The sequence below is a fragment of the Micromonospora sagamiensis genome (genome assembly GCF_014680085.1).
GTDB lineage: Bacteria > Actinomycetota > Actinomycetes > Mycobacteriales > Micromonosporaceae > Micromonospora > Micromonospora inyonensis.
This window is the reverse complement of sequence record NZ_AP023438.1, coordinates 3723433-3780567: the sequence shown is the minus strand read 5'-3', so window position 1 is coordinate 3780567 and position 57135 is coordinate 3723433. Positions and strand designations below refer to the sequence as shown.

Sequence of the window (57135 nt, the reverse complement as noted above, 5' to 3'; positions counted from 1 at the left end):
AGATGTTGAGACAGTTTGATCGCAGCCCGTCTGGCCGGAGTCACCTACCGTAATGGAAACCCCGCACCGTGTCGTCCTGCTCGCCGGCCCTTCGGGCTCCGGAAAGTCCTACATCGCGCACCGAACCGGACTTCCGGTGCTCTGCCTGGACGATTTCTACAAGGACGGCGACGATCCTACGTTGCCACGTCGACACGGCCGAATCGACTGGGATTCGCCGCATGCCTGGGATGCCGGGTTCGCCGTGGAAACCATTGCCCGACTGGCTCACGACGGCAAGGCCGAAGTGCCGGTTTATGCGATCGGCGAAGACCGCCGAGTAGCCACCCGGACATTCGATCTCGCCGGGTCGCCATTCTTCGTCGCCGAAGGGATTTTCGCCGCCGAGATCGTCGCCGAATGCCGTGAGCTGGGCCTTCTCGCCGGCGCATACGCTCTTCGCCGGCCGCGTGGCGCGACTTTCGTCCGCCGCCTGAGCCGGGACCTGGCCGAACAGCGCAAGGCACCGCGGGTGCTCCTCCGCCGCGGCCTGACGTTGCTGCGCGAGGAACCCGCGGTGTTGCGCCGGCAGACCGGACTGGGCGCGGAGGCGGCCAAGGCGCGGGAGGTGTTGCGGCGGGTGGCCGCGTTGCTCTCCGGCCACCCGCACCGACCCTGAGCCCCACCCGGCCGCCCGGCCCCCACCCGGCGAGCGGGCGGCCGGGCTCAGGAGAGCAGCTTCGCGTACGCCGGCTTGATGACGTCGTCGATGATCCTCAGCCGCTCGTCGAACGGGATGAAGGCGCTCTTCATCGCGTTGATGGTGAACCACTGGAGCTCCTTCCAGCCGTAGCCGAAGGCGTCCACCAGCAGGGCCATCTCCCGCGACATCGAGGTGCCGCTCATCAGTCGGTTGTCGGTGTTGACCGTGACCCGGAACCGCAGGTCGCGCAGGAGGCCGATCGGGTGTTCGCCGATCGACGGCGCGGCACCGGTCTGCACGTTGGACGACGGGCACAGCTCCAGCGGGATCCGCTTGTCCCGCACGTACGCGGCCAGCCGGCCGAGCTGCGGACGGTCGCCGCCGACGGTGATGTCGTCGACGATGCGCACCCCGTGCCCGAGGCGGTCCGCGCCGCACCACTGGATCGCCTGCCAGATCGACGGCAGGCCGAACGCCTCACCGGCGTGGATGGTGAAGTGGAAGTTCTCCCGCTGGAGGTACTCGAAGGCGTCCAGGTGCCGGGTGGGCGGGAACCCCGCCTCGGCACCGGCGATGTCGAAGCCGACCACGCCGGTGTCCCGGTGCCGGACGGCCAGCTCGGCGATCTCCTGCGACCGGGCGGCGTGCCGCATCGCGGTGAGCAGGGTGCCGACCCGGATCGGGGTGCCGGCGCGGGCGGCCAGCTCACTGCCCTCGGCGAAACCGGCGAGCACCGCCTCGACCACCTGGTCGAGGGTGAGGTCCTGCTCCAGGTGCTGCTCGGGGGCGAACCGCACCTCGGCGTAGACCACCCCGTCGGCGGCCAGGTCGAGGGCGCACTCCCGGGCCACCCGGGTCAACGCCGAAGCGGTCTGCATGACCGCCACCGTGTGGGCGAAGGTCTCCAGGTAACGCTCCAGCGAGCCGGAGTCCGCCGCCTCGACGAACCACCGGCCCAGCGCCTCCGGGTCGGTGGTGGGCAGCTCGTGGCCCACCTCGGCGGCCAGCTCGACCACCGTCGCCGGCCGCAGGCCCCCGTCGAGGTGATCGTGCAGCAACGCCTTCGGGACCTTGACGATGTCCTCGTATCGGATCGCGACCATGCTCAGACATTAGTCAGCCGCCGCACGGACCGTACGATGGCCTCCGTGGATCCGGAGATCGTCAACCGGCTGCGCTGTCCGGTCTGCGCCGGGTCGCTCACGTCGGCCACCGCCGGCACCGCGCAGGCCCTGCGCTGCCCACGCGGCCACAGCTTCGACGTCGCCCGCCAGGGGTACGTGAACCTGCTGGCCGGGCGCACCCCGCACACCGGGGACAGTGCCACGATGGTCGCCGCCCGGGCGGACTTCCTCGCCGCCGGACACTACGACGTGGTCTCGTCGGCGCTCGCCGACGCCGCCGCGCGGGCACTGGCCGACCACCGACGGGCCACCGGAACGCCGACCGATCCGACCCCGGCTCGCCCGACACCGACCGACACGGTGCCGGCCGGTGGGGCGTTCCCGCTGGTGGTGGAGCCGGGGGCGGGCACCGGCCGGCACCTGGCCGCGGTGCTGGCGGCGCTGCCCGACGCCGTGGGCCTGGCGCTCGACGTCTCGAAGCCGGCATTGCGCCGCGCGGCCCGCGCCCACCCCCGGGCCGGCGCGGCACTCGCCGACACCTGGCAGCGGCTGCCGCTGGCCGACGCCTCGGTGGCCGTGCTGGTGAACGTCTTCGCCCCCCGCAACGGGGCGGAGTTCCGCCGCGTCCTCGACCCGACCGGCACGCTGCTGGTGGTCACGCCGGTCGCGGATCATCTGGCCGAGCTGGTCGACGCGCTCGACCTGCTGCGGGTGGACCCGGCGAAGGCCGAGCGGGTGGCCGGCAGCCTGGCCGGCCACTTCACCGGGATCGGCACCACGCAACACCGGGCGCGGCTGACGCTGACCCGGTCGGAGGTCGAGACGCTGGTGGGGATGGGGCCGAGCGCCTGGCACACCGAGCCGGCCCGGCTCGCCGCGCGGATCGCCGCCCTGGCGGAGCCGGTCACGGTGACCGCCGCCGTCCAGCTGTCCCGCTACCGCCCGGCCTGACCGGAGACCGTCCCGAGCGGAACCGTCGACCGCCCCGAGCAGAGAGCCGGACCGGGCGTCCCGAGCAGAGAGCCGGACCGGGCGGCCCGGGGAGCCGGTCGGCGGTCTCAGGTGGAGAGGTCGACCTCTTCCCATCCTGGGGGCGGGTCGTGGTACGGGCCGCGCAGCACCACGGCCCACTCCAGCGCCCACCGTCGCTGCCCGATGGAGTGCGAGTCGATCTCCCCCGGCAGCGGCAGCCCGTCCCGCTCCGACTTCAGGTACGCCCAGTCCAGGCAGTAGTGCAGGTCCAGCAGGGCCGCCGCGTCGGCCGGATGCTGCGGGGCGACGAGCAGCCGTCCCCGCCACCTGTCGAAGGTCTCCCCGCCGACGATGTTCGGCAACTTCGCGACCAGGTCCTGGTCGACCGGCAGCGACGGGTCGAGCTGCCTGGTCAGGCCGAGCACCCAGGTCAGCGCGAAGAGGGCGTCGTGGTGCAGGACGAACGACCGGTGGTCGCCCTTGCCGGCGGTGACGAAGTCCCACTCCGGTGGGGTGACCGAGTCCACCAGCCGCGAGGCGAGCAGCCAGCTCATCGCCGCCTCGGTGGACATCCCGAAGCAGCGGGCCAGGATCAGGTGGAGTACGGCGATCCGCGCCTCGACCTCCACGGTCGGCCGCAGCTCGACCTCGTCCCCCGGCTCCCACACCAACGGGAAGTTCTCCGGTGGCAGGGGCAGTCCGAGCCGGCCCAGCTCGTCGAGGCTCGCCTCACGGACGGCCCCCGGATCGGGTGCGGGTACGGCGGTCACCTCGGCCCGCCCGCCTCAGGCGATCCGCTCGATCACCAGCGGCGTCGCCGCCGGCGCGGTCGGGGTGATCCGGACCGCCCCCGCCGCCTCGGCCAGCGCGGCCGGGATCCGGCCGGCCTCGGAGGCGCGTACCTCGTAGAGGGGGTCGCCGGCCCGGACCGGATCGCCGGGGCGCTTGTGCAGCACCACCCCGGCCGGGACGCTGACCGGGTCCTCCTTGCGGGCCCGGCCCGCGCCGAGCCGCCACGCGGCCACCCCGACCGCGTACGCGTCCACGGCCGCGACGAACCCGTCGGCATCGGCGCGGACCACCTCGACCTCGTTGGCCTTCGGCATCGGGGCGTCCGGGTCACCGCCCTGCGCCCGGACCATCGCCCGCCAGGAGTCCATCGCCCGACCGTCCCGCAGCGCGGCGGCCGGGTCGGCGTCCGGCAGGCCGGCGGCGTCGAGCATCTCCCGGGCCAGGGCCAGGGTCAGCTCGACGACGTCGGCGGGGCCGCCCCCGGCGAGCACCTCCACGGATTCGGTCACCTCGACGGCGTTACCGACGGCCAGGCCGAGCGGGGTGGACATGTCGGTGAGCAGGGCGACCGTCCGCACGCCGTGCGCGCCGCCCAGCTCGACCATGGTGCGGGCCAGCTCGCGGGCGTCGTCGACGGACTTCATGAACGCCCCGGAGCCGACCTTCACGTCGAGCACCAGCGCGCCGGTGCCCTCGGCGATCTTCTTACTCATGATCGAGCTGGCGATCAGCGGGATCGCCTCGACGGTGCCGGTGACGTCGCGCAGGGCGTAGAGCTTGCGGTCCGCCGGTGCGAGTCCCTCCCCGGCGGCGCAGATCACCGCGCCGACGTCGCGGAGCTGGGCGATGAACTCGTCGTTGCTCAGCGCGGCCCGCCAGCCGGGGATGGACTCCAGCTTGTCGAGGGTGCCTCCGGTGTGTCCCAGGCCCCGCCCGGAGAGCTGCGGCACCGCCGCGCCGCAGGCCGCGACCAGCGGGGTCAGCGGCAGGGTGATCTTGTCACCGACGCCGCCGGTGGAGTGCTTGTCGACCGTGGGCCGGTCGACGGCGGAGAGGTCCAGCCGCTCGCCGCTGGCGATCATCGCCGCCGTCCAGCGGGCGATCTCCGGGGCGGTCATGCCGCGTAGCAGGATCGCCATGGCCAGCGCGGACATCTGCTCGTCGGCCACCAGCCCCCGGGTGTACGCGTCGACCACCCAGTCGATCTGCGCGTCGGAGAGTACCCCGCCGTCCCGCTTGGCGCGGATGACGTCGACCGCCGCGAACCCGCTCATCGCTCTTCTCCTTCGGACTCGCCGGGCCACCGGACCGGGATCTCCACCGGTGGTTCGCCCTCGCCGGCCCAGTAGATGGTGCCGCCCGCGTCGACCACCACGACCCGGGGCGTCCGGGCGAGCCCCCAGGTGATCGCCGCAGCCGGGTCGTCCCAGTTCGGGCCCTCTTCCAGCACACCGGTCTCGGCGCCGACGTCGTCGCCGGCCGACCGTTCCCAGTACGCCGTCCAGACCTGCTGACCGGCGTCGAGGTCGGGATGCACGAAGACGGTCCCCCGGCCCCGCCAGGCGGCCAGCCGCTCCGGCACCACCGGCACCGGAGCCTCGCCGACCACCGCCTCCAGGTCGTTCACGTCGAACGCGTGCGGCAGCAGGTCGGCCATCCGCAGCGGGCCGCCCTTCGCCTCGATGAGGCACTCCGGGCCGCCGTGCTCCCAGAGCAGCTGCCGGCACCGGCCGCACGGCATCAGCGGTTCGCCGGTGGCGTCCACGCAGGAGAGGGCGAGCAGCCGCCCGCCACCGGAGGAGTGCAGCGCGGAGACCACCCCGCACTCGGCGCAGAGCACCACGCCGTACGCGGCGTTCTCGACGTTGCAGCCGACCACCACCCGGCCGTCGTCGACCAGGGCGGCGGCCCCGACCGGGAAACGCGAGTAGGGCACGTACGCGTGCCGCATGACCTCGGTGGCGGCGCTGCGCAGCCGCACCCAGTCGATGTCCATGCCCCGGATTCTGCCCCACCCCCGCGACGACCTGCGGCGGGGTCCCGTCCGACCGGGCGCGGGCCGTACCGTCGGATCGGTGACCGGAAGACGCGTGGGCCCGGTGGGACGGATCCCACCGGGCCCACGCACGGGAGCGGATGGAGACGGCGGACGCCTGCCCGGTTCGTCCCGGTGCCGGGTCAGCCCTTGATGTACGGCTTGCCGTCGGCGGCCGGCGCACGGACCTTGCCGACCAGCCCGGCCACCGCCAGCATGGTCGCCAGGTACGGCAGCATCGCCAGGAACTGGCTGGGGATGATGCTGTTGATCGCGCCGAGGTAGGTGCCGAGCTGGTCGGCGAAGCCGAAGAAGAGCGCGGCGAGCAGCGCCCCGGTCGGGCTCCACCGGCCGAAGATCAGCGCGGCCAGGGCGATGAAGCCCTTACCGCCGATCATGTTCTTGGTGAAGGTGTAGAGCGCCAGGGTGTACGACGCGCCACCGATGCCGGCCACCATCCCGGCCAGGATCACGTTCCGGTACCGCAGCGCCAGCACCTTCACGCCGAGCGTGTCGGCGGCGGTCGGGTGCTCACCCACCGCCCGGGTCCGCAGCCCCCACCGGGTCCGGAACAGCGCGATGTGGATGACCAGGACCAGGATCAGCCCGAGGTAGAGGAAGATGTTGCCCCGGAACAGCGCCGGCCCGATCACCGGGATGTCCTCCAGCACCGGGATCGCCCAGGTGCCGAAGCGCGGCGGCTGGTTGTAGCTCTGGGTGTCGGTCTGCATCAGCCGCTCGTAGAGGAAGCCGGTCAGGCCGAGCGCGAGCAGGTTCAGCACGATGCCGATGACCACCTGGTCGACCAGGTAGCGGATGGCGAAGACGGCCAGCAGCAGCGAGATGAACGCGCCACCGATCGCGGCGGCCACCAGGCCGACCCAGACGCTGCCGGTCATCGTGCCGAACAGGGCACCGGCGAAGGCCCCCATCAGCAACTGGCCCTCGATCGCCACGTTCACCACGCCGGAGCGCTCGCAGAGCACCCCGGCCAGCGCACCGAAGATCAGCGGCAGGGCCAGGATGAAGGTGCCCCGGACGATGTTGACCATCGGCATGAAGTTCTGCCCGGCCGGCGCGGCGGAGACCTGCCAGCAGAGGAACGACGCGACGAAGCCCACCACGCCGACCGCGAGCACGGTGGTGAACCAGCGCTTGGGTACGCCGGCCAGCAGGGCCGCCCCGGCGGCGACCGCGAGCACGCCGAAGACGATCGCGCCGAGCGTGCCGTTGACGGCCAGCGCCGCGCCCTCGGCGTCCTCGCTGAGCGTGAAGCGCGCCTGCTCGTCGGTGGCGAGCGCGCCGAAGAGGATCGCCGCGAGCAGGCCGAGCGCCAGCAGCACCACGCCGATCTTGCGGTTACGGGTCCAGAAGCCCTCGTGAACGGGGGCGACGGCGACGTCGTCGACAGCCATCGTGGACATCAGCTCGGGTCTCCGTTCACGACTGCGGGACTCGTCGGCTCACTGATCGCGCGCACCGGTCACCAGCCCTTCGCGAGGCTCGTCTGCAACCGGGCGGCGCGGGCGGCCCGGAGCCGGAAGATCGCCTTCACCAGCGCGGGGGCGGCGATGAAGATGACGATCAGCGCCTGGAGCACGGTGACCAGCTCCAGCGAGATGCCGGAGTAGGACTGCATCCGGTTGCCGCCGGCCTGGAGCGCGCCGAACAGCAGCGCGGCCAGCAGCACGCCCCACGGCTTCACCCGGCCGAGCAGCGCCACCAGGATGCCGTCGAAGCCGATCTGGGCCACCACCAGCGGGGTCAGCGCGGCGGCGGTGGTGCCGAGCACCATCTGCGCGCCGCCGAGCCCGGCGAGCGCCCCGGCCAGCGCCATCATCAGCGCGTACGTCTTCCCCACGCCGATGCCGGCGGTGCGGGCGGCGTCCGGGTTGGCGCCGACCGCGCGCAGCTCGAAGCCGAAGGTCGAGCGGTTGAGCAGCCAGGCGACGAACCAGGTGGCCGCCACCGCGAGCAGGATGCCGGCGTGCACCCGCAGGTCGGCCCCGAGCAGCCGGGGCAGCTGGGCCGAGCCGTCCACCGAGCGGCTGATCGCGTCGGTGCGCTCCGGGTCCTGGACGCCGTTCTGGACGATGATCCAGGAGAGGAAGTAGACGCCGACGTAGTTGAGCATGATCGTGTTGATCACCTCGTGCGCGCCGGTGCGGGCCTTCAGGATGCCCGGGATGAACCCCCAGACCGCGCCGCCGAGCGCACCGGCGATCACCGCGACGAGCAGGTGCACCACCGGCGGCAGCGGCAGCAGGAAGCCGGCCAGCGCGGCGAGGATGACGCCGATGGTCGCCTGGCCCTGGGCACCGATGTTGAACAGGCCGCCCCGGAAGGCGAGCGCCACCGAGAGGCCGGTGAAGACCAGCGGCGCGGCGTAGGTGAGCGTCTCGGAGATCGGCGCGAAGACCGGCTCCCAGCCGTTGCTGCCGTTCAGCCAGCCGGAGAAGGCCTCCGGGTCGAAGATCGAGCCCTTGAAGAGGTTGGCGTAGCCCTCGCTGACCGCCGTCCAGCTCGCGTTGATCGCGTCCGAGGGCCGGGCGGTGATGTAGCTGTAGGTGGCCAGCACGTCCGGGTCGGAGATGATGATCAGGACCGCGCCCACCAGCATGGCCAGCACCAGCGCGAGCACCGTCACGGTGACCGTGTTGGCCGCCCAGAGGTTGGCCAGGAAGAGCTGGCCGAGCGAGGGTCGTGCGCCGTCGTCCCCGGGCCGCTTCGCTCCGGCCGGCGTCGTCGTGGCCGGCTGCTTCGTCCCGGCCGGCGTGGTCGTCGACGTCGGGTCGGCGGCCCGGCCGGTGCCGCCGCCCGCGTCGCGGGCGGCCTGCTCCGTGGTCGCCGGCTCCTTGTCCGGGGACCCGGCGGCGGGGTTGGGATTGGTCATGCCTCGTCCTCGTTCACTGGGCCGTCGGACGCCGGGGTGGCCGTCGCGCCGTCGGTCGTGGCGTCGCCGGACCGGGCGTCGGTGCCGGCCGCCTGGTCCGGGGTGATGCCCGCCATCAGCAGGCCGATCTCCTCACGCGGCGTGTCCGGACCGACGACGCCGATGATCCGGCCCCGGTACATCACCGCGATCCGGTCGGCCAGTCCGATCACCTCGTCCAGCTCGCTGGAGACCAGCAGCACGGCGGTGCCGGTGTCCCGCTCCCGGATGATCTGGCTGTGGATGAACTCGATCGAGCCGACGTCCACGCCCCGGGTCGGCTGCGCGGCGATGAAGAGCTTCAGCGGCCGGGAGAACTCCCGGGCCACGATCACCTTCTGCTGGTTGCCGCCGGAGAGCGTGCCGACCGGCGCGTCCGCCGAGGAGGTCCGGATGTCGAACTGCGTGATCCGCTCCCGGGCCGACGTCGCGATGGCCTCCGGCTTCAGCGCGAGACCGGAGGCGAACGGCGGCTGGTCGTAGAGGTCCAGGACCAGGTTCTCCGCGACGGAGAACTCCTTGACGATGCCGTCGACGCTGCGGTCCTCGGGGACGTAGCCGACCCCGGCGCGGAGCACCTTCTTCGGCGACCAGCCGTCGATCCGCCGCCCGTGCAGCGAGACGCTGCCGGCGAGCACCGGCCGCAGGCCCATGACCGCCTCGACCAGCTCGGTCTGTCCGTTGCCCTGCACACCGGCGACGCCGAGCACCTCGCCCGCGTGGACGGTCAGGTCGACGCCGTCGACCGCCCGGATCTCCCGGTCGTCGTCGACGACCAGGCCGGCAACCTCCAGGACAGGGGCGCCCGGCTTCGCCGGTTCCTTCTGCACGGTCAGGTGCACGCTGCGGCCGACCATGAGCGCGGCCAACTCGTCCCGGCTGGCGCTCGGGGAGGCGGTGCCGACGGTCTTCCCGCGCCGGATCACGGTGATCCGGTCGGCGATCGCCTTGACCTCGCCGAGCTTGTGGGTGATGAAGACGATCGACTTGCCGGCCGCCTTCAGCGACCGCATGACCGTCAGCAGCTCCTCGGTCTCCTGCGGGGTCAGCACCGCGGTCGGCTCGTCGAGGATGAGCAGGTCCACCTCGCGGGTGAGCGCCTTGACGATCTCCACCCGCTGCTGGATGCCGACCGGCAGGTCCTCGACCACCGCGTGCGGGTCGACCCGGAGGTTGTACTTCTCGGAGACCTCGGCGACCTCCCGACTGGCCCGACGACGGTCGAGGAAGCCGGCGAGCCCGCCGCGCACCTTCTCCGAGCCGAGCATCACGTTCTCGGCCACCGTGAAGACCGGCACGAGCATGAAGTGCTGGTGCACCATGCCGATGCCGGCCGCGATCGCGTCCGACGGCCCGCGCAGCTTCAACGGCTTCCCGTCGACCAGGATCTCGCCCTCGTCGGGCTGGTAGAGCCCGTAGAGGACGTTCATCAGGGTCGACTTGCCCGCGCCGTTCTCGCCGAGCAGGGCGTGGATCTCTCCAGGCTCCACCGTCAGGTCGATGTGGTCGTTGGCGACCAGATCACCGAACCGCTTGGTGATGCCGCGCAGTTCGAGTCTCAGCGCAACCTCCTGGAGTGCGAGCCGTGGAGCGACCTGGTCGCCACGGGGTGGCCGTCGGCCGCGTGGTGGGGGACGTCGTGCAGATCGGCCGCTCCGGCGGCAGGGATTCGCATCCGTGCCGGCCGGAGCGGCCGTCGTGGTACGCGACCGCCGGTCACCACTACCGCGGTGACCGGCGGCGGGTCACTTCGGCTGGGCCGGCGAGGTGACCTGGACGGTGCCGGCGGAGATGTCGGCCTTGAGCTTGTCCAGCTCGGCCTTCAGCTCGGCCGGGACCTTGCTGTCGAACTCGTGGAACGGGGCGAGCGAGACGCCGTTGTTGGCCAGGGTGCCCAGGTAACCCGGGGTGGCCTCCAGCTTCTCGCCCTTGGCCGCCTTGACGACGGCCTCCTTCACGGCGTCCGGGATGTTCTTCACCACGGTGCTGACGATCGCCGGGCAGTTCGGGGTGCTCTCGCAGCCGTCGACGTCCACCCAGATGGTGTTGTACTTGCCGCCGCTGGCCTGGGCGGCGGCGGTGGTGCCGAGCCCGGCGCCACCGGCGACCGGCATGACGATGTCGGCACCCTGGGCGACCAGGGCGTCACCGACCTTCTTGCCCTCGTCCTGCTTGACGAAGTCGTTGGTGAACGACCCGTTCTGGGTGGCCTTGTCCCAGCCGAGCGCCTGGACGTTGGCGCTCTTGGTCTTGTTGTAGTGGGCGACACCGTCGACGAAGCCGTCCATGAAGATGGTCACCGGCGGGATCTTCATGCCGCCGTAGGTGCCGACCTTCTTGCTCTTGCTCATCCCCGCCGCCAGGTAACCGGCGAGGAAGCCGGCCTGCGCGGTGTCGAACTGCATCGGGTAGACGTTGGTCTCCGCCACCTTCGCGTCGACGATGCCGAACTGCTGGTTCGGGTTCGCCTTGGCGATCTTCGACGTGGCGGTGCCCATCAGGCCACCGACGGCCAGGATGAAGTCGCACTTCTGGTTGACGTACTGGGTCAGGTTCGGCTCGTAGTCGGCCTCGGCCTTGGACGCCACGTACTTGATGTCGATGTTGCTGTTCTCCGCCTTGGCGGCCTCCAGGCCCTTCCAGGCCGAGGTGTTGAACGACTTGTCGTCGATACCGCCGACGTCGGTCACCATGCAGGCGCTGAACTTCTTGCCACCGTCACCGGCGCCGTCGTTCTCCTCCGGAGCCTCGCCACACGCGGCGGCACCGAGCACCAGCCCACCGACCGCGAAAGCCGAGACGACCCGCATCCCACGCACAGAGCGCAAGACGACTCCCTCCCCATCGCCACCGCTCTAACGGACGGTGACAGTCATCAAGCCGGCCTGCGCCTTGCCGCCGGCGTCTCACGTTACGGACGCGAAGCGTAGCCGCACGCCCTCCCGCCGGCCGACAATCGTGCACGACTGTTGGGCGGCTGTTACCGCTACGTAACCCTCGCGTGCGGCAGGTCACTCGTCGGGTTCACGGTAACCCGCCGGACTGCCTCCGGACGCCGGCTTCCACACCGGTGCCCGGCTGCCCGGAGCGTCACCGCCAGAAGACCGCCACTGCCGCGTTGACCAGGGTCAACCCGACGATCGCCAGGAAGTGCCCACGATTGACCGACTCCCGCTTCCGGGAGAAGAAAACCATGACGAAGATGAGCAGCGCGAGCACCAACTTGGTAACAAGCTTCGCCGGGGCGGGCTCGTCGCCGTCCCGGAGCGGGGCGGAGAGGCCCAGCCCGGTCAGCAACTGGATGACCGCCCCCCAGAGCATGGCGGGGTTTATCCTGATCCGCCCGGACACGAGTTGGGCGACGCTGCCCCCGAGCAGCAGCGCGAACCCGATCAGGTGGGCGTAGAGCAGTACGAGCCGGATAGCTTCCACGCCGGACATCCTCCCCCATCAACGACACGTCGTAGTAGCCGCCCCTCGGGCGACTGGATGGTTGCAGGGGGCCCTTCCTCGACAAAAAGCGGTAGGAGGGGGCCCTGCAACCACCCCACCCCACCGCACCCCGCCTCAGGTGGTCCGCCAGACCTGGAAGATCGGGCCGTCAGCGGGGAGGGTGAGGGTGCCGTCCGCGTCGGGGCGCAGGGGCGGCGCGCCGCCGTACACGTTGTCGGCGGGCGGCAGGCCGGTGAGGCGGACCGGACTGCCGGGCGCGCGGCGGGCCAGCACCACGGCCGTGCCGTCGACCGCCTCCCGGGCGAAGACCATGGTGTCGGCGTCGACGTGCAGCCAGCGCAGGCCACCGTGGCGCAGCGCCGGCTCCGCCCGCCGCAGCGCGATCAACGACCGGTACGTCTCGAACGTCCGGTTGTCCCAGGTCTCCGGCCGGTGCCAGGGCATCGGGGTGCGGGAACCCTCCCCGTTCGTCCCGGTGAGTCCCAGCTCGTCCCCGGCGAAGATCATCGGGGTGCCGGGCATGGTGGCGAGCAACCCGGCCGCGACCTCCTGCCGGGCCGCGTCCCCGACCACGGTGCGGATCCGGGCCGAGTCGTGCGAGCCGAGCAGCTGCCACGAGTGGGTGTACGCCCGCCAGGACACCAGCGACCGGTACGCGTTCATGGTGGCGAGCACCGCGTCCGCGTCCCGCCGGACCACCCCACCCGGGGTACCGAGGAAGTTCGGCACCGGGTCGTCCCCGGCGCGCAGCCAACTCCACACCGGGTCGGTGAAGCCGACGTAGTTCATCGTCCCGTGCCAACCGTCGCGGTCCAGGTCGCCGGTGTGGTCGTGACCGTGTTCGGCCATCACCAGCGCGTCCGGGCGGGTGTCGGTGGCCACCGCCCGCAGCAGCGCCGCCACCTCGTGGGTGTACGCGTCGGTGCCCCGCCGGCCGGTCATGTTCGCCACGTCCACCCGCCAGCCGTCCAGCCCGTACGGCGGGCGCAGCCAGCGGCGCAGCAACGAGTCCGGGTCGGTGGCGAACCGGCGGCGCAGCTCGGCACTGCCCCAGTTCAGCTTCGGCAGCGACCGGACGCCGTTCCAGGACTCGTAGTCGCCGTCGGCGTCGAAGTAGTACAGCTCCCGCTCCGGGGCATGCTCGTGGGCGCGGGCCCGGACGAACCACTCGTGCCCGTCGCCGGTGTGGTTGCTGGTGATGTCGCCGAGCAGCCGCCAGCCGCGTGCGTGGACGGCGTCGGCGAGCCGGGCCAGCGCGGCGTCCCCGCCGAGCAGCGGGTCGACGTGGTCGAAGCTGGCCGCGTCGTACCGGTGGTTGGAGCGGGCCGGGAAGACCGGGGTGAGGTAGACGGTGTTCACCCCGAGCCGGTCCAGGTGGTCCAGGTGCCCGGTGATCCCGTCCAGGTCGCCGCCGTAGAACTGGTACGGCGTCTCCGGGCCGCGCCCGACGACCGGGGTGTCCCAGTCGCAGGGGATCGCCCACTCCGGGGCCGGCCGGGTGGCAGCTCCCGCCGAACGGGCGAAACGGTCCGGGAAGATCTGGTAGATCACCGCGTCCCGGGCCCAGGCCGGCGGCGGGTCGTACGTGACGAGCTTGAAGTCGCCCGTGTCCGGCACGTCGTGGTCGACAGGCCCGGCGGCGTTGAGCCAGCGGGTGCCGCGCCGGCCGGTGAGCAGGAACCGGTAGTTGGTGACCGGGTTGCGTACGCCCACCTGTGCCCGCCACCAGACGGTGTCGCCGTCGGTGTGGTCGACGACCGCCTCGCTGAAGCGCGGCTCGCCGTCCGGCGTGGTCCGGACGTGCACCCGGCGGACGTCGGCGTCGGCCGGCACCCGGACGAGGACCGGTACGGTGTCGCCGAGTTCCGGGGCCTGTTCGGGCACGTAGCGGGCGGATCCGTCGTGGTGCGGTGCGACGGGATGGGACATGGACATGGTCGGCCCTTTCCGGGTCGGGTACGGGGAAGAGGTGAACTGCCCGCCGGATCGGATGACCCGACGGGCAGCTCTCGACTGCTCCGGTGTACGCCGTCGCCGACGCCCTTGCCGGTGGGCTGTCCACGGAGCGGTGCCACTCGCCGCAGGGCGCCCGCGAACCAGCACCCCTCGCCTCGCCCACGACGGCGAGCGGCCACCTATCCGGTTTATCCCTTGACCGCTCCGGCGGTGAGGCCGGAGACGATGTAGCGCTGGACGAGTTGGAAGACCAGCACCGTCGGGATCGCGGTGAGCAGGGTGCCCGCCGCGAAGATGCCGAAGTTGTTGTTCCGCTCGCCGGCCACCAGACCGAACATGCCCACCGCGAGGGTCTTCGACTCGGCGTCGGTGAGGAACACGTTCGCCATCAGGAACTCGTTGATCGTGCTGATGAAGGCGAGCAGGCCGGTCACCGCCAGGATCGGTGCCACCAGCGGCAGCAGGATCCGGAAGAAGATCTGGGAGTGCGAGGCGCCGTCCATGGTCGCCGACTCGTCCAGCTCCTTGGGGAGCGTGTCGAAGAAGCCCTTCATCAGCCAGGTGTTCACCCCGAGCGCCCCACCGAGGTAGAGCAGGAGCAGGCCCCACGGGGTGTTGAAACCGATCGCGGGCCACAGGTCGGTCACCGTGGTGAAGATCAGGAAGATCGCCACGATCGCCAGGAACTGCGGGAACATCTGGATCAGCAGCAGCGCGAGCAGCCCCGGCCGCCGGCCGGCGAACCGCATCCGGGAGAACGCGTACGCGGCCAGCGCGGAGAGGAAGACCGACACGAAGCTGGCCAGCCCGGCCACCAGCAGGGAGTTGAGGAACCACCGCTCGAAGGCGGTCCGCTCGAACAGGCCGGTGAAGTTCTCGAACGACACGCCCTCGGTGGGCACCAGGTCGGTGGAGCTGAGCGTGCCCAGCGGGTTGAGCGCGGCCGACAGCACGAACAGGATCGGGAAGAGGCTGAACGCCACCGCGACCACCCCGACCAGGTGCCGCCAGCCGACCTGGGCGAACCAGCGGCTCCGGCGTCGGCCGGCGGTCCGGTTGGCGACCGGTGCCTGTACGGATGTCACGAGTACACCTCCTCCTGCTGCCGGGTACGCCGGAAGCTGACCGCCGAGACCACCGCGACGATGGTGAAGATGAAGATCGACACTGCTGCGGCCAGGCCGTACTCCGCACCCTGCGCGCCGAACGCCAACCGGTAGGTGTAGGTGATCAGCAGATCGGTGGCACCACTGGTCGGGTTGTCCGCCGGGAACGGCCCACCCTCGGTGGTCAGGTAGATCGCGTTGAAGTTGTTGAAGTTGAACGCGAACGACGAGATCAGCAACGGCGAGAGCGCGACCAGCAGCAGCGGCAGCGTGACCGACCGGAACGACTGCCAGGCCGACGCCCCGTCGACCGAGGTCGCCTCGGTCAGCTCCCGGGGGATGGCCTGCAACGCGCCGGTGGCCACCAGGAACATGTACGGGTAGCCGAGCCAGAGCTGCACCAGGATCACCGCGACCCGGGCCGACCAGTCCTGCCCGAACCAGTCCACGCCGAGCCCGAACAGGTTGTTGATCAGGCCGAAGTCGGTGTTGAACATGTCCCGCCAGACCAGCAGCATCGCGAACGACGGCATGGCGTACGGGAGGATCAGCAGGACCCGGTAGATGTTGGTGCCGCGCATCCGGGGCGAGTGCAGCGCCAACGCGATGGCCATGCCGAGGACGAACGTGAACCCGGTGGAGCCGAGCGCGAAGGCGAAGTTCCAGAGCAGGGTGCCGAAGAACGGCCCGGAGATGTCCGGGTCGGTGAGCACCCGGCTGAAGTTGCGCAGTCCGACGCCGACCTTCCAGCCCTGGGCGAGCCGCTCGCCGTCGGCGGCGACGAACGCGCCGGTATCCTCGTCGGCCGTCCAGGTCCGGCCGCTCTCGGCGTCCCGGATGCAGTCGCAGCCCTTGTCGTACGCCCGGACCGCCTTGCCCTCGTAGGCGCGGGACAGGCCGGACGAGCGCAGCGCGCCGGAGTCGGTCGGCACCACCAGTGCGGTGATCTCCTCACTCCGCGCGCTGGCCTGACCGAAGTTGAGCACGGTGTAGCCCTCGGCCGCGGTGACCTTGCCACCGGTGGCGACGGTGACGTCCGCCGCGTCCAGTTCCCGCAGGCCGCTCACGTCACCCGCGGAGACCTTCCCGGTCTGTGGGTCGGTGACCAGGAAGACCAGCGCTCCGGTGGCCGGATCGCCCTGGGTGGCGACCGAGAGGGCGTACTCGGTCGAGCCGGGCACCTGCTTGACCGAGGCGGTCTGGATGGCGACGATCGCGTCGTCCTTGGTGCCCCGGTGGCCGTCGCCGAAGTTGGTGAACGCGGTGCTCGCCGTGTAGAGCACCGGGACGATCTGGAACGCGATCAGGAAGAGCGTGCCGGGGACCAGGTACTTGGCCGGGATGTGCCGACGGGTGAGGTAGAGGTAGAACAGGCCGGCGGTGGTCGCCAGCAGCAGGGCCAGTCCGCCCCACCTCTCGGCGTCGATGAGCGGGAAGGCCGCCCAGACCGCGATTCCGGCGGTCAGTCCGAGCAGGATCACCTTCACCGCGAGGCCGGTGAGGGTGATCGGCGCGTCGTGGGGCGCGGCGCGGCGCGCGGGCCGGGAGCCGATGGGCTCCCGGCCCGGGGTCTGTGTGCCAGACCCCGGGCCGGACAGCGACGTGGTCATTACTTGATCTGGCCGGCGATCGTCTTACCGGCGGCGGTGATGGTCTTCGCCGGGTCGGCGCCACCGATGATGGCGGCCTCGGCCTTGCCGAACGGGTCCCAGATCGCGGCCATGGCCGGGATCGCCGGGAGCACCTGGCCGTTCTTGCCGGCCTCCTGGAACTTGGCCAGGTCCGGGTCGCTCCCCTTGACCTGGTCGAGAGCGGCGGTCAGCGCCGGCGGACGCGGCTCGGCGTTGTAGAGCGCCACGGCCAGCTCGGGGGTGCTGACGCGGTTCGCCACGAACTCCTGCGCCAGGGCCTTGTTCTTGCCCTTGGCGGCGACGTAGAACGCCTGCACGCCCACGAACGGCTGGGCCTCCTTGCCACCGGCGAAGCCGGGGACCGGGGAGATGTCGTACTTGATGCCGGCCTTCTTGGCGTCGGTGATGGCCCACGGCCCGGAGACCAGGAAGGCGCACTTCTTGCCGGTGAAGGTGGCGATCGAGTTCTCGCCGGTGATCGAGCGCTTGAGCGCGCCGTCGCCCTTCTCCCCCAGCTTGGCGATCTTCTGGAACGCCGCGATCGACTCCGGCTTGCCGACACCCAGGTCCTTGGGGTCGTAGTCGCCGTTGGCGGCGGTGCCGAAGAGGTAGCCGCCGGCCGAGGTGTAGAGCGGGTAGATGTGGTACGCGTCGCCGTTCTGGCCGGACTGGAGGCAGAGGATCTCGCTGGCCTTCTTCTCGGCCTTGAGCTTCTTGCCGGCGGCGACGAGGTCCTCGATGGTCTTCGGCGCCTCGGGGGCCAGCTCGGTGTTGCGGATCAGCGCCAGGTTCTCCATCGCGTACGGGACGCCGTAGAGCTGGCCGTTGAAGGTGACCGCCTTGACCGCGGTCTCGTTGAAGCCGCTCTTCTGCTCGGCGGCGAGCTGCACCGGCTCGATCGCGCCGTTCTGGACCATGTTGCCGATCCAGTCGTGCGCGCCGACCACGACGTCCGGGCCGCTGCCCTGCTGGGAGGCGGTGACGAAGTTGGTCTGGAGGTCCTTGGAGACGGCCTGCACCTCGACGGTGACGCCGTTCTCGGTGCCGAACTTCTCGGCGTAGGGCTTGAGGGCCGCGGCCCGCTTGTCGTCGGCCCAGATCACCAGCTTGCCGCCGGAGGCCTTGGCGGACTCCTTGGCGGCCGGCTCGTCGTTGTTGTCGCTGCCGCCGCAGCCAGAGGCGGCGAGCGCCAGCGCGACGGCGGCGACCACACCCGCGGTACGGATGCGCATCGGTACTCCTGTCGTCATGGCAGGCCCGCCGGGGGAAGGGCGGCCCGCCAGGGGAAACGTCGGTAGAATTTTGTGCCAACCGGCGCGGTGTGCTGCGCCGCTGCTCTCGCGTGTTGCCGGGACGTTAGCAAGACGTTGCAGTTAATGGAAGGGCTTGCAGAAGTGTTCGCAAGAAGTTGCGGTTGAGCTAGAGTGCGGCCCATGCGCGCTCGACTGTCCGACATCGCCCAACAGGCCGAAGTCAGCGAGGCCACGGTGTCGCGGGTGCTCAACGACCGCCCCGGCGTGGCCCCCGAGACCCGGCAGGCCGTGCTGACCGCCCTCGATGTACTCGGTTACGAGCGCCCCGCCCGGCTGCGCAAGCGCAGCGCCGGGCTGGTCGGGCTGGTCGTGCCGGAGCTGGACAACCCGATCTTCCCCGCGTTCGCCCAGACCATCGAGTCCACGCTGGCCCAGAGCGGGTTCACCCCGGTGCTCTGCACCCAGACCCCCGGTGGGGTCACCGAGGACGAGTACGTCGAGATGCTGCTGGACCGGCAGGTCTCCGGGATCGTCTTCGTCTCCGGCCTGCACGCCGACACCGCCGCCAACCACGACCGGTACCGCGCGCTCATCGGCCGGCCACTGCCGATCGTGATGATCAACGGTTTCGCGCCCGGCATCGCGGCGCCCTTCGTCTCCTGCGACGACCGCGAGGCCACCGAACTGGCCGTGGCCCACCTGGTCGCCCTCGGGCACCGGCGGATCGGCCTGATCACCGGACCGGACCGGTTCGTGCCCGTCCAGCGCCGGGTCGCCGGCTACAAGGCCGCCATGCGGCGCCTGGTCGAGCTGGACGAGGCCGAGCTGGAGCCGCTGGCCGAACTCTCCCTGTTCGGCGTGGAGGACGGCGAGGCCGCCGCCGCCCGGCTGCTCGACCGGGGCGTGACCGGCATCGTCTGCGGCTCCGACCTGATGGCGCTGGGCGCGATCCGGGCGGCCCGGCAGCGTGGCCTTTCCGTGCCGGCCGACCTCTCCGTGGTCGGCTACGACGACTCCCCGCTGATGGCCTTCACCGACCCGCCGCTGACCACGATGCGGCAACCCGTGGTGGCGATGTCGGTCGCCGCCGTCCGGGCCCTGGTCGACGAGATCAACGGGCACGGCGCCCCGCACTCGGAGTACCTCTTCCGCCCGGAGCTGGTGGTCCGTGGCTCCACCGCGGTCGCGCCGGCCGACGCGGCCCGACCCGGCCCGGTCCCGACCCCGCAGCGGCCGGCGCCGCCCGCGCTGGCCGTACCGGCCTGAGGGGCACCGACGGCAGGACCGGGCCCGGCGGGTGGCGACATTTCTTGCGCAAGTCCTGCTTGACTCTTGCAGCGCCGGGCCGGCATTCTGCACGCACACCCGCGCCGGCTCGTCGCGGGTCGCCGTCCCGCGCCAGAGAACGGGGTACGCCACCGTGACCGCCATCCGCCCGACGCCGCCCGCCACCGACCTCGACTGGTGGCGCTCCGCGGTCGTCTACCAGGTCTACGTCCGCAGTTTCGCCGACTCGAACGCCGACGGCGTGGGCGACCTCCAGGGCATCCGGGAACGGCTGCCCTACCTGCGGGACCTGGGTGTGGACGCGCTCTGGCTGACCCCCTTCTACACCTCCCCGATGGTCGACGGCGGCTACGACGTGGCCGACTACCGCGACGTCGACCCGATGTTCGGCACCCTGGCCGACTTCGACAACATGATCACCGATGCGCACGCCCTCGGCCTGCGGATCATCGTGGACCTGGTGCCGAACCACACGTCCGACGCCCACCCCTGGTTCCAGGCCGCCCTCGCCGCCGGCCCCGGTTCCCCCGAGCGGGCGCGCTACCTCTTCGCCGAGGGCAGGGGCGAGAACGGCGACCAGCCCCCGAACGACTGGGAGAGCATCTTCGGCGGCCCCGCCTGGACCCGCGTCCCCGACGGCCAGTGGTACCTGCACCTGTTCGACCCGGCCCAGCCCGACCTGAACTGGCGGCACCCCGAGGTCCGCGCCGAGTTCGAGGACATTCTGCGGTTCTGGCTCGACCGGGGGGTGGACGGATTCCGGATCGACGTGGCGCACGGCATGATCAAGGCCGAGGGGCTGCCGGACGTCGGGTTCAGCACCATGACCACCGGCCAGCGGCAGGTGGAGCTGCTCGGCAAGGGGCGGCTCCCCTACTTCGACCAGGACGAGGTGCACGACATCTACCGCTCCTGGCGGCCGATCCTGGACAGCTACCCCGGTGGTCGGATGGCGGTGGCCGAGGCGTGGGCGGAGACCCCGCAGCGGCTCGCCCGCTACATCGGCCCGGACGAGCTGCACCAGGCGTTCAGCTTCGACTTCCTCGACGCCACCTGGTCGGCCGACTCGTTCCGCAAGGTGATCGACACCGCGCTCGCCGAGTCGACCATCGTGGGCGCGCCGACCACCTGGGTGCTCTCGAACCACGACAAGAAGCGGCACGTCACCCGGTACGGCGACGGCGAGGTCGGCCTGCGCCGGGCCCGCGCCGCCACCCTGCTGATGCTCGCCCTGCCCGGCTGCGCGTACGTCTACCAGGGCGAGGAACTGGGCCTGCCAGAGGTGCTCGACCTCCCGGACGAGCTGCGGCAGGACCCGTCGTTCCTGCGCACCGGCCAGAGCCGGGACGGCTGCCGGGTGCCGATCCCGTGGAGCGGCCAGCTCGCGCCGTACGGCTTCGGCCCGGAGGGCAGCGAACTGAGCTGGCTGCCGGCCCCCGCCACCTGGGCCGCCCTCTCCGTCGCCGCGCAGACCGGCGTGCCCGGCTCGACGCTGGAGCTCTACCGCACCGCGCTGCGGATCCGGCACGAGCACCCGGCGCTGGCTTCCGTCGACAGCGGGATCACCTGGCGGGAGACCGACCCCGGCGTGCTGGCCTTCAGCCGCTCGGCCGACGACGTCGAGCTGACCTGCGTGGTCAACCTCAGCGGCGCACCGACGCGGATCAGCGGGTACGGCGAGCCGATCGTCGCCAGCGCGCCGCTCACCGACGCGAGTGACGGGTATCTCCTGACGATCGACGCCGCAGTGTGGTTCGAGCGGCACCTGGTCGGGTAGACCTGAACTCACCTGGTCGTTCGCCGAGCTTCGCGCCGGCGGGCGACTGGGGCAGACGACCCCTTGTGGTGGGGGGTGAGGGCACCGGCGCCCCGGGGAGGCTTCCCCGGGGCGCCGGTGTCCGTCCGGGGCTCTCGCGACGACGACCGGCCGGGACCGGTCCCGCCGCCCACCGGCTGCCACCGCCCGCTACCCGGTCAGGGCGGGACCGGTCCCGCTAGCCCTCGGGGCGGCTCTCCGTCCGATCGGTGAGCCGGGCGGCGATGCGCCGGAACCCGGCCCGCAACTGCTCCTCGGTCGGCGGGGTTCGCGGCTCGCCGTGCGGCTCCCGGGCCGACGCCTCCTCCAGTTCGTCGTCGATGGTGTCCTCGAAGTCGCCGTACAGGTCGGACTCCTCGATCCGGGCGCTCTCGTCCTCGGCGGCGATCCGCGCCGAGGTGATCTCGCCCCGGATCTCGTCGGCGGAGACCGCCGGCAGCAGCGGCTCGACCACCGCCATCAACTGCTCGTCGGCGACCACCGACTCGGCCAGGGCCAGCGCGTGCGGGCGCTCGTACGGCCCGCAGACCACCGGCTCCCACTCCTCGGTGTCGCCCAGGGGGCCGAAGGTGATGATCCACGGCAGGCCGAGCATCGGCGAGTCGTCCGGCAGGTCCAACGTCACGAGTGCGCCCACGCGCCCATCATCGTCCCTGCGGCGGGATGACGAGTCCGATTCGCCCTAATTGCCGGCTATGCGGGGTCCAGTTCCCCGGCCGGCACGGCGGCCCGCCACCGGCGCGTCCACTCCGCGCGCAGCCGGTCCAGACCGGCGTCGTCCAGCCCGTACGCGCTGACCACCAGGCTGACCGGGCCGGCGGCCTCGTCGGTCAGCGGGGACTCCGCCATGGCGGCCAGCAGCCGACCCTCGGCGTCCACCACGATCCGCTGGAACCGGCTGTCGTGCCACTCCTGCGTCGGCCCGGCCTCGTCGAGGACGGCCAGCAACTGCTTCCCGGTGGCCCTACCGGCCAGCCGCACCGTGCGCCGCTGCCCCGCCGGGCGCCGCTCCAGCAGGTACCGCAGCTGCTCGAAGAAGGTCCGCCAGCCCTCCTCCAGGCCGTCGTACCCGTCGGCCAGCTCGCCGTCCAGCGCCCCGGGCATCACCGCCCGCACCCGGGTCCGTTCCCCGTCGGCCTCCGCCTGGAGCTCCTGGCCGGCCTCCAGCGCGATCCGTTCCGGCGGGTACGCGTCGGCGTGGTCGACGAAGATGTGCCGGATCTCCTCGGCCAGTCCCTCGAAGTCCCAGCCGAACCACTGCCCGATCAACTCCGGCTCGGTCAGCGCCGACCAGACCGTCTGCTGGTCGGCCGCCACGACCACCTCGACACGGAACGGCTTCGGCTCGGTCATCTGCGACACCTTCCAAGAGTCAACTGCTGGCAGGGGGTGCGGGACGGTCCGGGGTGCCGGGTCCGACACCACCGACCGGAGCGACGACCCTACCCCCGTCGGCCATATCCCACACCCGCCCCTGCTCACTGGTCGCGGCCAGCGCCGCGCCGAAGAGCACCAACTGGTTGAGCAGGTAGAGGTAGAGCAGCAGCCCGACCGCGCCGGCCACCACCGCGTACGCCGGGTTCCGCTCGGCGCGGACCACGTAGTACCGGCCGACCGTGTTGATCAGAGTGATGCCGACGGCCACCACCAGCACCACCGGCCGCAGCCGCCGGCGGCTCATCCGCAGCCGGGGCACCAGCACCAGTAGGGCGCTGGCCAGTACCAGGTTGATCAGGACGCTGAGCAGCGCGCTCACCGTGGTCAGCGCGACCGAACCGGTGCTGCGCAGCAGCCAGCGCAGCAGGGACTCCAGCGCGTCGACGGCGGCCACCGACACCCCGATCAGCACGAAGAGCGCGACCAGGATGCCCAGGTCCACCAGGCGGCGGACCACCAGGTTGCCCGGCTGCTGGTTGAGGCCGTGGATCAGCCGCTGCGACGAACGGATCGACTCCACCCAGCCGATGCCGGTGAAGGCCAGGATGACCAGGCCGATCACGCCGACCCGGCCGCTGCTGTCGGCGATCTGCACCGGGTCGAGGAAGGGCAGGTTCTCCCGGAGGAAGTCGGCCGCCGCCCGGCTCACCTCGCGGTTGTCCTCGATGATCGCCCCGAAGATCGCGTATCCGATCAGGGCGAGGGCGAAGGCCGCGAAGAACCCGTAGTAGGCGATCGCCGCCGCGAGCCGCCCGGCGAGCACGTCGTTGTAGCGCACCCCGGCCCGCCAGACGTGGTCGAACACACGGGACCGGCGTCGCAGCCCGGTGACCCACCGGTCGGCTCCGGCCTCGATCCGCCCGAACACGTTCACACGATCATCCTCGCCGATCCCCGCCCCCGTCGTCGGCCGGTACGCCTGCGCGGGTTCAGCCGCCGAGGCGGAAGTCGCGGCGGGGTTGCCAGCGGATCTGACCGGAGTGCGAGAAGAGGGTGAAGGCCTCCACCTCGAAGATGGCGGAGAAGTCGGCCAGGTCCTCGTAGACCCGGTCCAGCGCCTCCGGCGGCACGTCCTGGGCGACCGTCACGTGCGGGTGGTACGGGAAACGGGTCTCCCGGCGCAGTTCGGGGGCGGCGCTGATCGCCTCGGCGAGCAGCTCGCACTCGCTGATCCCGGCGGCCACCGCGACGAAGACCACCTGGGTCACCGGGCGGAAGGTGCCGGTGCCCCGCAGGTGCAGGCTGAACGGCAGGTGCGCGGCGGCCACCGCGGCCAGGTGCGCCTCGACGACCGGCATGGCGTCGACCGGGATCTCGGTCGGCCCGAGCAGTGTCACGTGGGCCGGGATGTGGGCCGCCAGCGGATCACCGGCCTCCGCCCGCCGACGGGTGAGGTGAGAACCCCACGGCTCCGGAATGTCCACCGCCACGCCGATCTGGGTGGTGGCGGCCGTGCCTGCCGTCGCGCCCCTGCGATCCACGCCCCGCGCCACCCCTCCGGTCGCTGACCCGTCCACCGTCGACGTCATGACACCGACGTCACCCGACGCGTACCGGCAGGAAGAACCCGACCCGTTCGTACGCGGCCGCCAGCGTCCGGGCCGCCACCGCGCGGGCCTTCTCGGCCCCCTGGGCGAGCAGCTTGTCGAGCTGGGCCGGGTCGTCCAGGTAGCTGCGGGTGCGCTCCTGCACCGGCCGGACGAACTCCACCACCACCTCGCCGAGGTCCTTCTTGAGGTCGCCGTAGCCCCGGCCGGCGTACGCGGCGACCAGGTCGTCGATGCTCCGCCCGGTCAGCGCCGAGTAGATGGTCAGCAGGTTGGCGATGCCCGGCTTCGCCTCGGCGTCGAAGACGATCTCCCGGCCGGTGTCGGTGACCGCCGAGCGGATCTTCTTGGCCGAGCGGGCCGGCTCCTCCAGGAGGTTGATGATGCCGGCCGGCGAGGACGACGACTTCGACATCTTCGCGGTCGGGTCCTGGAGGTCGGTGATCTTCGCGGTGTCCCGGACGATGTGCGCCGCCGGCACGGTGAACGTCCGGCCGAAGCTGGTGTTGAAACGCTGGGCCAGGTCCCGGGTGAGTTCCAGGTGCTGGCGCTGGTCCTCGCCGACCGGCACCGCGTCCGCCTGGTAGAGCAGGATGTCGGCGGCCTGGAGGATCGGGTACGTGAAGAGGCCGACGCTGGCCCGCTCGCTGCCCTGCTTCTGCGACTTGTCCTTGAACTGGGTCATCCGGCTGGCCTCGCCGAACCCGGTGACGCAGGAGAGGATCCAGGCCAACTGGGCGTGCTCGGGCACCTGGGACTGGACGAACAGGGCGCAACGCTCCGGGTCCAGCCCGACGGCGAGCAGCTGCGCGGCAGCCGTCCGGCTGCGCTGGCGCAGCGACTTGGCGTCGTGCCCGGCGGTGATGGCGTGCAGGTCGACGACGCAGTAGAACGCGTCGTGGGTGTCCTGGAGGGCCACCCAGTGCCGTACCGCGCCCAGGTAGTTGCCGAGGTGGAACGAGTCGGCCGTCGGCTGGATGCCGGAGAGGACGCGGGGGCGGGCAGGCACGTCGGACATGCCGGCAATTCTGTCAGTAACACCCGGCGTACGTCATGACGGGCCGGTGGTCGACTTCCCCACCACGGCGGCCGGCGACAGCTGGCGTGCGGGAGCCGGAGGAACGGGAGCCACGGCGGGAGTCGGTGCGGCGGCCGGCTGGTTGACGGCCGGCAGCGGCGGCCGTCCCGCGACCGCCACCCGGGCCACCCGGCGTCCCTCCAGCGCGAGCACCCGCAGCGACCAGCCGGCCGCCGGAGCCGGTTTCGCGACCGGGTGTGTCGTTCCGCCGCCCGGGGACCGGTTCGCGGCACCGGCGGCGCGGCGGCCGGGCTCGGCGGCCACCGGCACCTCGTCGCCGACGACCGGCAGCCGACCGAGGGCGGCCATCACGTACCCGCCGACCGTCTCGTACGGACCGGTGGGCAGGACCACCCCGGTGCGCTCGGCGAAGTCGGCGAGGTTCAGCCGGCCGTCCACCACGCCGGGGAGGCCGGCGTGCACCGGGTCGGGGTCGGTGTCGTACTCGTCGTGGATCTCCCCGATCAGCTCCTCGATCAGGTCCTCCAGGGTGACGATGCCGGCGGTGCCGCCGTACTCGTCGACCACCACCGCGAGGTGGTGCCGTTCCCGGCGCATCTCGGTCAGTGCCGCCAGCACCCGCTTGCTGCCGGGGAGGCGCTTCACCTCGCGGGTGAGCTCGCCGACGGTCGTCCGGGGGTCCGGGTCCGGCCGGAGCAGCAGGTCACGCAGGTGCACGAAGCCGACCACGTCGTCGTGGGTGCCGTCGATCACCGGGTATCGGGTGTGTGTCTCGGTGCGGGCCAGTTCGGCGGCCTCGGCGACGGTGAGCCGTGCCGAGAGGAAGACCACCTCGGTACGGGGCATCATCACCTCGCGGACCAGGCTCGCCCCGGCCGCCAGTACCTCGTCGATGATCCGGCGCTCGTCGGCGTCGAGGAGGGTGTTGGCGGCGACCAGGTCGCGCAGGTCCGCCTCGCTGATCCGCTCCCGCCCGGCGGTGGGACCCGCGCCCAGCAGGTGCGTCACCAGTCGGGTCGCCCCGTCCGCGGCCCGGACCACCACCCCGGCCACGGCCCGCGCCACCGGCCCCGGTTCGCGTCGCGGTCGTCCCGTTCGTCGTGATCGCCCCGGCGGTTGTCGCCGGGGCCGGGAACCGCCCGTCTCCCGCATACCAGAGATGGTAGACACCCGGGCCCCCAGCGGATCCCTGGTGTTCGACTCTGTTCGACCCTGGCAGTTCATGGTGGAATAGCTCCGGCGACGGACCGGGCCGCGCACGGCCGTCGGTCGTAGGGTGAGCTACGGAACGCGGCCACCAACCCGAGGTGGCCGGTCAGGAGGGGGCCGACGTGAAACTGCTCGTCACCGGGGGGGCCGGCTACATCGGCAGCGTGGTGACCCGGATGCTGCTCGACGCCGGGCACGAGGTGGTCGTCCTGGACGACCTGCGCACCGGTCACCGCGAGGCGCTCGCCCCCGAGGCGACCCACGTCGAGGCCCCGGTGCACGAGGCCGCCCGCGTGCTCACCCCCCGGGCCGGATTCGACGGGGTGCTGCACTTCGCCGCGTTGATCGCCGCCGGTGAGTCCATGGTGCGGCCGGAGCTGTACTGGCACACCAACACCGTCGGCTCGCTCGCGCTGATCGACGCCGTCCGCGCCGCCGGAGTGCCGCGCCTGGTCTTCTCCTCCACCGCCGCCGTCTACGGCAACCCGGTCGAGCTGCCCATCCCGGAGACGGCGGTCAAGGCCCCCACCAACACGTACGGCGCGACCAAGCTCGCCGTCGACATGGCGCTCACCTCCGAGGCGATCGGGCACGACCTGGCGGCGGTCTCACTGCGCTACTTCAACGTCGCCGGGGCCTACCTCCGGGGCGAAGAGGCCATCGGCGAGCGGCACGACCCGGAGACCCATCTGATCCCGATCGCACTGGAGGTCGCTGCCGGGCGGCGCGACAAGCTCCAGCTCTTCGGCGACGACTACCCCACCGTCGACGGCACCTGCGTCCGCGACTACATCCACGTCGAGGACCTCGCCCGCGCCCACCTGCTCGCGCTGGACGCGGCGACCCCCGGCCAGCACCGGATCTACAACCTCGGCAACGGCAACGGCTTCACCAACCGGCAGGTCGTCGAGGTGGTCCGTGAGGTCACCGGCCACCGGGTCCCGGTCGAGATCGCCGCGCGCCGCGAGGGCGACCCGGCCGAGCTGGTCGCCTCCGCCCGGCTGGCCCGCGCGGAACTCGGCTGGGTGCCGGAGAAGCCGACCCTGCACGACATGGTCGGCGACGCCTGGGCGTTCTACCGCACGCACATCCTGGAGCGGTCGTGACCACGCACCCCGTCCTCGCCGGTGACGTCGCCGACCGCGCCACCGCCGGCTTCCGGCAGCGGTACGCCGCCGAGCCTGCCGGCCGCTGGGCGGCCCCCGGACGGGCCAACCTGATCGGCGAGCACACCGACTACAACGACGGTTTCGTGCTCCCCTTCGCCCTCTCCCTGCGGACCGTGGTGGCCGCCGCCGGGCAGCCCGACGGGGTCTGGACGGTCTGCTCCGAACTGGCCGACGAGTCGATCGAGTTCACCGCCGACGACCTCGCCCCGGGCCGGGTCACCGGCTGGGGCGCGTACGTCGCCGGGGTGGTCTGGGCGCTGCGCGAGGCGGGGTACGCCGTACCGGGCGCACGGCTCGCCATCGCCAGCGACGTACCGCTCGGTTCCGGCCTCTCCTCCTCGGCCGCGCTGGAGGCCGCGGTGCTGGCCGCCCTGGTCGACCTCGGCGGGCTGGACCTTCCCGCCGAACGACGGCCCCGGCTGGCCCAGCGGGCCGAGAACGCGTACGTCGGCGCGCCGACCGGGATCATGGACCAGTCCGCCGCGATCCGCTGCCGGGCCGGGCACGCGCTCTTCCTCGACTGCCGCACCGAGGAGGTCGAGCACATCCCGTTCGACCTCGACGCCGCCGGTCTGGCCATGCTGGTCGTCGACAGCCGGGCCCCGCACCGGCACGCCGACGGCGAGTACGCGGCGCGGCGCAGGTCCTGCGAGCAGGCCGCCGACCTGCTCGGGGTGCCCGCCCTGCGGGACGTACCCGTCGGCGGCCTGGACGCGGCGCTGGGCCGGCTGCCCGACGACGAGACCCGGCGACGGGTCCGGCACGTGGTCACCGAGGACCAGCGGGTCCTCGACACCGTCGCGCTGCTGCGCGCCAGCCGGGTACGCGACATCGGCCCGCTGCTGACCGGGTCACACGCCTCGATGCGGGACGACTTCGAGATCACCGTGCCGGAGATCGACCTCGCGGTCGAGACGGCGCTGGCCGCCGGGGCGCTCGGTGCGCGGATGACCGGGGGCGGCTTCGGCGGCTGTGTGCTGGCGCTGGTGGAGGCGGCCTCGGCCGACGCGGTCACCGCCGCCGTCACGGCCGCGTACGCCGAGCGCGGCTTCGCCGCACCCGGTCACGTCACGGTGTGGCCCGCCCCGGGTGCCAGTCGACTCGACTGAGGCGCTTGCACTGCTCGGGTGGTTGCAGGGGGCCCTTCCTACCGGTTTTTGGTGAGGAGGGGTCCCCTGCTACCGGCTGGGGGTTAGGTGGTTTCGACGATCATGGCGGCGGCGACGGTGCGGTTGGTGGCTTCGTCGATGATGATGAATCCGCCGGTGGTGCGGTTACGGCGGTACTCGTCGGCGAGTAGGGGCACGGTGGTGCGGAGTCGGATCCGGCCGATCTCGTTGAGTTTCAACTCGGTCGCGGTGTCGTCGCGGTGCAGGGTGTTGATGTCGAGGCGGTAGTGGATTCCGCGGACGATCGCCCGTGCGGTGCGGGTGGTGTGTTTGATGGTGTAACGGCCGCCGAGGTGCAGTGGGCGGGTTTCGTCCATCCAGCACACCATCGCCTCCACATCCTGGGTGGGGGTGGGGGCGTTGTTGGGTCGGCAGATCATGTCGCCGCGGGAGATGTCGATCTCGTCGGTCAGTCGGACGGTGATGGACATGGGTGGGAACGCCTCGGCGACGGGTCCGTCGGCGGTTTCCACGGCGGCGATGCGGGAGGTGAACCCCGACGGCAGGACCATGACCTCGTCGCCGGGTTTGATCACACCGGAGGCGACCTGCCCGGCGTAGCCCCGGTAGTCCGTGACTGTGGTGGATTGGGGGCGGATGACGTACTGGACGGGGAACCGCACGTCGACGAGGTTGCGGTCGGAGGCGATGTGCACATGCTCCAGGTGGTGCAACAACGAGGGGCCTTCGTACCAGGGGGTGTTCTCGGAGCGGGTGACGATGTTGTCGCCCTTCAACGCCGAGATCGGCACCACCGCCAAATCGGGGACGTCGAGCTTGGCGGCGAAGGCGGTGAACTCGTCGGCGATCTGGTCGAACACGTCCTGGGACCAGTCGACCAGGTCCATCTTGTTCACGCACAGCACGAGGTGCGGCACGCGCAGCAGACTGCACAGGAAGGCGTGGCGGCGGGACTGTTCGACCAGGCCCTTACGGGCGTCCACGAGGATCAGGGCCAGATCTGCGGTGGACGCGCCGGTGACCATGTTCCGGGTGTACTGGATGTGCCCCGGGGTGTCGGCGATGATGAACTTCCGCCTCGGAGTGGCGAAGTACCGGTAGGCGACATCGATCGTGATGCCCTGCTCCCGCTCCGCCCGCAACCCGTCGGTCAACAACGCCAGGTTCGTGTACTCGTCACCCCGCGCCGCCGAAACCGCCTCCACGGCCTCCAACTGATCCGTGAACAACGACTTCGTGTCATACAGAAGACGGCCAATCAGGGTGGATTTACCGTCGTCGACGCTTCCGGCGGTGGCGAAGCGGAGCAGGTCCATCGGACGGGCCGACGTCTCCGGGGCGATCGTCTCGGCACTCATCAGAAGTAGCCCTCCCGCTTGCGGTCCTCCATGGCGGCCTCACTCACCCGGTCGTCGCCCCGGGTCGCACCCCGCTCGGTGATCCGGGTCGCCCCGACCTCCTCGATCACCAACTCCACCGAGTCCGCGTCGGAGCGAACGGCAGCCGTGCAGGACGCATCGCCGACCGTCCGGTACCGCACCCGCACCTTGAACCGCTCCTCACCGGCGCGGGGCTGGATGAACTCGTTGACGGCGTAGAGCATCCCGTCCCGCTCGATCACCTCACGCTCGTGGGCGAAGTAGATCGACGGCAACGCGATCCGCTCCCGAGCGATGTAGTGCCACACATCCAACTCGGTCCAGTTCGACAACGGAAACACCCGAATCGACTCACCCGCATGATGCCGACCGTTGTACAACGACCACAACTCCGGCCGCTGATTCTTCGGATCCCACTGCCCGAACTCATCCCGGAACGAGAACACCCGCTCCTTCGCCCGCGCCTTCTCCTCATCCCGACGCGCCCCACCGAACAACGCATCAAACCGATGCTTCTCCACCGCATCGAGGAGCACCGGCGTCTGGATCCGGTTGCGGGTGCCGTCCGGGCTCTCCCGGACCAGGCCGCGCTCCAACGCCTCGGGAACGCTCGCCACGATCAACTGGAGACCCAGCTCGGCGACCCGCTGGTCGCGGTACTCCAGGACCTCGGGGAAGTTGTGGCCGGTGTCGACGTGCATCACCGGGAACGGGATGTTCGCCGGAGCGAACGCCTTCTGGGCGAGCCGGAGCATCACGATCGAGTCCTTGCCACCGGAGAAGAGCAGCACCGGCCGCTCCATCTCCGCCACCACCTCACGCATCACGAAGATGCTCTCCGCCTCCAACGCGTCCAGGTGGGAGACGCGGTAGGCCGCAGGGGCGGTCATGACACGGGCTCGCTTCGGGCGGATCGGCTCATGGATTCCAGACCTTTCCGGTCGGACACCTCAGGAAGTCGGGTCAGGCTACCCCGGAATGCCTCTGCAGCGCTGCAAGCAACCGGCTGGCGAGATCCTTGCGACAGACCAGCAGGTCGGGCAGGCGCGGATCCGCCTCGTTGTATTTCAGCGCAGATCCGTCAATCCGGGAAGCGTGGAGTCCGGTGGCCGTCGCCACAGCCACCGGGGCCGCCGAGTCCCACTCGTACTGCCCCCCGGCGTGGATGTACGCGTCCACCTCACCGGTCACCACCGCCGCGATCTTCGCCCCCGCCGACCCCATCGGCACCAACTCCGCACCGATGTCCTCGGCCAGGTCGGTCAGGAAGACCGGCGGGCGGCTGCGGCTGGCTGCCAGCCGCAGCGTCCGTCCACCCCGCGCGGTCGCCGCCTCCACCGTCATCGGCGGGTACGCGGGCGGATGGTCGGTACCGAGCACCCGGTGCTGCGCCGGCAGCGCCACCGCCCCGGCGACCAGCCCGTGCGAGGCGGACCCGTTCCGCGCCCAGAGCGCCACGTGCACCGCCCAGTCCGAGCGGCCCTCCTCGGAGAACTCCCGGGTCCCGTCCAACGGGTCGATGATCCACACCCGGTCGGCGGTGAGCCGGGAGACCGCGTCCGTGTTCACCTCGGCCGCCCAGGCCAGCCGGGAACCCTCGTCCTCCTCGGAGAGCACCGCGTCCGCCGGGCGCCAGCGCGCCAGTTCGGTACGGATCAGGTCGTGCGAGATCTTGTCCCCGGCCGCCTTCAACGCGCCCTGGTCGGTGAAGCCCATCTCGGCCCGGAGGTCCAGCAGGGCCTGCCCGGCCCGTGCCGCCAACCAGCGGGCGAACGCACCGTCGATCATCGGAGGACTGCCCATGCCACACTCCCGCCGTTCGGGCCACGCCAAAGCCGCAGACTACCGGCCGCTGGCACCCCCGCCGGCACGCCCCGCCCGGCTCAGCTGCCGTGATAGGCGTTCTGCGTCCACTCGACGCCCCGGTTGACCACCGACTCGACCGCGTCCGCCGCCCGGTCGACCAGGAACTCCAGCTCCTTGCGCTCGACGCTGGAGAAGTCGGACAGGACGTAGTCGGCCGGGTCCTGCCGCCCCGGCGGGCGGCCGATACCGAAGCGCACCCGGACGTAGTCCTTGGTGCCCAGCGACTTCGTCATGGAACGCAGGCCGTTGTGGCCGCCCTCACCGCCACCGCACTTCACCCTCAGCTGCCCGTACCCGATGTCCAGCTCGTCGTGCACGGCGATCACCTGCGCCGGAGGGATCTTGTAGAACTGGGCCAGCGCGGCCACCGGGCCTCCGGAGAGGTTCATGTACGTCAGCGGCTTGGCCAGTACGAGCTTCGGCCCGCCGAACCCGAGCCGCCCCTCGGCGGCGTCGGCCATCGCCCGGCGGTGCCGCCCGAACCTGCCACTCACCCGGCTGGCGAGCAGATCAGCCACCATGAAGCCGACGTTGTGCCGGTGACCGGCGTACTCCCGGCCCGGGTTGCCCAGGCCGACCACCAGCCACGGCCGGTCCTCGTCCGTCACGTTCCGCCCTCCCGTCCCGACAACCACGGCGACATTCCGCCGGTTCCGCTGGCCGTGATACGACGACAGGCGCCCCCGAAGCGATCGGGGACGCCTGCCGCACGGCTTCGATCAGGCCTCGGTACGCCCCTCGGCCGGGGTCTCCTCGCCCTCGGCGGCCGGGGTCTCGGCACCCTCGGCGGCCTCACCCTCGACGGCCTCGGCCTCCTCGGCCGCCACCTCGGTCTCGGGCAGGGTCGCCTCGAGCTGCTCGGCGGTCGGCGCGGCGGTCACCGCGGCGACCGACAGCTCCGGGTCGGCGACCAGCTCGACACCGGCCGGCAGCTCGACGTCGGCGGCGGTGACCTGGGTGCCGGCCTCAAGGCCCTCGATGGAGGCCTCCAGGTGGTCCGGGACGTTGGTGGCCTCGGCGGTCACCGTGAGGGTGTCGTGGTCGTGCACGATCAGGGTGTCCTTCGCGGCGTCACCGGTCAGCTGCACCGGCACCTCGACGGTGACCTTCTCGCCCCGACGGACCAGCAGCAGGTCGATGTGCTCGAAGGTGTCCTTGATCGGGTCACGCTGGATCGCCTTCGGCAGCGCGAGCACCTGGGTGCCGTCGCTGACCTCGATGGCGAAGAGCTGGTTGGCCCCACCCTTACGGATCGCCGCGGCGAACTCGCGGGCCGGGAGCGCGATGTGCTTGGGCTTCTCGCCGTGGCCGTACAGCACGGCGGGCACCTTGCCGGCCCGGCGGGTACGACGGGCACCACCCTTGCCGAACTCGGTACGGGGCTCGGCGCTGATCTTTACCTCGGACACGGGGAAACTCCTGAATGCGTTCGCTGCGGCGGCTTTTAGTCGTCTGGCGGTGCTGGGGCGAGGGGCTCGCTGGGGCGCATGCGTCTGAACGACTGCCCGGAGCACCGCGTCGATGACGGTGCCTCCGTGCGGCGCTTTTCAGCAGCCCGCAGGGCACCCTCGCCGTGGCAACCGGACCAGTCTACCCGAGCGCATTCCGGGCTCTTCACCAGTCCCCACACTTCACCGCCCCGCCGGCTCGGGGCCGGCGGGGAACGGTGACGCGACGTGGGCCGCACCGGCGGCGGGGCCCGCACCCCGCCGCCGCGACGTCAGCTCAGCCCACCGAAGAGGGTGGTCACCGACCCGTCGTCGAAGACCTCCCGGATGGCCCGGGCCAGCAGCGGCGCGATCGACAGAACGGTGATCTTGTCGAGCTGCTTCTCCGGCGGCAGCGGCAGCGTGTTGGTCACCACCACCTCGCTGATCGGGCTGTTCTTCAGCCGCTCGGTGGCCGGGTCGGAGAGCAGGGCGTGCGTGGAGGCGACGATGACGTCGGCCGCGCCCGACTCGTGGAGGATATCGGCCGCCTTGGCGATCGTGCCGCCAGTGTCGATCATGTCGTCGACGATCAGGCAGACCCGGCCCTCGACGTCACCGACCACCCGGTTCGCCACCACCTGGTTCGGCTTCATCGGATCCCGGGTCTTGTGGATGAAGGCCAGCGGGCACCCGCCCAGCCGGTCGGTCCACCGCTCCGCGACGCGGACCCGGCCGGAGTCCGGCGCCACCACGGTCATCGGCCGGCCCGCGTACTTGCGCTCGACATACTCGGCGAGGATGTCCATCGCGAAGAGGTGGTCCACCGGACCGTCGAAGAAGCCCTGGATCTGCGCGGTGTGCAGGTCGACGGTGAGGATCCGGTTCGCCCCCGCCGTCTTGAGCAGGTCGGCGATCAGCCGGGCCGAGATCGGCTCCCGGCCCCGGTGCTTCTTGTCCTGCCGCGCGTACGGGTAGAACGGCAGGACCACGGTGATCCGCTTGGCCGAACCGCGCTTCAGCGCGTCGACCATGATCAGGGTCTCCATGACCCAGGTGTTGACCCCGTGCGTCACGGACTGGACGACGAACGCGTCCGACCCACGTACCGAGTCCTTGTACCGTACGAAGATCTCGCCGTTGGCGAACTCGTACGCGTCGGCGGGAGTCGGCGCGACGCCGAGCACCTCACCGATCTCCCTGGCCAACTCCGGAAACCCTCGTCCAGAGAAGAGCATCATGCTCTTGCGGTTTTCGGCGACGATGCTGCCCATGGCCCGTCTGCTCCCGTGGGTAGAGGTGGTGGTCCGGGACTACTCGGTTGCAGTATCTACCTCGCCGCCGGCCGTCCGAACCGGCTCGGCACCGCCGTGGATTGCCTCACCCTCCCGGGCCGCCGGAGCCTGCGCGGACCCGGCCTCCTCGGCGCGCTGCGCCGCCTCGGCGGCGGCCGTGCCCGGACGCCGCATGGCCACCCACCCCTCGATGTTGCGCTGCCGCGCCCGGGCCACCCCGAGCGCGCCCGGCGGCACGTCCTTGTCGATCACCGAGCCGGCGGCGGTGTACGCCCCGTCGCCCACCTCGACCGGAGCCACGAACATGTTGTCCGCCCCGGTCCGGGCGTGGCTGCCGATCACCGTGCGGTGCTTGTTCACCCCGTCGTAGTTCACGAAGACCGTCGCCGCGCCGATGTTGCTCTGCTCGCCGATGGTGGCGTCCCCGACGTAGGTGAGGTGGGGGACCTTGGAGCCGGCTCCGATCTCGGAGTTCTTCACCTCGACGAAGGTGCCCACCTTGGCCTTCTCCGCCAGCTTCGCCGCCGGGCGCAGGTACGCGTACGGACCGACGCTGGCCCGGGGGCCGACCTCGGCGCCCACCGCGTGGCTGCGCACCACCGTCGCCCCTGCGCCGACCACGGTGTCCTCCAGGGTCACGTCCGGCCCGACCAGCGCACCGGCTGCGACCACACTGGCACCCTTCAGCTGGGTGTTCTGGTCGATCACCGCGTCCCGCTCCAGGGTGACCGTCACGTCGATCCAGGTGGTCTCCGGGTCGAGCAGGCTGACACCGGTCCGCATCCAGCTCTCGTTGACCCGGTCCCGCAGCAGCCGGCGCAGCCCGGCCAGCTCGACCCGGTCGTTGCAGCCCAGGGTCTCGACGTGGTCGGCGGCGACGTGCACCGCCACCGGCTCACCGGCCGAGGCGAAGAGCCCGAAGACGTCGGTGAGGTACTCCTCGCCCTGGTCGTTGTCGGTGGAGAGCTTGCCGAGCGCGTCCCGCAGCCGCACCACGTCGAAGGCGTAGATGCCCGCGTTGATCTCGCGGATGGCCCGCTCCCCGGCGGTGGCGTCCCGTTCCTCGACGATCCGTTCGAGGCGACCGGCGGAGTCGCGGACGATCCGTCCGAGGCCGGTCGGGTCGGGCACCTCGGCGGCCAGCACGGTCGCCGCGGCACCCGCGTCCTCGTGTGCCCCGACCAGGGCCGCCACCGTCTCCGGCCGGAGCAACGGCACGTCACCGTTGATCACGACCACCGTGCCGGTGGCGTCGGGCACCGCCTCCAGGGCGATGCGGACGGCGTGCCCGGTGCCCAGCTGCTGGGCCTGGAGGACCGGGGTCGCCTCCGGGGCTACCTCGGCCAGGTGCGCCCGGACCTGGTCCGCACCGTGTCCGACCACGACGACCGTGCGCTCCGCGCGCAGCGGCGCGGCGGCGGTCAGGACGTGGCCGACGAGGGTGCGGCCCAGCAGCGGGTGCAGCACCTTGGGCAATGCCGACTTCATCCGCTTGCCCTCACCAGCGGCGAGCACGACAACGATGCGGGGGTGCGGCTGGGACACGACGAATGCTCCCGTCGGCAGTCGGACAGTCTGCGGCCATGCTAACCACGCATCAACCACTCATGTGTACAAGCTCCCGGGAGAGGACTCGAACCCCTACAATCAGGACCAAAACCTGACGTCCTGCCATTAGACGACCCGGGAAGGTCTGAAGCGGACAAAAGCCCGCGGCCGCAACGCTCCCTACACCTTAGCGCCCCGGCTCCGGATGCTCATCGCTCATTCCCGCCGATCTTCCGGGCACGGGTCCCGGGCGGCCGCTGGCACGCCACCGCCCGAGCGCTTCCGACCGGGTCCTCCGCACCACGGACCAGGAACGGGCCGGCCCTGGCCGCCGTCGTCCCGGTGGGCTGCGCTACCGGAGCGGACCGCCGCCAAACTGCGCAAACCCGACCGGGGAGCGGTAAACCGATCGATGCCGTCCCACGGCACCTGGCAGTATTGCCGGGTGACCGAGCGCAGCGGGGGCGGACGCGGGCGGCCCGGGAGCCGCGCCGATGGGGCGCCCTCCGGGTACGGTCGGTCCTTCCAGGACCGCGATCCGGACCGGCGCCAGCGGGGCGAGCAGGTGAACGCGCCCAGCGGGGGCACCGTTCCACGACAGGGCGTCACCGAGCGTCCGCGAGGTGATGACATGGCGAGCGTCCCCGACGGCGACAGCGGTCCGGCCCGACGGCGGGCCGTGCCGCCATCGACGAAACCGGTGCCCCGGGTACGGATGCCCGCGGCCCAGCGTCGTGAGCAGCTCATCTCGATCGCACGGCAGATCTTCGCCGAGCGTGGTTTCGACGCGACCTCGATAGAGGAGGTGGCGGCGAGAGCGAAGGTCTCCAAGCCGGTGGTCTACGAGCACTTCGGCGGCAAGGAGGGCCTCTACGCGGTGGTGGTGGACCGGGAGGTCCGCGCCCTGCTGGACCGGATCACCACGGCGCTGACCGCCGGCCACCCACGCGAACTGCTGGAGCAGGCGGCCATGGCGCTGCTCAGCTACATCGAGGAGGACGCCAGCGGCTTCCGGGTACTGGTCCGGGAATCGCCGCTGCTCTCCGCCACGGGCAACATCAGCAGCGTGCTCAACGACGTCGCGCACCAGGTGGAGCACATCCTCGGTGCCGAGTTCAAGAGCCGGGGATACGACCCGAAGCTGGCGGAGCTGTACTCGCAGGCGCTGGTGGGCATGGTGGCGCTGACCGGCCGCTGGTGGCTGGAGGTGCGCAGGCCACGCAAGGAGACGGTCGCCGCGCACCTGGTCAACCTGGCCTGGAACGGCCTGTCCCACCTGGAGGCGAAGCCGGGGATGATCACCGTGCGCGGGCGGTGAGGCGGGCCGTCGACGGCCCCGTGGTGGGAACGGTGCGCCCGCGTCGCCGCCGCCCCGAGCTGGACCGGCCGCCCGCTCAGCGGGGACCGGTGATGACGTGGTTCCGCTCGCGTCGCTCGCTCTCGGCGTACTCGGGCGGGCCGACCTTGTCGTAGAGGCCGGTGGCGAGGAGCAGCAGCCCGAAGACCATCGAGACGATGACCGTGGACATCGAGAAGTTCAGGATGTTCGCGTCGGTCTGGAGCACGCTCATCATCAACACACCGGTGACCATGAAGACCACCCCGGCCGTGAGGTTCATGTAGTGCCCGAGGTTGCTCCGACGGGACGCGCCGATCAGCAGCACGATGCCGAAGAGCACCGAGGCCAGCGAGAAGGCCGGGTTGGTGCGTAGCCCGAGGGCCCAGTGGCTGCCCCGGTCGAAGAGGGGCTCGCCCCACGTCTGCACGACGCCCCAGACACCGAAGACCAGGATGTAGAAGCCGACGAGGCCGGCGAAGACCCGGTAGAGCGGGCGGGCCGGATGGTTGACCGGGAAGTGCGGCATGACACCCTCCTCCGAATCCGGGAGCAATCTCTGCGGATTGTCACCCGGAACGGGGGAGGGTGTCCGACGAACCGCCGAGGCCGGTGCCGGAATCGCCTCAGAGCAGCAGCCGGGCCTCCTGCCAGGCCTTCTGGTCCTCCTCGGTGCCGACCTTGCCGTACATGCCGACCATCAGCAGAACCAGGCCGAGGACCATGGTCACGATCACGGTGGCGATGGTGAAGTTGAAGATGTTGACGTCGGTCTGGAGGAAGGCCAGCTCGAAGAGGCTGAGCGCCAACAGCCCGTACGCCGTCCACTGGTTGATCGCGACGTCGCGGTTGCGGCCGAGGGCGGTGCCGGCCAGCACGGCGGCGCCGATCACGATGGTGAGGAGGGAGAATCCGAGATTCGTCCCCTGGCCGAGGACCTTGGTGTCATCCTGGGCGAAGAGCTCGTCGCCCATCGTGGTGACGACACCGAGGACACCGAAGACCACCAGGTACAGACCGGTCAGCCCACCGATCGCCCGGTAGATCGGCCGCGCGGGGTGGTTGACGGGGGTGTGGGCCATGTCTGAGTCTCCAACGCCGGTCGGTTGAGGGGTTCGTGAGTGATTCTCCCGCATACCGTGTGGTGACGCCGCAACGGACCCCGCCTTTGTGACCGTGGGCGGCCGGACGTGGTCAGCTCTCCGGGATCTCCTCGGCGAGGCCCAGCCACGACTCCTCGGTCCGCTCCCGCTCCGCGCGTACCTCCTTGAGCTGCGCGTCGAGGTCGGCGACCCGGGCGTAGTCGGTGGCGTTCGCGGCGAGCTGGTCGAGCAGGGCGGCCTCCTTCTGCTCCAGCTTGCCGATCTGCCGTTCCAGCCGGGCGAGTTCCTTGCGGGCCTGCCGGGCCTCGGCGGCGGACATACCGGCGGTGGCGGTGGCGGAGGCGGTGGACGCCGTGGCGCTGGTGAGGGCCGGAGCCGGCGCGGCCCGCCCGGCGGCTCGGGCGAGGTACTCGTCGACGCCGCCGGGCAGGTGCACCAGACGGCCGTCGCCGAACATCCCGTAGACCACGTCGGTGACCCGTTCGACGAGGTACCGGTCGTGGCTGGCCACGACGATCGTGCCGGGCCAGGAGTCGAGCAGGTCCTCCAGGGCGGCCAGGGTGTCGGTGTCCAGGTCGTTGGTGGGCTCGTCGAAGAGGAGCACGTTCGGCTCGGCGGCGAGCAGGCGGAGCATCTGGAGCCGGCGCCGCTCCCCGCCGGAGAGGTCGCCGACCGGCGTCCAGAGCCGCCGGTCGTCGAAGCCGAAGGTCTCGGCGAGCTGGGCGGCGGAGAGCTCCCGGTCGCCGAGTTGCACCCGGCGGGCGACCTCCTCCACGGCCTCCAGCACCCGCAGGTGACCGGGGAGTTCGGCCAGCTCCTGGGAGAGGAAGGCCGGCCGGACCGTGGACCCGGTGACCAGGCGACCGCCGTCGGGGCGGGTCACCCCGGCGAGCATCCGCAACAGGGTGGTCTTGCCGGCCCCGTTCGCGCCGAGGATGGCGATCCGGTCGCCGGGACCGACCTGCCAGGTGACGTCGTGCAGGATCTCCTTGGGGCCGGCGTGCAGGGTGACGTGCTCCAGGTCGTACACCTGCTTGCCGAGCCGGGCGGTGGCCAACCGTTGCAGCGACATGGTGTCGCGCGGCGGTGGCACGTCGGCGATCAGCGCGTTGGCGGCGTCGATCCGGAACCGGGGCTTGGAGGTCCGGGCCGGCGGGCCGCGCCGCAGCCAGGCGATCTCCTTGCGGAGCAGGTTCTGCCGGCGGGCCTCGGTGGCGGCGGCGACCCGTTCCCGCTCGACGCGGGCGAGCGTCCAGGCGGCGAAGCCGCCCTCGTAGGCGCGGACGGTCTGGTCGGCGACCTCCCAGGTGGCGGTGCAGACCGCGTCGAGGAACCAGCGGTCGTGGGTGACCACGACCAGCGCGCCCTTCCGGCCGAGGAGGTGCTTGGCGAGCCAGTCGACGCCGCCGACGTCGAGGTGGTTGGTGGGCTCGTCGAGGATGAGCAGGTCGGACTCCCGGACCAGCAGCGCGGCCAGCGCCACCCGGCGTCGTTCGCCACCGGACATCGGACCGACCGGCTGGTCGAGGCCGAGGTGGGGCATGCCGAGGCCGTCGAGGATGGCCCGGACCCCGGCGTCGCCGGCCCACTCGTGCTCGGCGCCCATGCTCTCGCCGAGCCAGGCGGTGCCGAGGACCACGTCCCGCACTGTGGCGGCCGGGGCGAGCGTCAGGGTCTGCGGCAGCCAGGCGACCCGCAGGTCGCGCCGGTGGGTGACCCGGCCGTCGTCCGGCTCCTCCTGCCGGGTGAGCATCCGCAGCAGGGTGGACTTGCCGGCCCCGTTGAGCCCGACCACGCCGATCCGGTCGGCGTCGTCGAGACCGAGCGAGACGTCGGTGAGCAGTGGCCCGGCGGCGCCGTACCCCTTGGACACCCGGTCCAGGTTGACGATGTTGGCCACTCCCCCACCTTTCATGATCAAGGCGCCCCGGTGCCGGACGGGCACCACGGGACGCCGGCCCCAAGCGTAGCCGCCCCGACCACCCCGCCCACCGGCCCCGTGCCACGCCGGGGCGGTGGAGGTCAGCAGATGCGGGCGCCGGCGACCGGGCCGTGGGCGGGACGGGCCTGGCGGCACACCCCGGCGGCGGTCAGTTCCCCAGCCACCCGTTCCGCGTCGTCGGCGTCCTTGGTCAGGAAGACGCAGGTGGGGCCGGAACCGGACACGATGCCGGCGAGCGCGCCGGCCGACTCCCCGGCCCGGAGCGTGGCGGCCAGCGTCGGCCGCATGGACAGGGCGGCGGCCTGGAGGTCGTTGCCGAGTACGGCGGCGAGCACGGCCGGGTCCCGCTGACGCAGGGCGGCGAGGAGCGCGTCGGTGCTGCCGATCGGCGCGGGCGCGTCGCCCGTGTCGCGGAGCCGGTCGAGCTCCCGGTACGCCTCGGGGGTGGAGAGCCCGCCGTCGGCGATCGCCACCACCCAGTGCCAGGAGGTGGGGCGGACCAGCACGGGGCTGACCGCCTCGCCCCGGCCGGTGCCCAGCGCCGTCCCACCGTGGATGAGGAACGGCACGTCGGAGCCGAGGTCGGCGGCGATCGTGGCGAGCTCGTCGCGGGACAGGCCGGTGCCCCAGAGCGCGTCGCAGGCGACCAGGGTGGCCGCGGCGTCGGCGCTCCCACCGGCCAGCCCGCCCGCGAGCGGGATCTGCTTGCGCAGGTGCAGTCGGGCGTGCGCGGGGCGGCCGGTGTGCGCGGCCAGCGCCCGGGCGGCCCGGACCACCAGGTTGGAGTCGTCCAGGGCCAGCTCACCGGCGCCCTCGCCCTCCATGGTGAGGGTGAGGGTGTCCCCGCGACGGGCGGTCAACTCGTCGTGGATCGAGATGGCGTGGTAGACGGTGTTCAGCTCGTGGTAGCCGTCGGCGCGGAGCGGCCCGACCCCGAGATGCAGGTTGATCTTGGCGGGTACCCGGACCCGGACCGGACCACTGGCCCCCTGCTGCTGGTCGTCCTCGTCCGGTCGCCACGCCCCGGTCACGGGGTGACGTCCCGGACGCGCAGGCGGATGTCGAACGGCTCTTCCACGGTCAGCTCCTCGGCGAAGTCGGCGGCCGGCTCGTGGCGGCCCTCGACCAGGTCGTCGGTCCCCGGGTCCGCCCGGCGGGGGCGGACCCGCGCGTCAGCCTACTGTGCGGGCGGCGTACCGGCGGGAGCCGACGCGGCGATCGCGGCGAACTGCTCGACGGTGAGCTGCTCGCCCCGGGCGCCGGGGTCCACCCCGGCCGCGGTGAGCGCCGCCGCGGCCCGGTCCGCGCTCCCCGCCCAGCCGGCCAACGCGGCGCGCAGGGTCTTGCGGCGCTGCGCGAACGCCGCGTCCACCACGGCGAAGACCCGCGTCCGGGGCACGTCCGGCCGGGGCGGGTCGTGCCGGGTGAAGGCGACCAGGCCGGAGTCGACGTTCGGGACCGGCCAGAACACGTTCGGCGGGACGCGGCCTGCCGACCGGGCGGACGCGTACCAGGCGAGCTTGACCGAGGGAATGCCGTACACCCGGGAGCCGGGGCCGGCGACCAGCCGGTCGGCGACCTCCTTCTGCACCATCACCAGGCCGCTGCGGAGGCTGGGCAGCTCGGCGAGGAGGTGCAGCACCACCGGCACGGCCACGTTGTAGGGCAGGTTGGCCACCAGCGCGGTCGGGGCCGGGTCGGCCAGCTCGGCGGCGGTGACCCGTAGCGCGTCGGCCCGGTGCACGGTGAGCCGGGCGGCGTCCGGCCCGGCGAACCGGGCGGCGGTCTCCGGCAGCGCCCCGGCCAGCGTCGGGTCGATCTCCACGGCGTGCACGTGCGCGGCGGCCGGCAGCAGACCGAGGGTGAGCGACCCGAGGCCGGGGCCGACCTCCAGGGCCACGTCGTCCGGGGTGAGCCCGGCGGCGGTGACGATCCGGCGCACCGTGTTCGGGTCGTGCACGAAGTTCTGGCCGAGCTTCTTGGTCGGTGCCACGCCCAGCCGGGCGGCCAGATCCCGGATCTCCGCCGGGCCGAGCAGGTCTACGGCCATGGCCCCACACCCTACGTCGCCGCCCGCCGCCCCTCGGCCGGGGTGGTGGGCAGGGGTGGGGCAGAGGTGGTAGCAGGGGTCCCCTGCTACCGCTTTTTGTCGAGCAAGGGTCCCCTGCGGACACCCGGCACCCCCGCACCGCCACGCGGACTCACCACGAACTCACCGCCACGGGCCGAAGACCCGTTCCCCGTTCGCCGACAGGTGCGCGCACAGGTCCGCCAGGTCGGTGCCGGTGGTGGTGGCCAGCGCGCGGACGGTCAGCGGGATCAGGTAGGAGGCGTTGGGCCGCCCCCGGTGCGGCATCGGGGTGAGGTACGGCGCGTCGGTCTCCACCAGCAGCTGCTCCGGCGGGGTCGACGCGGCGGCCTCCCGCAGTGCCCCGGCGCTGGCGAAGGTGACCGTACCGGCGAAGCTGAGCAGGTAGCCGCGGCGTACGCACTCGGCGGCGAAGTCTGCGTCGCCGGAGAAGCAGTGCAGCACCACGGTGTCCGGCGCGCCCTCGTCGTCGAGGACCCGCAGCACGTCGGCGTGCGCGTCCCGGTCGTGGATCACCAGCGGCTTGCCGTACCGCTTGGCGATGGCGACGTGCGCCCGGAAGCTCTCCTCCTGCGCGGCGCGCCCCTCCTGGCCGGTACGGAAGAAGTCCAGTCCGGTCTCGCCGATGCCGCGTACCCGGTCCCGGGCGGCCAGCGCCTCGATCCGGCGCAGCGCCTCGTCCAGGTCGGCCAGGCGGGGGGCCTCGTTGGGGTGCAGGGCGACGGTGGCGACCACCGCCGGGTACCGGTCGGCGACCTCGGCCCCCCAGACGGAGGAGTCGACGTCCACGCCGACCTGGACCAGCCGGTCGACGCCCACCCCGGCGGCCACCTCGATCGCCGCCGCGACCGGGTCGTCGGCGGGACCACCGGGCGTGCCGGCCTCGCTGACGGTGATGTCGAGGTGGGTGTGACTGTCCGGGACGGGGTGGGGCAACGGCTCCGGGGCGGGCGGGAACTCCCCGGCCCGGCGGGCGGCACGCTGACGGCGGGATTCGGTCGGCTCACTCATCGCCGATGAGCATCACACACCATCCGCGACCACCGTCCCCGACCCGCAATCCACTGTTCATCCCTGCGGTACCCAGGGCCTTTACCGTTCGGCCGGTGACTGCCCCCACCCAGACCGACGACGCCACCCCGGCGCGGGTCGGGCCGCGCGTGACGTACCGGGGCGCGGTGTACCCGGCGGAGGAGATCGCCCGGGGCGCCGCGTACGAGATCTTCAGCGGAGTGGAGCTGCCCGGCTTCGCGTGGGCGCCCCGCCCCGGCGCACCCCTGCCGTGGCGACGCTTCGTCCACGCGACCGAGGTGACCGCGGTCCACGGCGGGCCGGGGCAGGCGGACGAGGAACCGGACGCGCCACTGCTGGTGCCACTGCACCGGGACCGGACCTGGACGCAGGTCCAGCAGCTCACCCAGCAGCCGTCCGCCGCCGGGGACCCGGTGCTCGCCACGCTGCGCGCCTCGGCCGTCGTCCGGCGGGGCACCCGGATGGTGAAGGTGCTCTCCGCCCGCCAGCTCGCCGGCCATGTACGGGGACTGCTGCCGCACGGCTTCTGCCACCGGGAGCACGACGTGGCGCATCTGCGTACCCCGTCGGCGCTGGCGGTGCTGCGTACCGACGACGGGCCCGCGCAGGACGTGGTGTACGCGCTGCGCTGGCGGGCCGCTGACCCGGCCGACTACGACCCGCCCGCCGGCGCGGCGCACCGGGGCCTGGTGGAGCTGGCGTCCGGGGAGCGGGTCGGCGCGGCGGTCCTCGGCACCGGGTTCGCGCCGAGCAGCACCCAGGTGGTCCCGGAGTTCGTCACCCGCGACTTCGCGGACCTGCCGCTGCCGGCGAACGCCACCCTCGTCGCCTACCCGGCCGAGGGGGTGGAGGTGGTGCTCTACGCCTACCAGGCCGAGCAACGGGGCTGGCTGCGGATGGTCGGGCCGCGGTGGCGGCACCTGCTCGCGACGGTGCCGGGCCTCTCCCCCGAGCAGGAGTACGTGCCGATCGCCGAGCCGGCCGCCTCGACCCGGCTGGTCGGCAGCTACGCCGGCAGCGAGTACGAGGCGGTGGCCGACCTGCCCGGTGGGTTCCGGGTGCAGGCGTTGAGCCGGACCGCCCGGTACCCGGTGGAGTCGGTCTGCCGACGGCTGCGGTACGCCCACTGGCGCGGCGCGGACTGCGTCGTGCTGCGGGAGGAGACGGGCTGGCTGCGGTTGCGGCTGTGCCGGCCGGGGCCGGAGGCGGTGGCGGCCACCGGCGCGCAGTGCCACGAGCGGGGCGTCTACGAGACCTGGGCCCCGGCCACCGAGGTCACCGACGACCGGGTCGTCGACCTGCCGTACCTCCTCTGAGGGACGGCCGGGTTCGGCGGGAGCCCGGTCCGGTGGGCATAACCCCCGGCGGTACGGGAAGACGCCGACGTCCGACCGTCCCGTCTCGGGGGAGACCGCATGCCCTTCATCACCGTCGGTTCGGAGAACTCCGGGCCCATCGACCTCTACTACGAGGACCACGGCACCGGGCAACCGGTGGTGCTCATCCACGGGTTCCCGTTCAACGGCGCCACCTGGGAGAAGCAGACCATCGCCCTGCTGAACGCCGGCTACCGCGTGATCACGTACGACCGGCGGGGTTTCGGCAACTCCGGCCAGCCGACGTTCGGGTACGACTACGACACGTTCGCCGCCGACCTGAAGATGCTGGTGGACCAGCTCGACCTGCGCGACGCGGTGCTGGTGGGGCACTCGATGGGCACCGGTGAGGTGACCCGCTACCTCGGCGCGTACGGGTCGGACCGGGTGAGCCGGGCGGTGCTGCTGGCCCCGCTCGCACCGTTCCTGCTCAGGACGGCGGACAACCCCGAGGGCGTCGAACAGCAGCTTTTCGACGGCTTCAAGCAGGCGATCGCGGCCGACCGGTTCGCCTTCCTGACCAGCTTCTGCGACAACTTCTTCAACTACCAGCAGAACAAGGGCCGGCTGGTCAGCGAGGAGGCGTACCGGGCGCACTGGCACATCGGCGCGCAGGCGTCGGCGAAGGGCACCCTGGACTGCGTGGACGCCTGGCTGACCGACTTCCGGGGCGATGTGCCCCGGATCGACGTACCGGTGCTGATCGTGCAGGGCGACGCGGACGCCGTCCTGCCGTTCCCGGTCACCGGTCAGCGGCTGGCGTCGATGCTGCCGGAGAGCACCCTGGTCACGTTGCGCGGCGCGCCGCACGGCATCCCGTGGACCAACGCCGACGAGGTCAACCGCGCCTTGATCGAGTTCATCGGCACCCGCGCCATGGCCCACGCCTGACCCGACCGCCGGCCGGCTCGGGGCCGTCGGCGAGCCGCCGCCGGCCCCGGCCCGACGGTGCCCGTGGATCGCCCCCGGGACCCCTGGCCCCGGGGGCGTGTGACGATCAACCGGCGAGGCGGGCCAGTTCCTCGTCGACGATCGACGGGTCGAGCTTCCGGAAGACCGGCTTCGGCGCGGCCAGCGGACGGCCCACCTCCAGCGGTACGGACTCCCAGCGCGTGCCCTGCGTGTAGTCGCCGGTCAGCACCGGGTACGCCGGCCCGCCGTCGAGGTCCTCGACCTCGACGATGGACGGCATCGGCGCGTGCACCCCGGTGCCGCCGAGCAGTTCGTGCACCTTCTGCGCGGAGTGCGGCAGGAACGGGGTGAGCAGCGTGTTGGCGTCGCTGACCACCTGGAGGGCGACGTGCAGGATGGTGCCCATCCGGGGCTTGTCGTCCTCGCCCTTCAGCTTCCACGGGGCCTGGTCGGAGAGGTACCGGTTGGCCTCGGCGACCACCTTCATCGCCTCGCCGATGGCCTGCTTCTGCCGGTGCCGGGCGATCAGGTCGCCCACCGTGTCGAAACCGGCCCGGGCCACCGCGAGCAGCGCCTCGTCGGCCTCGGTGAGCCCGGCCGGATCGACCGGCGGGATCGCCCCGAAGTTCTTGGCCGCCATCGAGATGGACCGGTTGACCAGGTTGCCCCAGCCGGCGACCAGCTCGTCGTTGTTCCGGCGGAGGAACTCAGCCCAGGTGAAGTCGGTGTCGTTGCTCTCCGGGCCGGCGACCGCGATGAAGTAGCGCAGCGCGTCCGCGTCGTACCGTTCGAGGAAGTCCCGCACGTAGATGACCACCCGGCGGGACGAGGAGAACTTCCGTCCCTCCATGGTCAGGAACTCGCTGGAGACCACCTCGGTGGGGAGGTTGAGCCGCCCCAACGCGCCGGGGTCGCCGTCCTTCGCCCCCTGGCCGGAGTAGCCGGAGAGCAGCGCCGGCCAGATCACCGAGTGGAAGACGATGTTGTCCTTGCCCATGAAGTAGTAGGCGAGGGCGTCACCGCCAGCTCCGCTGGCAGCGGCGGCGCTGCCCTCGGCGTCGGTGCTCCACCACTTCCGCCACGCCTCCGGGTCACCGGAGCGCCGGGCCCACTCGATCGAGGCGGAGAGGTAGCCGATGACCGCGTCGAACCAGACGTAGATGCGCTTGTCGGGACGGTCCCGCCAGCCGTCGAGCGGGATCGGCACGCCCCATTCCAGGTCCCGGGTGATGGCCCGGGGCTGGAGGTCGCCGAGCAGGTTCCGGGAGAACCGCAGCACGTTGGGACGCCAGCCCTCCCGGGTGTCCAGCCACTGCCGCAGCACGTCGGCCAGGGCGGGCAGGTCCAGGAAGAAGTGCTCGGTCTCGACGAACTGCGGGGTCTCGCCGTTGATCTTCGATTTGGGGTTGATCAGGTCGACCGGGTCGAGCTGGTTGCCGCAGTTGTCGCACTGGTCGCCCCGGGCGCTGTCGTACCCGCAGATCGGGCAGGTGCCCTCGATGTACCGGTCGGGGAGGGTACGCCCGGTGGACGGGGAGATCGCGCCCATGGTGACCTTCGGGACGATGTACCCGTTGCGGTACATCCCCTCGAAGAGTTCCTGCACCACGGCGTAGTGGTTGCGGGTGGTGGTCCGGGTGAAGAGGTCGTACGACAGCCCGAGGCCGTGCAGGTCCTCGACGATCACGCGGTTGTACCGGTCGGCGAGGTCCCGGGCGGTGACGCCCTCCGCGTCGGCCTGCACCTGGATCGGCGTGCCGTGCTCGTCGGTGCCGGAGACCATGAGCACGTCGTGGCCGGCCATCCGCATGTACCGGGCGAAGACGTCGGAGGGGACGCCGAAACCGGAGACGTGGCCGATGTGGCGCGGGCCGTTGGCGTACGGCCAGGCTACCGCCGCAAGTACGTGACTCATGACCAGCAAGCCTAGTGACCACCGGGAACCGACCGCGAACCAATAGGCCGTGCCGACGGGCCGATCCCCCGGAGGCTGGCCGGACGACCGCCGCACTCCGTGTCCGTTTTGTCATCGACACGCGGCCTGAGCTGCGCGTCGACCCCGGCCACTCGGTGTCCAATGAACGTCGTGACTGGCAGAGGAGCCGCCCGCGAGCACGAGCAGCCATCCCCCGGTCAGGTCGGTCGCGAGCACGAGCAGCCAGCCCCCGGTCAGGTCGACCAGGAAGCCGGCGACCCTACCGGAGATCGACGTCGCCGCGCGCCGCGTGATCGACCGGGTCCGGGCGGAGGGCCTCCGCGGCCCCGGCCACACCCTCCGGAGGAGCCGACCCCGGACCAGCCGGGTCGCCCGCCCGACCCGGTCCGCGTCGGGGACGTTCCGTGCGGCACCACGACCGACGGGCCAGCCGCCACGTCCGCCGAGCGTGGTACGCCGAAGGTCGTCCCGGACGCCACGTCCGCCGAGCCCCGGGCGACGACCGGCGGATCGGCGCTGACGGCGGCGGCCGGGGTGGAGCCCACCACCGGGGCCCCGGTCGACGCGGTGCCGCACCGGGTGCCGGTCCGGCAGCACATCCTCGGGGGTCCGCGCCCGCACGCGCCGGGGGGAGGCGGCTCCGACACCGACGGGAACGACTTCTGGCTGCCGATCGAGGAGGTGCACTGGGACGGCACCCCGATCCGGGCCGGCCAGTCGGCCGACGAAGGGCGGGCGGCGGCGGCCGCCCGGGCACGCACCCGGTGCCGGACCAGACCCCGGGTGGTCCGGCAGCGGGACCCGCTGCCCGGGTTGGCGGGGCTGGTCGGTCTCAGTCTCCTGGCGGCCTTCTTCGCCTGGGTGAGCGCGGAACCGTTCTGGCTGGCCGTGGGGCATGGCGCGACGGGCGCGGTGGTGAGCGACTGCACCGGTGCCGGTCTGGCCCAGCGGTGCCGGGGCACCTTCACCGCCACCGACGGCCACTTCGTCGCACACGGGGTACGGGTCAGCGGGTCCACCGCCGACGACCGGCGGGCCGGGGGGCCGGTGCCGGCCCGGATGACCGGGCCGGAGGGCACCACGGCGTACGCGGACGGTGGTGGCACCCTGCACCTGCGCTGGCTGCTCGGCTTCGGCCTGGTGGCCGCGTGCGCGGCCGGGATCGCCCGGGTCACCGGTACGGCCGGACTGGCCGACCGGCGGGCACGCCGCTGGGCGGCCGCGGTGGCCGCCGGCGGGCCGCTGCTGGTGACGCTGGGCTTCCTGGTCACCGCGTTCTGACCCGTCTACGGTCGCGCCGGGTGGCTCACGCCCGCTCCGGCCGTCGGGACCGGACCGCCAGTTCCCGGCATTTCACCCTCGGTCACCGGCGGGGCTCATCGACACACGTCCCGGTAATGGAGACACGGCCTCCACCGGGCACCCGGGCGGCCTACGATTCCGTGGTGACCCAGGCGTCGACAGCGCAGAGCGCGAGCGAAGGTCAGCCGGAGAGCGGCCCGGTGGAGCGGAGCGACGACTCCGCCATGCGGTCCGCAGCCGTCCCGCCCGGCGACGCCGGGGGTGGCCGGCTGCCCGAGGTCGTCCGCCGCCGTCTGGCCACGGTCGACAACCGGCTGGACGGGCGTTCCTGGCTCGCCACGGCCGTGGTGGTGGCGATCGCCGCGATCCTGCGGCTGGTCGGGCTCGGCGACATCAAGGGAAAGATCTTCGACGAGATCTACTACGCGCGGGACGGCTGGGGCCTCGTCGAACACGGGGTCGAGTGGAACTTCAAGGACAACGCCCCGTCGTACGTGGTCCACCCGCCGCTGGGCAAGTGGCTGATCGGGCTCGGTGAGTGGGCCTTCGGTTACCAGGACACCGAGCACAACATCTCGGTTCCGGGCCACCTGATGACCACCACCCCCGAGTTCGGCTGGCGGATCTCCGCCGCCGTCGTCGGCACGCTCTCCGTCCTGCTGCTCGTCCGGATCGGCCGCCGGATGTTCCGGTCCACCGCGCTCGGCTGCGCCGCCGGCCTGCTGCTCGCCCTGGACGGCTTCCACCTGGTGCTCTCCCGCACCGCCCTGCTCGACATCTTCCTGCTCTTCTTCGTGCTCGCCGCGTTCGGGGCGCTGGTGCTCGACCGGGACGCGCGACGGCGGCGGTGGGCCACCGCGCTCGACGCCGGTCTCGACCCCTCCCGCCCCGGCCGCGCCGGCCGACCGCCGTTCACCGTCCCCTGGTGGCGGCTGGCTACCGGGGTGCTGATGGGGTGCGCCGTCGGGGTCAAGTGGAGCGCCCTCTACTTCGTACCCGTCTTCGCGCTCATGGTGGTCCTGTGGGAGGTCGGGGTCCGACGGTCGGCGGGGGTCCGCCGCCCGTGGCGGGACGCCCTCCTCGACGAGTTGCCCTGGCTGGTGCTCGCCGGGGTGGTGATGGTCCTCGCGTACCTCGCCACCTGGACGGGCTGGTTCCTCTCCGACGACGGTTACTACCGCACCCTGGCGCGCTACCCGAACACCCCCGGGCTGAGCGACACCCCGGTCCTCGGCGCGTTGCAGAACCTCTACACGTACCACCGGGCCGCGTTCGACTTCCACACCGGGCTGAGCACCCCGCACAAGTACCAGTCCTGGCCGTGGCAGTGGCTGCTGCTCGGCCGTCCGGTGGCCTTCCACTGGTCGGGCGAGGGCAACTGCGGCGCGCCGAGTTGCGCCAGCGAGATCCTGCTGCTCGGCACCCCGCTGCTCTGGTGGTCGTTCCTGCCGGCGCTGGCCGCCGTGGTCTGGCTGGGCATCGCCCGGCGGGACTGGCGGGCCGGGGCGATCCTGCTCGGCGCGGCGGGCGGCCTGCTGCCCTGGTTCTGGTTCGCCCTCGACGGACGGGTGATGTTCTCGTTCTACGCCGCGCCGGCCCTACCCTTCCTGGTGCTGGCGGTCGTCTACGTGCTCGGGGCGATCATCTCGCCGGCCGAGGCGCGAGCGCCGGCTCCACCGGGTTCGGCCGCCGCGCAGGAGGCGTACGACCGGCGGCTGTTCGGTGGTGTCGTCGTGGGAGGGTACGTGCTGCTGGTGGCAGTCTGTTTCGCGTACTTCCACCCGATCTTCGTAGGCACACTGCTCCCCTACGCCGACTGGTCGGCCCGGATGTGGCTGGACGGTCGCTGGATCTGATCACCGCTGCCCCGAGGTGGTAGCAGGGGGCCCTTGCAGTACAAAAAACACCTGCAGGGGGCCCTTGCTACCACCAAGGCGAGCGCGCGCGGCGCATGCGGAGGAGTGGGCACGGCGAGCGGGTGCCGCGATGCGGACACAGAGAGACGCGCCCCTATCGCCTGCCACGGGGGAAGCGGGCGATTGGGGCGCGCAAGAGAGAGCTTAACCACGTCTGGTTCGCCGACACAACGGGTGCATCCGGTTCAGATTCCCGTCCCACGCCCCGCCCGGCAAATAGTTTACATCCGGCATATAACGGTCCGCGTTCCCGCAGGGACGCCGGGACCGCTCCCAGCCACCCACCATCGCCACACCTCTATCGACCTTTGGGCAAGGTATCGATAAATTTCTCTATCAGTTCACGCGGTCGGGGAGCCGTCGGCATCTCCGACACGTCAAATGACGGCAATACCGCGATCGGATGGAGATGTCATGAGTCGTGCCCTTCGTTGGGTCGGCGGCCTGCTCGCCGCCGTCACCGTCGCCTCCCTCGGCTTCACCGCCCCCGCCCAGGCGGCCACCGTGTCGGTGCCGCTGCGCACCCTCATCGCCGACCTGCCGGTGGCCAGCGAGAACCGTACCGGCTATTCGCGGGACCTCTTCCCGCACTGGATCGACGCCGACGGCGACAGCTGCAACACCCGGTACGAGGTGCTGATCGCCGAGGCGACCACCCGTCCGTCCGTCGGTTCCGGGTGCACCCTCTCCGGCGGCCGGTGGTACTCCTACTACGACGCCACCTACTGGACCGTCCCGTCCGACCTGGACATCGACCACGTGGTGGCGCTCGCCGAGGCGTGGGACTCCGGTGCGCGGAACTGGACCACCTCCCGCCGCCAGTCCTTCGCCAACGACCTGGGCGACGTCCGCTCGCTGGTCGCCGTCACCGACAACGTCAACCAGGCCAAGGGCGACCAGGACCCGACGACCTGGATGCCGACCCACGAGCGGTGCCGGTACGTCGCCGAGTGGGCCGCGGTGAAGACCCGCTGGCGGCTGACCGTCGACACCGCCGAGAAGAGCGCGCTCACCAACCACGCGAACTCCTGCTCGAACATCCTGATCACGGTGACCCACGCGTTCTGACGCACCGGCACCTGTCGGACCGGCCGCCGGGCGTCGACGCACACACCGTCGCCGCCCGGCTGGCCGGACCGACACCCGCCAGGCCGACAACGGCCAGGGCGGCACCCGCCAGGCCGACAACGGCCAGGGCGACACCCGCCAGGCCGATGCCGGCGGGCCGCCGGGCGGCTCTCTCCGGTGGGTGGCCACCCCGGGGAGGTGACCGGCACCCGGGAGCAAAACGGCCACGAGCCGGCGTCGATGTCCGGCCCGGGTCGCCGCCGGTACGGTGGGACCGGCTCGACGTCGACGTGACCCGGCTGCGGTCGTACCGGAAAGGGGAGCCCGATGCGTGACCTGCTGCCACCGCCGGTCGCCGTGGTCGTGGCGGGGCCGGCGGACTTCACCGGCGAGTTGCTCGCCGCCGAGCAGGCCTGTCTCGGCGAACGCGCGGTGGAGAGCCGACGGCGCGACTTCACCGCCGGCCGGGTGTGCGCCCGGCGGGCCCTCGCCGCCCTCGGGCTCGCTCCGGTGCCGGTGCCGTCGGCCGCCGACCGGTCCCCGGTCTGGCCGACGGACGTGGTCGGCACCATCACCCACACGAGGGGCTACTGCGCCGCCGCCGCGGCCCGCGCCGACCAGGTGCGGTCGGTCGGCATGGACGCCGAGCAGCACAAGATCCTCGACGCCGGGGTACGCCGGTTGATCCTCCGGCCGGAGGAGGTGGAGCGCTGCGGACGGCTGCCGGCCGGCACCTCCTGGCCGGCGCTGATCTTCAGTGCGAAGGAGACCGTCTACAAGGTCTGGCACCCGGTGGTCGGCACCTACCTGGATTTCCAGGACGCGTCGGTCGAAATCGACCCGGACTCCGGTTCCTGGATTGCCCGGATCTCCCCGGCGAAGGTCGAGGCGGCTCGGGAGAAGGTCACCGACCCACCCTGCGTGATCACCGGACGCTTCACCGTGGACGCCGGCCTGGTCCGCACCGCCGCCGTACTGCCGCTTCGCTGACCGGAGCCGGTCGCGTCCCGCGCCGGTCAGTGTGGAGCGTGCTGGGCGACGTGCACGGCGAAGGGAGCCAGCCCGACCTCCGCCCGACGCTCGTCGAGGCGGTCCGGCTCCTCGCACGGCCACGGCACCGGCGCTCCGTCGACCACATCGGCGATCTGCATGCCGTAGATCTGCGGGCGGCCCTCGTTGACCAGCACCCGGTCCCGCAGCATGGCGAGCTGGGCCGGATCGGCCTCACCGGCCGCCACCGCCGACTCCATCAGCCGCAGGGCACGCCGCTGCAACTCCAACTGCCGGTCGGCGTGCTGGGCGACGAGCCAGGCGCGACGGGCCCCCTCCGGGCCGACCAGGCTCCGCCCCGGCCAGCCGTGACGGTCCAGGATCTCACCGAGTCGGTCCGCGTTGCGGGTGGTCACCGCCCGGTACGCCAGCCGGGTCGCCGGGTCGCCGTCCAACGCGCCGGGTTGCCGGCGGCGGTCCTCGTCGGTCATCGCGATCAGTTCGTCGGCGAGGTCGCCGTCGATGCCGGGCATGGCCTGTCCCTCCTGGTCGTCGTCTCGGCTCTCGGCTCCGTGCGGCCGCAGGGCCGACTGCCGCGCGTCCGGCGCCCCCGCACGACCGGTACGCGCTGCCGCCCCGCGCGGCAGGCGCCCCCGCACGGCCGGTACGCGCTGCCGCCCCGCGCGGCAGGTGCGGCGCTGCTGCCGTCCTCGCACGGCCGACACGGCGCTACCGCCGCCCCGCGCGGCCTCACCGCGATGCCGCCGGGCGGCCGGTGCGGTGCCGCACGCGACGACGGTACGGCCCAGATCGGGAGAAAAGATCCACCACCGGTCGGACGAGACGCGAGATCCGGTATGGAAGGATCGAGTCGACGGCGAAAATCCCGGACAGGCAGGGTCGGTCAGGCCGCACGAACGATCCGTTCAGCCGACGACCGCTCAGGCGAGGCAGGGAAGGATGGTTCGGTGCGTCGGCGCGCCCGTGGGAGCACGTCGAGCCCTGACCCTCTGCATCCGGGAGCACCGTGAGTCACCCCCCAGGCCCGCCGCAGGATCCTTTCCCGGGCCCGCCCCAGGATCCGTACCAGCCGGACCCTGATCCGTACGCGTACCCCGATCCGCTGTACTACCCGGACCCCACCTCGTCGCCACCGCCGCACCCCGGCTCGTCGTACCCCGGGTACCCGCCGGAGCAGAGCACGCCGGTGCCCCCGCATCCGACCAGCGGGGCACCCGACGCGCAGTACCCACCGACCTCCGGTGCCCCCGGTTACCCGCCACCCCACTCGGGAGGGCCCAGCTATCCGCCGCCGACCTCGGGGGCGCCCGGCTATCCGCCACCGAGTTCCGGGGCGCCCGGCTACCCGGGAGCACCGGGTTACCCGGCCGCCTCCGGCGTGCCCTATACGCCGGGGCCGACGCCGATGGGGTCCTACCCACCCGGCCCCGCCGGGCCGTACCCCGGCCTGCCCCTGCCGCCGTCGACCGGCTCCGGCGGGAAGAGCACCGCGCTGATCGTGATCCTCGTCGTGGTCGGTCTCGTCCTGCTCTGCTGCGTCGGTGGGGTCGTCCTCGCGCTGGCCAGTGACGACAGCGCCAGCCGGGACACCGGCCTCGGCCGGGCGTCCACGCCGCGGAACTCGTCCGCCCCGCTGGTCCAACCGACCGACGACCGGCCGTTCGGCGCGGCTGCCCCGACCACCGCGGTCCCGCAGCCGAGCAGCAGCGGGAAGGACGGCGAGACCTTCAACATGAAGGTCGGCGACACGCTGGTGATCACCGACGACGAGGGCACCGTCGAGATCACGATCACCCGGTTCACCACCTCGAACAAGGGTTGCCGGTCCTTCGCACCCGACCCGGACGAGGGGCTGTACCTGATCGCCGACGTGACGGTGCGGGTCACCAAGGGCACGGCCTCGGTGAACCCGTTCTACTTCGAGTGGGTGGCGCAGGACGGGAAGACCGCCAACGGACTGGTGGGCGCGCTGTCCGGCTGCGGCACCCCGCTCTCCTCGGGGGTGAACCTGCGCACCGGCAGCAAGCGCAGCGGCACGGTCGTCTTCGACGTGGCCGACCGGAAGGGCGTCGTCGAGTACCAGCACAACTTCGAGGCCGCGGGCTCCTGGAAGCCCTGACACCCGTACCCGACCGGGGCCGGTCCGCCTGTGCGGACCGGCCCCGGTCGCGCGCGGTTCACGGTGAACGGGCGAGGAGGCGGCGGGTCTCGGCGGTCACCCCGGACGAGGCGACCGGCGCCCAGGTGGCGAAGAGGGATCGGAAGTAGTCGCCGTACCGCCGCGCCACCGTCGGATCGTGCACCAGGACGTCCAGTTCGTTGACGATGCTGAGGTCGACGAAGGGACGCAGCAGTTCCGGTGCCAGCGTCTCGACCCGGCCGGTGAACCGGTCGACGAGGTGGCGCGTCGTGACCAGGTCCGGCCAACTCCGGCGGCGGTCACAGGCCCCGTAGAGGTAGACCAGCTGCTCGGCGTCGGCGCCGACGAGCGCCCGTAACGGCTCCCGGTCGCACGGATCGAGCAGGGCGAGATCGAAGCCGTCCGTGCCGTACGCGGCGTGGGTGAGACCGGCCAGCCGGACGTCCCCGCCGTGGCCGAACGTCCCCAGCAGGTCGTGGACGCGGCAGAGATGGGCGTAGAGGGTGCCGCCCGGGTGGGCGATCGTCTCGGTGCCGCGCTCCCGCAACCAGGCGCACACGTCGTCCCGGTGGCTCATCCTCCGACTGTAGGACCTGCCCGGTCTCCCCACCGTCCGCCGGAGGGTGAAGGTCGTCTCCCCCGCACGCGCACGCCGGTCCGGTAGCCGTACGCGTTCGGGGGCTCTGCGGAACGGTCGTCGGTCACCAGAAGAGGTTAAAGGCGACCAAGGTGGCAAATCGTCGAATAAGCGTCGGTAGCGTTCCTGCTGCACCGCCCGACGAACTCTCGACACGCCCAGGAGACACACGATGCGAACACAGCTGAGCCGCGCCCTCGCGGTAGGGGCGATCGCGGCCGGGCTGCTGCTCTCGACCGGAGCACCCGCAGCAGCCCAGACGACGATCGATATCAACCCGGGCAACGTGCCCTCGAACGCTTCCGACTTCCCGCAGGACTGCAACCCGAGCCTCGGCGGCGGGCCCTACTCCGGCGAGGACGTCTGGGTGTTCAACCTGCCCGGGAACCCGGAGACCAGCGGCGTCTTCGAGTCGGTGACGGCCACCTTCGACACGCCGGAGGGTCCGCTGACCGTCACCATCCCCGACGACGGCGGCGCCATCGTGAACAACATGGGGACGAGCAAGGCGTGGATCCGAGTGCCGGCCGGTTCCACGCTGGTGGAAGCGACCGCCGTCATCTCCGGTATGGCCGACTTCTTCGTGGTCTCGCACACCTGCGCGGCCGCACAGCCCACACCGACGCCCACCCCGACCGTCACTCCCACGCAGCCGCCGACACCCACCCCGACCGCGACGCCCACCCAGCCGCCGACACCCACGCCGACACCCACGCCGACGGCGACGCCCACGCAGCCGCCGACTCCGACCCCGACGGCCACCTCGTCCGTGCAGCCGACACCCACCAAGACGCACCTGCCGGTCACCGGCGTGTCGAGCAGCTCGACCCTGGTGCCGCTGGTCACCCTCGGTGTGGGGGCGATCCTCATGGGCGCGACGCTGCTCGGCCTGCGCCGCCGACGCGGCTGACCCGTCCGGGGCGCCTGGTCGCCGGCACGCCCGGCGGTGACGGAATGGTCACCGCCGGGCAGCCGGCGATCCGGCGTGCCGGCCCGGTCCCTGCGGGCTCAGGCGTGGCGGCGGTTCGCGGCGCTCCGGCCGATCAGCGCCACGAGCGCCGTGCCGGCGGCCGATCCCAGTGCCACCAGCGCCGCGCCGATCGGCCAGAAGCCGGGCTCGGGACCGGTGACGGCGGTGCCGACGAACGCCAGGGTGAGCGCGGCCGGGATCGCCACCAGCGCCGCGACGACCTGGTGCTTCCGTCCCGCCACGAACGCCAGCACTCCCACCACCAGGGCCAGCCCGACGA

The 57135-nt window shown here is 72.1% G+C and carries 51 protein-coding genes and 1 tRNA gene (1 of these 52 only partly in view); 15 read left to right on the top strand and 37 right to left on the bottom strand.

The window, feature by feature from the left end:
- Positions 1–52: 52 nt before the first annotated feature.
- A complete protein-coding gene (locus IGA62_RS16715; protein ID WP_145820092.1) occupies positions 53–658 on the top strand; it encodes a uridine kinase family protein in 606 nt (201 codons plus the stop codon).
- 47 nt (positions 659–705) lie between these two features.
- Here the strand turns inward: IGA62_RS16715 and IGA62_RS16710 are convergent, their stop codons facing one another.
- Positions 706–1785 carry an adenosine deaminase gene (locus IGA62_RS16710; protein WP_145820094.1) on the bottom strand — a complete coding sequence of 360 codons (1080 nt, stop codon included), beginning with the start codon at positions 1783–1785 and terminating at the stop codon, positions 706–708.
- A 45-nt stretch (positions 1786–1830) separates the two neighbouring features.
- Here IGA62_RS16710 and IGA62_RS16705 point away from each other — a divergent pair, with 45 nt between their 5' ends.
- Complete coding sequence (locus IGA62_RS16705) at positions 1831–2757, top strand: putative RNA methyltransferase (protein WP_145820096.1); 927 nt, start codon at positions 1831–1833, stop codon at positions 2755–2757.
- A 107-nt stretch (positions 2758–2864) separates the two neighbouring features.
- Here the strand turns inward: IGA62_RS16705 and IGA62_RS16700 are convergent, their stop codons facing one another.
- The 12 genes from IGA62_RS16700 to IGA62_RS16645 all read right to left on the bottom strand — a co-directional run bounded on the left by IGA62_RS16700 (position 2865) and on the right by IGA62_RS16645 (position 17915).
- Entirely contained in the window at positions 2865–3548 is a 684-nt protein-coding gene (locus tag IGA62_RS16700; RefSeq protein WP_145820098.1) for a DUF4272 domain-containing protein, read from the bottom strand.
- Between the two features lie 15 nt (positions 3549–3563).
- Complete coding sequence (locus IGA62_RS16695) at positions 3564–4844, bottom strand: thymidine phosphorylase (protein ID WP_145820100.1); 1281 nt, start codon at positions 4842–4844, stop codon at positions 3564–3566.
- Positions 4841–5566: a cytidine deaminase gene (locus tag IGA62_RS16690; protein WP_145820102.1), complete on the bottom strand. Its 726-nt coding sequence runs from the start codon at positions 5564–5566 to the stop codon at positions 4841–4843. The genes IGA62_RS16695 and IGA62_RS16690 overlap by 4 nt, the downstream gene beginning before the upstream one ends.
- A gap of 182 nt (positions 5567–5748) precedes the next feature.
- Entirely contained in the window at positions 5749–7029 is a 1281-nt protein-coding gene (locus IGA62_RS16685; RefSeq protein WP_145820104.1) for an ABC transporter permease, read from the bottom strand.
- A gap of 59 nt (positions 7030–7088) precedes the next feature.
- A complete protein-coding gene (locus IGA62_RS16680; protein ID WP_145820106.1) occupies positions 7089–8498 on the bottom strand; it encodes an ABC transporter permease in 1410 nt (469 codons plus the stop codon).
- The gene (locus IGA62_RS16675) at positions 8495–10039 is read right to left on the bottom strand and encodes an ABC transporter ATP-binding protein (protein ID WP_408632879.1); all 1545 of its coding nucleotides are present in this window, start codon (positions 10037–10039) and stop codon (positions 8495–8497) included. The genes IGA62_RS16680 and IGA62_RS16675 overlap by 4 nt, the downstream gene beginning before the upstream one ends.
- 243 nt (positions 10040–10282) lie before the next feature.
- Complete coding sequence (locus IGA62_RS16670) at positions 10283–11347, bottom strand: BMP family lipoprotein (RefSeq protein WP_145822178.1); 1065 nt, start codon at positions 11345–11347, stop codon at positions 10283–10285.
- 280 nt (positions 11348–11627) lie between these two features.
- A complete protein-coding gene (locus tag IGA62_RS16665; RefSeq protein WP_145820110.1) occupies positions 11628–11969 on the bottom strand; it encodes a hypothetical protein in 342 nt (113 codons plus the stop codon).
- 135 nt (positions 11970–12104) lie between these two features.
- A complete protein-coding gene (locus tag IGA62_RS16660; protein WP_408632872.1) occupies positions 12105–13925 on the bottom strand; it encodes a glycoside hydrolase family 13 protein in 1821 nt (606 codons plus the stop codon).
- Between the two features lie 209 nt (positions 13926–14134).
- A complete protein-coding gene (locus tag IGA62_RS16655; RefSeq protein WP_145820112.1) occupies positions 14135–15031 on the bottom strand; it encodes a sugar ABC transporter permease in 897 nt (298 codons plus the stop codon).
- Positions 15028–16662, bottom strand: coding sequence for an ABC transporter permease subunit (locus tag IGA62_RS16650; protein ID WP_145820114.1), 1635 nt, complete (start codon positions 16660–16662; stop codon positions 15028–15030). Before IGA62_RS16650 ends, IGA62_RS16655 begins: the two co-directional genes overlap by 4 nt.
- Complete coding sequence (locus IGA62_RS16645) at positions 16662–17915, bottom strand: sugar ABC transporter substrate-binding protein (RefSeq protein ID WP_145820116.1); 1254 nt, start codon at positions 17913–17915, stop codon at positions 16662–16664. The genes IGA62_RS16650 and IGA62_RS16645 overlap by 1 nt, the downstream gene beginning before the upstream one ends.
- 201 nt (positions 17916–18116) lie before the next feature.
- On the opposite strand from IGA62_RS16645, the gene IGA62_RS16640 reads away from it, so the two are divergent.
- On the top strand, positions 18117–19202 hold the full coding sequence (locus tag IGA62_RS16640; protein WP_145820118.1) for a LacI family DNA-binding transcriptional regulator: 1086 nt from the start codon (positions 18117–18119) through the stop codon (positions 19200–19202).
- A 154-nt stretch (positions 19203–19356) separates the two neighbouring features.
- Complete coding sequence (locus IGA62_RS16635; protein WP_145820120.1) at positions 19357–21000, top strand: glycoside hydrolase family 13 protein; 1644 nt, start codon at positions 19357–19359, stop codon at positions 20998–21000.
- A gap of 217 nt (positions 21001–21217) precedes the next feature.
- Here IGA62_RS16635 and IGA62_RS16630 read toward each other — a convergent pair whose 3' ends face one another.
- From IGA62_RS16630 to IGA62_RS16605, 6 genes are read right to left on the bottom strand one after another with little or no spacing between them, the layout of a single operon-like run.
- Complete coding sequence (locus tag IGA62_RS16630; protein ID WP_091456846.1) at positions 21218–21676, bottom strand: hypothetical protein; 459 nt, start codon at positions 21674–21676, stop codon at positions 21218–21220.
- A gap of 56 nt (positions 21677–21732) precedes the next feature.
- Positions 21733–22392 carry an SRPBCC family protein gene (locus IGA62_RS16625; RefSeq protein ID WP_145820122.1) on the bottom strand — a complete coding sequence of 220 codons (660 nt, stop codon included), beginning with the start codon at positions 22390–22392 and terminating at the stop codon, positions 21733–21735.
- Positions 22393–22411: 19 nt separating this feature from the next.
- Complete coding sequence (locus tag IGA62_RS16620; protein ID WP_145820124.1) at positions 22412–23350, bottom strand: YihY/virulence factor BrkB family protein; 939 nt, start codon at positions 23348–23350, stop codon at positions 22412–22414.
- A 55-nt stretch (positions 23351–23405) separates the two neighbouring features.
- Complete coding sequence (locus tag IGA62_RS16615; protein WP_145820126.1) at positions 23406–24005, bottom strand: 2'-5' RNA ligase family protein; 600 nt, start codon at positions 24003–24005, stop codon at positions 23406–23408.
- 10 nt (positions 24006–24015) lie between these two features.
- Positions 24016–25041 carry a tryptophan--tRNA ligase gene (trpS, locus tag IGA62_RS16610; RefSeq protein ID WP_145820128.1) on the bottom strand — a complete coding sequence of 342 codons (1026 nt, stop codon included), beginning with the start codon at positions 25039–25041 and terminating at the stop codon, positions 24016–24018.
- A gap of 33 nt (positions 25042–25074) precedes the next feature.
- On the bottom strand, positions 25075–26214 hold the full coding sequence (locus IGA62_RS16605; protein WP_145820130.1) for a hemolysin family protein: 1140 nt from the start codon (positions 26212–26214) through the stop codon (positions 25075–25077).
- A gap of 179 nt (positions 26215–26393) precedes the next feature.
- On the opposite strand from IGA62_RS16605, the gene galE reads away from it, so the two are divergent.
- Together galE and galK are read left to right on the top strand one after the other, a co-directional pair.
- Positions 26394–27377 (top strand): UDP-glucose 4-epimerase GalE, encoded by a 984-nt coding sequence (gene galE, locus IGA62_RS16600; RefSeq protein WP_145820133.1) that lies wholly within the window; start codon positions 26394–26396, stop codon positions 27375–27377.
- Positions 27374–28549 (top strand): galactokinase, encoded by a 1176-nt coding sequence (gene galK / locus IGA62_RS16595; RefSeq protein ID WP_145820135.1) that lies wholly within the window; start codon positions 27374–27376, stop codon positions 28547–28549. The genes galE and galK overlap by 4 nt, the downstream gene beginning before the upstream one ends.
- A gap of 83 nt (positions 28550–28632) precedes the next feature.
- Here galK and IGA62_RS16590 read toward each other — a convergent pair whose 3' ends face one another.
- The 8 genes from IGA62_RS16590 to IGA62_RS16555 form a co-directional block, all read right to left on the bottom strand.
- Positions 28633–29928 (bottom strand): sulfate adenylyltransferase subunit 1, encoded by a 1296-nt coding sequence (locus IGA62_RS16590; RefSeq protein WP_145820137.1) that lies wholly within the window; start codon positions 29926–29928, stop codon positions 28633–28635.
- Positions 29928–30839: a sulfate adenylyltransferase subunit CysD gene (gene cysD / locus IGA62_RS16585; RefSeq protein WP_145820139.1), complete on the bottom strand. Its 912-nt coding sequence runs from the start codon at positions 30837–30839 to the stop codon at positions 29928–29930. Before cysD ends, IGA62_RS16590 begins: the two co-directional genes overlap by 1 nt.
- 73 nt (positions 30840–30912) lie before the next feature.
- A complete protein-coding gene (locus IGA62_RS16580) occupies positions 30913–31752 on the bottom strand; it encodes an inositol monophosphatase family protein (RefSeq protein WP_145820141.1) in 840 nt (279 codons plus the stop codon).
- Between the two features lie 80 nt (positions 31753–31832).
- Positions 31833–32423: an aminoacyl-tRNA hydrolase gene (pth, locus tag IGA62_RS16575; protein ID WP_145820143.1), complete on the bottom strand. Its 591-nt coding sequence runs from the start codon at positions 32421–32423 to the stop codon at positions 31833–31835.
- Positions 32424–32534: 111 nt separating this feature from the next.
- On the bottom strand, positions 32535–33224 hold the full coding sequence (locus tag IGA62_RS16570; protein ID WP_145820145.1) for a 50S ribosomal protein L25/general stress protein Ctc: 690 nt from the start codon (positions 33222–33224) through the stop codon (positions 32535–32537).
- 311 nt (positions 33225–33535) lie between these two features.
- Positions 33536–34516, bottom strand: coding sequence for a ribose-phosphate diphosphokinase (locus IGA62_RS16565; protein ID WP_145820147.1), 981 nt, complete (start codon positions 34514–34516; stop codon positions 33536–33538).
- 39 nt (positions 34517–34555) lie between these two features.
- Positions 34556–36082 (bottom strand): bifunctional UDP-N-acetylglucosamine diphosphorylase/glucosamine-1-phosphate N-acetyltransferase GlmU, encoded by a 1527-nt coding sequence (gene glmU, locus IGA62_RS16560; RefSeq protein ID WP_145820149.1) that lies wholly within the window; start codon positions 36080–36082, stop codon positions 34556–34558.
- 73 nt (positions 36083–36155) lie between these two features.
- A tRNA-Gln gene (locus tag IGA62_RS16555) sits at positions 36156–36226 on the bottom strand.
- A gap of 490 nt (positions 36227–36716) precedes the next feature.
- Here IGA62_RS16555 and IGA62_RS16550 point away from each other — a divergent pair.
- Positions 36717–37403, top strand: coding sequence for a TetR/AcrR family transcriptional regulator (locus tag IGA62_RS16550; protein ID WP_232624670.1), 687 nt, complete (start codon positions 36717–36719; stop codon positions 37401–37403).
- A 76-nt stretch (positions 37404–37479) separates the two neighbouring features.
- Here IGA62_RS16550 and IGA62_RS16545 read toward each other — a convergent pair whose 3' ends face one another.
- From IGA62_RS16545 to IGA62_RS16520, 6 genes are all read right to left on the bottom strand, one after another.
- Positions 37480–37950: a DUF4383 domain-containing protein gene (locus tag IGA62_RS16545; protein ID WP_091456794.1), complete on the bottom strand. Its 471-nt coding sequence runs from the start codon at positions 37948–37950 to the stop codon at positions 37480–37482.
- 97 nt (positions 37951–38047) lie between these two features.
- Positions 38048–38503 carry a DUF4383 domain-containing protein gene (locus IGA62_RS16540; protein WP_091456791.1) on the bottom strand — a complete coding sequence of 152 codons (456 nt, stop codon included), beginning with the start codon at positions 38501–38503 and terminating at the stop codon, positions 38048–38050.
- Positions 38504–38615: 112 nt separating this feature from the next.
- Entirely contained in the window at positions 38616–40424 is a 1809-nt protein-coding gene (locus IGA62_RS16535; protein WP_145820152.1) for an ABC-F family ATP-binding cassette domain-containing protein, read from the bottom strand.
- A 122-nt stretch (positions 40425–40546) separates the two neighbouring features.
- Positions 40547–41497 (bottom strand): 4-(cytidine 5'-diphospho)-2-C-methyl-D-erythritol kinase, encoded by a 951-nt coding sequence (locus IGA62_RS16530; RefSeq protein WP_145820154.1) that lies wholly within the window; start codon positions 41495–41497, stop codon positions 40547–40549.
- Positions 41498–41643: 146 nt separating this feature from the next.
- Positions 41644–42516, bottom strand: a complete 873-nt coding sequence (gene rsmA, locus IGA62_RS16525) for a 16S rRNA (adenine(1518)-N(6)/adenine(1519)-N(6))-dimethyltransferase RsmA (RefSeq protein WP_091456781.1) — start codon at positions 42514–42516, stop codon at positions 41644–41646.
- A 162-nt stretch (positions 42517–42678) separates the two neighbouring features.
- Positions 42679–43566 carry a TatD family hydrolase gene (locus IGA62_RS16520; RefSeq protein ID WP_145820155.1) on the bottom strand — a complete coding sequence of 296 codons (888 nt, stop codon included), beginning with the start codon at positions 43564–43566 and terminating at the stop codon, positions 42679–42681.
- Between the two features lie 95 nt (positions 43567–43661).
- On the opposite strand from IGA62_RS16520, the gene IGA62_RS16515 reads away from it, so the two are divergent.
- Together IGA62_RS16515 and IGA62_RS16510 are read left to right on the top strand one after the other, a co-directional pair.
- A complete protein-coding gene (locus tag IGA62_RS16515) occupies positions 43662–44903 on the top strand; it encodes a hypothetical protein (RefSeq protein WP_145820157.1) in 1242 nt (413 codons plus the stop codon).
- A 99-nt stretch (positions 44904–45002) separates the two neighbouring features.
- Positions 45003–45854 (top strand): alpha/beta fold hydrolase, encoded by an 852-nt coding sequence (locus tag IGA62_RS16510; protein ID WP_145820160.1) that lies wholly within the window; start codon positions 45003–45005, stop codon positions 45852–45854.
- A 106-nt stretch (positions 45855–45960) separates the two neighbouring features.
- On the opposite strand, the gene metG is transcribed toward IGA62_RS16510, so the two are convergent.
- Positions 45961–47790 carry a methionine--tRNA ligase gene (metG, locus tag IGA62_RS16505; protein ID WP_145820161.1) on the bottom strand — a complete coding sequence of 610 codons (1830 nt, stop codon included), beginning with the start codon at positions 47788–47790 and terminating at the stop codon, positions 45961–45963.
- 555 nt (positions 47791–48345) lie between these two features.
- On the opposite strand from metG, the gene IGA62_RS16500 reads away from it, so the two are divergent.
- From IGA62_RS16500 to IGA62_RS16485, 4 genes are all read left to right on the top strand, one after another.
- The gene (locus IGA62_RS16500) at positions 48346–49092 is read left to right on the top strand and encodes a hypothetical protein (protein WP_145820163.1); all 747 of its coding nucleotides are present in this window, start codon (positions 48346–48348) and stop codon (positions 49090–49092) included.
- Positions 49093–49256: 164 nt separating this feature from the next.
- Complete coding sequence (locus IGA62_RS16495) at positions 49257–50969, top strand: dolichyl-phosphate-mannose--protein mannosyltransferase (protein ID WP_377465532.1); 1713 nt, start codon at positions 49257–49259, stop codon at positions 50967–50969.
- A gap of 474 nt (positions 50970–51443) precedes the next feature.
- On the top strand, positions 51444–52097 hold the full coding sequence (locus IGA62_RS16490; protein WP_145820167.1) for an HNH endonuclease family protein: 654 nt from the start codon (positions 51444–51446) through the stop codon (positions 52095–52097).
- A gap of 327 nt (positions 52098–52424) precedes the next feature.
- A complete protein-coding gene (locus tag IGA62_RS16485; RefSeq protein WP_145820169.1) occupies positions 52425–53087 on the top strand; it encodes a 4'-phosphopantetheinyl transferase family protein in 663 nt (220 codons plus the stop codon).
- 26 nt (positions 53088–53113) lie between these two features.
- Here IGA62_RS16485 and IGA62_RS16480 read toward each other — a convergent pair whose 3' ends face one another.
- On the bottom strand, positions 53114–53620 hold the full coding sequence (locus IGA62_RS16480) for a DUF6624 domain-containing protein (RefSeq protein ID WP_145820171.1): 507 nt from the start codon (positions 53618–53620) through the stop codon (positions 53114–53116).
- An 893-nt stretch (positions 53621–54513) separates the two neighbouring features.
- On the opposite strand from IGA62_RS16480, the gene IGA62_RS16475 reads away from it, so the two are divergent.
- Positions 54514–55227, top strand: a complete 714-nt coding sequence (locus IGA62_RS16475; RefSeq protein WP_232625090.1) for a DUF4352 domain-containing protein — start codon at positions 54514–54516, stop codon at positions 55225–55227.
- A 58-nt stretch (positions 55228–55285) separates the two neighbouring features.
- On the opposite strand, the gene IGA62_RS16470 is transcribed toward IGA62_RS16475, so the two are convergent.
- Entirely contained in the window at positions 55286–55825 is a 540-nt protein-coding gene (locus tag IGA62_RS16470; RefSeq protein ID WP_145820174.1) for a DUF6817 domain-containing protein, read from the bottom strand.
- Positions 55826–56057: 232 nt separating this feature from the next.
- Here IGA62_RS16470 and IGA62_RS16465 point away from each other — a divergent pair, with 232 nt between their 5' ends.
- Complete coding sequence (locus IGA62_RS16465) at positions 56058–56795, top strand: LPXTG cell wall anchor domain-containing protein (protein WP_186500041.1); 738 nt, start codon at positions 56058–56060, stop codon at positions 56793–56795.
- Positions 56796–56893: 98 nt separating this feature from the next.
- On the opposite strand, the gene IGA62_RS16460 is transcribed toward IGA62_RS16465, so the two are convergent.
- Positions 56894–57135, bottom strand: the 3' portion of a protein-coding gene (locus IGA62_RS16460; protein WP_145820176.1) for a hypothetical protein. It continues 160 nt past the right edge of the window; the window shows 242 of its 402 coding nt (coding positions 161–402); its start codon lies beyond the right edge, outside the window; its stop codon occupies positions 56894–56896.

What these genes read in the sequence shown, in the direction of transcription:
- IGA62_RS16660 (WP_408632872.1), bottom strand. Translation starts at nt 13,925, where the DNA reads ATGTCCATGTCCCATCCCGTCGCACCGCACCACGACGGATCCGCCCGC.
- rsmA (WP_091456781.1), bottom strand. Translation starts at nt 42,516, where the DNA reads ATGGCCGTAGACCTGCTCGGCCCGGCGGAGATCCGGGATCTGGCCGCC.
- IGA62_RS16565 (WP_145820147.1), bottom strand. Translation starts at nt 34,516, where the DNA reads ATGGGCAGCATCGTCGCCGAAAACCGCAAGAGCATGATGCTCTTCTCT.
- IGA62_RS16510 (WP_145820160.1), top strand. Translation starts at nt 45,003, where the DNA reads ATGCCCTTCATCACCGTCGGTTCGGAGAACTCCGGGCCCATCGACCTC.
- metG (WP_145820161.1), bottom strand. Translation starts at nt 47,790, where the DNA reads ATGAGTCACGTACTTGCGGCGGTAGCCTGGCCGTACGCCAACGGCCCG.
- IGA62_RS16490 (WP_145820167.1), top strand. Translation starts at nt 51,444, where the DNA reads ATGAGTCGTGCCCTTCGTTGGGTCGGCGGCCTGCTCGCCGCCGTCACC.
- IGA62_RS16550 (WP_232624670.1), top strand. Translation starts at nt 36,717, where the DNA reads ATGGCGAGCGTCCCCGACGGCGACAGCGGTCCGGCCCGACGGCGGGCC.
- IGA62_RS16640 (WP_145820118.1), top strand. Translation starts at nt 18,117, where the DNA reads ATGCGCGCTCGACTGTCCGACATCGCCCAACAGGCCGAAGTCAGCGAG.
- IGA62_RS16485 (WP_145820169.1), top strand. Translation starts at nt 52,425, where the DNA reads ATGCGTGACCTGCTGCCACCGCCGGTCGCCGTGGTCGTGGCGGGGCCG.
- IGA62_RS16580 (WP_145820141.1), bottom strand. Translation starts at nt 31,752, where the DNA reads ATGGGCAGTCCTCCGATGATCGACGGTGCGTTCGCCCGCTGGTTGGCG.
- IGA62_RS16690 (WP_145820102.1), bottom strand. Translation starts at nt 5,566, where the DNA reads ATGGACATCGACTGGGTGCGGCTGCGCAGCGCCGCCACCGAGGTCATG.
- IGA62_RS16540 (WP_091456791.1), bottom strand. Translation starts at nt 38,503, where the DNA reads ATGGCCCACACCCCCGTCAACCACCCCGCGCGGCCGATCTACCGGGCG.
- IGA62_RS16520 (WP_145820155.1), bottom strand. Translation starts at nt 43,566, where the DNA reads ATGAGTGAGCCGACCGAATCCCGCCGTCAGCGTGCCGCCCGCCGGGCC.
- IGA62_RS16590 (WP_145820137.1), bottom strand. Translation starts at nt 29,928, where the DNA reads ATGAGTGCCGAGACGATCGCCCCGGAGACGTCGGCCCGTCCGATGGAC.
- IGA62_RS16710 (WP_145820094.1), bottom strand. Translation starts at nt 1,785, where the DNA reads ATGGTCGCGATCCGATACGAGGACATCGTCAAGGTCCCGAAGGCGTTG.
- IGA62_RS16715 (WP_145820092.1), top strand. Translation starts at nt 53, where the DNA reads ATGGAAACCCCGCACCGTGTCGTCCTGCTCGCCGGCCCTTCGGGCTCC.
- IGA62_RS16545 (WP_091456794.1), bottom strand. Translation starts at nt 37,950, where the DNA reads ATGCCGCACTTCCCGGTCAACCATCCGGCCCGCCCGCTCTACCGGGTC.
- IGA62_RS16470 (WP_145820174.1), bottom strand. Translation starts at nt 55,825, where the DNA reads ATGAGCCACCGGGACGACGTGTGCGCCTGGTTGCGGGAGCGCGGCACC.
- IGA62_RS16650 (WP_145820114.1), bottom strand. Translation starts at nt 16,662, where the DNA reads ATGACCACGTCGCTGTCCGGCCCGGGGTCTGGCACACAGACCCCGGGC.
- IGA62_RS16475 (WP_232625090.1), top strand. Translation starts at nt 54,514, where the DNA reads ATGGGGTCCTACCCACCCGGCCCCGCCGGGCCGTACCCCGGCCTGCCC.
- IGA62_RS16625 (WP_145820122.1), bottom strand. Translation starts at nt 22,392, where the DNA reads ATGACCGAGCCGAAGCCGTTCCGTGTCGAGGTGGTCGTGGCGGCCGAC.
- IGA62_RS16680 (WP_145820106.1), bottom strand. Translation starts at nt 8,498, where the DNA reads ATGACCAATCCCAACCCCGCCGCCGGGTCCCCGGACAAGGAGCCGGCG.
- IGA62_RS16670 (WP_145822178.1), bottom strand. Translation starts at nt 11,347, where the DNA reads ATGCGGGTCGTCTCGGCTTTCGCGGTCGGTGGGCTGGTGCTCGGTGCC.
- trpS (WP_145820128.1), bottom strand. Translation starts at nt 25,041, where the DNA reads ATGTCCGACGTGCCTGCCCGCCCCCGCGTCCTCTCCGGCATCCAGCCG.
- IGA62_RS16645 (WP_145820116.1), bottom strand. Translation starts at nt 17,915, where the DNA reads ATGCGCATCCGTACCGCGGGTGTGGTCGCCGCCGTCGCGCTGGCGCTC.
- IGA62_RS16480 (WP_145820171.1), bottom strand. Translation starts at nt 53,620, where the DNA reads ATGCCCGGCATCGACGGCGACCTCGCCGACGAACTGATCGCGATGACC.
- IGA62_RS16605 (WP_145820130.1), bottom strand. Translation starts at nt 26,214, where the DNA reads ATGCGGGAGACGGGCGGTTCCCGGCCCCGGCGACAACCGCCGGGGCGA.
- cysD (WP_145820139.1), bottom strand. Translation starts at nt 30,839, where the DNA reads ATGACCGCCCCTGCGGCCTACCGCGTCTCCCACCTGGACGCGTTGGAG.
- IGA62_RS16465 (WP_186500041.1), top strand. Translation starts at nt 56,058, where the DNA reads ATGCGAACACAGCTGAGCCGCGCCCTCGCGGTAGGGGCGATCGCGGCC.
- IGA62_RS16695 (WP_145820100.1), bottom strand. Translation starts at nt 4,844, where the DNA reads ATGAGCGGGTTCGCGGCGGTCGACGTCATCCGCGCCAAGCGGGACGGC.
- IGA62_RS16685 (WP_145820104.1), bottom strand. Translation starts at nt 7,029, where the DNA reads ATGTCCACGATGGCTGTCGACGACGTCGCCGTCGCCCCCGTTCACGAG.
- IGA62_RS16615 (WP_145820126.1), bottom strand. Translation starts at nt 24,005, where the DNA reads ATGACGTCGACGGTGGACGGGTCAGCGACCGGAGGGGTGGCGCGGGGC.